Here is a 57,671-nt window from a genome sequence, read left to right on the forward strand (position 1 = left end):
ATTAAGAAACGCTCGAGGTGGTAACATGCCTAATGTTTGCAAAATGGCTACTGACTGTGAAAGGTTTGGTGCTGAAGGTATAACAGTACACCCTCGTCCTGATGAGCGACACATTCGTTACCAAGATGTATTGGATTTAAAAAAAATTGTAACAACTGAGTTCAATATTGAAGGATACCCCAATAAAGAATTTATTGATTTGGTATTGAGTATAAAACCAGAGCAAGTAACGCTTGTGCCAGATCCACCAGAGGCATTAACCTCTAATGCAGGATGGGATACGATTAAAAATAAAGCGTTTTTAATCGAGGTTATTTCGAAATTTAAGGCAGCTGGTATTCGCACATCAATTTTTGTAGACACTCAACTTAAAAATGTTGAAGGAGCAAAAGCAACAGGAACCGACCGAGTAGAGCTTTACACAGAACCTTTCGCAACAGATTTCCCATCTGATCCTAAAGAAGCTGTTCGTTTATTTACAATTGCAGCGGAGAAAGCCAAAGAACTTGGTTTAGGTGTTAATGCAGGTCATGATTTAAGTCTTGAAAACTTAAAGTTTTTCAATGAGAATGTTCCAGATCTTGCTGAAGTTTCAATTGGACATGCTTTAATTTCTGATGCTTTATACATGGGAATGGAAAAAACCATTCAAATGTATCTTCAACAATTAAAATAATACTGATTACAAGATGTGGAAATTTCATATTTCCACATCGTTTTTTTTTAGAATAAAATTGTCATGAAACGAGCATGGCAATAGACTTAACACACACTCATATCAATGGAATTATAATACAAGCACAAAGAAATGATTGAAAGAGCGACTTCCATGTGACAAATAAAAATCAAATAAGAAACACATGAAACTTAATTATAAAAAACTTGGCGAAGGACCAGCCTTAATAATTGTTCATGGCTTATATGGCAGTCTCGACAATTGGTTAACAATAGCCAAAAAACTATCCGAAAACTTTGAGGTTTTTATTATCGACCAGCGTAACCATGGTAATTCTCCACATGCTGACTCACATACTTATATAGACATGAAAAATGATCTATTGGAGTTTATGGACGATCATAAAATAGATAAGGCTACCTTAATAGGTCACTCCATGGGTGGTAAAACAGTTATGTTTTTTGCTATTGACTACCCTGAAAGAGTAAGCAATTTACTGGTGGTTGATATCGCTCCTAAAAACTACAGTAAAATATCAGATTATACGCCTCAAACAATTAATCACGAGCATTTAGTTTCTATCATTCTCAATTTTAATTTGAGTCTGTATAAATCGAGAACTGAAATAAACCAAGAACTTGCGAAACAAATTAAAAGTGAAAAGGTTAGACAGTTCTTGTTAAAGAATTTGAAACGAAACAAGGATAAAAGCTTTGGATGGAAATTAAATATTAAAACGATTAGCGAATACCTTCCTCAAATAATGGATGGTATTGACGAAAGTTCTTTTACGCAAGGAAAAGGAATTACAGGCTTCCCTGTTTTATTTATAAAAGGAGAAGAATCGAATTATATCTGTGACGATGACCACAAACTTATAAGAACCATATTTCCTTATGCCGAAATTACAACTATTCCTAAAGCAGGACATTGGGTTCATGCAGAACAAGCTGACTTACTCGTAAAAACAATTAATTATTTTATTTTAGAATAGTTAGCCAAAAATAAGATAAAAAAGACCCGATTAGAATCTAATTCTAGTCGGCTCTTTTATAAAAAATAATATTCTACCAAATAATTTTATACGTCAATATTGTTTTAGCTTGAATATTTACATCCTTATTACTAGAATTTATAGGATCAATCCCTGTTTCATATTTAAGACCTGTAATACGAACAAGATACTCTTCATCAATATTTAATTTATCTAGCTCATCAATTTCAGCAGAAATACCACTTGATATTTTCAAACTCTTTGCCTCGTTAGCAACTGCAGGTTGACGATTAGATTTAAATAATGGAATTCCTGTTGAAGATTTTTCATCTAAAATTTCAATAAAATAATAAACATTCTCTTCATCAATAGCCTTCCAATTTACAGTTATTGACAAACCATCTCGAGAATAATCTCGATCAGCAGATGAAAATGAAGCAATATTATCAGCATAAATATTCTCATCCAATTTAACTTTCTCTCCCCCGTCAAGTTCAAGATCAAAACGCACCAACTGTTCACCCCCAAAATCAGAAATATAATTGTCCATATCATCATCAGATAAAGTGAAAATTTTATCCCCATAAACATCTTGTCGTTCCTCTAGTGTATTGCGAGTGTCATTATCTAACATTGCATAAACCTTGGATATAGCATTACCTGAAACTAAATAGTCAAATCTATATGATGACACATATTCATTATCTACCAATTTTAATTCGTTCACCAAATAAGCATCGGCAGTTACGTCATCAAATCCTGAAATATTTGTATAAAAATCACGACTTCCACCTGTTCTCTTCAAGTTAAGATAATTTGCTGTTGATTTTGATTGAATAAACCATTCCTGTAGATCATCCTCTGAAATAGATTCATCATGAATTTCCAAAATATTATCGTTTAAATTCCATGAACCTACAGCCTCATCTCGACGTCCACTATATTGTTGACGTTTTAATACTCCACCACCCTCAAATTTATATACAATAACGGCATCATCATTGGAATAAGATGAAGATAAATATGGATTTGCAAACCAATATTTATTCATCAAATCTCTTGACTCAAATTCAAAATCGTCTTCTCCACCTCCACTACTTCCACCACATGAAGTAAGAGCTATTGTGAGGACAGATACTGCAAAAACGCCAATACTTTTAAATCCTATTTTTTTCATCTTTCATTTGTATTTTAACTTGTAAACCAAGACTTATTTCTAATATATTATTTCAAACACGAAATTAGGCAAAATATTGCACAGATTATGACACTAATTAGAAACCCGCTCCATATTTTCCTGAGGAATCAAATCTTCACCTTTATATCGTAAGAACAATTGCGCTGTTGCCAAAATATCCTTTTCGCAGTATATGGCTATACGTTCCACATCATTTTCCTGCCAATAAACATGACCAACCATTGAGCCATCAATATCGTCTTTGGGCGTTTGAATATTAAACACCTCGCATAAAAGAGCCAGTGATGTGTAATTTTTATAATCGCCAAACTTCCATAATTCCATCGTATCGACAAACTTTATTTCCCAAGGCTTTTTCCCTGCAATATCCAATGCTTTGGGTAGTTTCAGTCCATTTATCAACATTCTGCGAGCGATGTATGGGAAGTCGAATTCTTTTCCATTATGAGCGCAAAGATTTTTTGTTGGCTTAGAACAAAAACGATCAAGCATCTCACCAAACTCAGCAAGAAGCTTCTTTTCATCGTGTCCATAATAGGATTTAACCTTAAAATGTTTCTCTCCTCCAATCCTAACAATTACACCTGTCGAAATACAAACAACTTTACCAAACTCAGAATAAATACCTGCTCTTGCATAAACATCAGAAGCTGTTTCATCGTCATCTCTAAAATAGTTTGATTTCTTCTCCCACAATTCTTGCAATTTTGGACTGTTTTTTTCAAATTCGGGCTCTCCTGAAACCGTTTCAATATCAATAAAGAGTAAATCTTCTATTTTAATACCATCAAGCATAGCCAATAATTTATCATAAGTGAAGATTAAAAATATAAAAAAAGGAGATCATTTCAAAATCTCCTCTAAATTCTATTTATTAGTGAATGATTAAATACTCACTTTCAAATTCTTTTGAATAAACTGAGTCAAAATATTTATAGCAACATGATTGTTTCCACCTTGAGGAACAATAATATCGGCATAACGTTTTGTTGGCTCTATAAATTGCAAGTGCATTGGCTTTAGAGTATCCTCGTAACGAGCTAGTACTTTTTCTACCGAACGACCACGCTCAACAATATCTCGCTTAATAACACGATTTAATCTATCGTCAGCATCGCAATCAACAAACACTTTAATATCCATTAAGTCTCGCAACTCAGGCTGAGTAAGGGTTAAAATTCCTTCAACAATAACAACCTCGGTTGGCTGAACTAAAATAGTATCTTCAGATCGAGTACAAGTTAAATATGAATAAATAGGTTGCTTAATGGCAATACCCGCTTTTAATTGCTTGATATGCTCTTGCAATAATTCAAATTCGATTGAATTAGGATGGTCAAAATTAATTTCCTGACGCTTCTCTAGTGGTAAATGACTACTATCCCTATAATAAGAATCCTGAGGTAAGACAGCAACTTCCCCTTTGGGTAATCGCTCAATAATCTTTCTCACAACGGTTGTTTTACCTGAACCTGTACCTCCTGCTATCCCAATTATTAACATGTAGAATGGTATTTAAATCAAATATTATAAATTTGCACTAGTTTTACGTCACAAAGGTACGAATTTTATACTGAGATTTAAACCTCTAAACACGTAGTAAATACATATACAGTTGACAAACATTAATTTTATTTAAAGACACAAGCACACACACAACAGCATACACAGCACTTATAATTGATAATATTAGGTGATTGTATTTCATCTTAACCACATATTCAAAACTATTCTTTATGAACTTATATCCTTTAAAATTCACAGCAATTCCCAAAGAAAAAATATGGGGAGGAAACCGCTTAAATACTATTCTTAATAAAGGATTTGATCCTAATGCAAAAACAGGTGAAAGCTGGGAAATATCTGGTCTAGCAGACGACATATCAGTTGTGAAAAACGGTTTTCTTGAAGGTAACGATCTAGAAGAACTTATAGAAGTTTACATGGGCGATTTGGTTGGCGACAAGGTCTATGAACAATTTGGTATTGAATTTCCTTTACTAATTAAGTTTATTGATGCCAACGAAAATTTATCCATTCAAGTTCATCCAGATAATGAATTTGCACTTGAAAAACACAAGGCATACGGGAAAACCGAGATGTGGTATATTATCGACGCTGAAAAAGACTCTGAACTCATTATAGGTTTTAACCCAACTGTGGATAAAAATATCTTTCTTAATGCTATTCAAGAGGGTAATATTCCTGAAATTGTTAACAGAGAAAAAACTGAAGCTGATAATTGTTATTTAATTCCTGCAGGTAGAATTCATGCCACAGGTAAAGGCGTTTTATTTGCAGAAATACAACAAACATCTGATATTACTTATCGTATTCATGATTGGAATAGAAAAGATGATGAAGGAAACGAGAGAGAACTTCATCTTGGTTTAGCCAAAGAAGTATTAGATTACACCTACGAAAAAAAGCACAAAACTGATTATGAGTCTAAAATTAATGAATCGTCAGAAATTATAAGATGTCCATTCTTCACAACAAATATTCTAGAATTTAATAAAGACATAGAGAAGGATTACTTTAAACTTGATTCTTTTGTCATTTATATTTGTTTGGAAGGAAATTGTGATATAAAATTTGAAGATGAAAAACCAGTATCATTAACTAAAGGGGAAACCGTTTTAATCCCAGCATCTCTAAAAAATCTAACTTTGAGTCCTAAACAGAAAACAAAATTACTTGAAGTTTTTATTCAACCAGAGCAATAGTATTATACAAGAAATAGAGATACTCTTGATAAAAAATAAAACATCTATTAATATTTAAGAGTCAATATTTCGAATAGACTACTTTTGGATTAACTTTGCCGAGCAAAAAAATAGAAAACATGAAGGTCAACACAGCCGAATTTATAATTTCGAATAGCGATGTAAAAAAATGTCCGAAGGCAAACATGCCTGAATATGCATTTATCGGACGTTCGAATGTTGGAAAATCATCACTGATTAATATGCTAACTGATCACAAGAACTTAGCTAAAATCTCAGGAAAACCAGGAAAAACCCAATTAATCAACCATTTTTTGATTAATAAAGAATGGTATTTGGTCGATCTTCCTGGATATGGTTATGCTAAAGTTTCAAAAAACTTAAAAAGTGGTTTTAGTAAAATTATTTATAGCTATATCGAAAATAGAGAGAACTTAGTCAACATTTTTGTTTTAGTTGATGTACGTCATGATGCCCAGCAAATCGACCTTAATTTTATGGAATGGTTAAACGGAAATGGCATTGCATTCTCAATTATATTTACAAAAGCAGATAAACTTAGTAAAAGAGAATTAGCTAACAATGTTGAAGCATACAAACAACAAATGCTAATAAGATGGGAAGAAATGCCTCACTACCTTATCAGCTCCTCAACATCTGGAATGGGAAAAGAAGAACTTCTGAATTTTATTGAGGAAACCAATAAAACCGTCAGCAAATAAAAACACAGATAAACAAAGAAGATTTCACTCAGAAATCTTCTTTTTTAATTATAAAAAAAAGCGTTTTAACAAATCGTTAAATCATAATAAAACAAATACAATATTTGCTTTCGTATTTTTTATTAAAAACGAGTTTATATTCTTAAATTTGCGTCATTATTATTATAGTGCGATTTATCGAACAATATCCAATTCACTAATTAAGTGGTATAAAGCCACTTAGAACATTAGAAAAACAGCCAAATTATGAATGCCAAAATTAAAATTTTCGCAGGTTCAAAAAGTAAAAAACTAGCTTCTCAAATTGCTAAATCTGCCGGATTAGAAATCGGTAACTCAACTATTATTAATTTCAGCGATGGTGAATTTGAGGTTGCTTACGAAGAAACCGTTCGTGGAGCTCACGTTTTTATCGTTCAGTCTACTGTTCCTCCTGCTGACAATTTGATGGAACTTTTAATGATGATTGACGCTGCCAAAAGAGCATCAGCATATAAAGTTGTTGCGGTAATGCCTTATTTCGGATTCGCACGCCAAGATAGAAAAGATCGTCCAAGAGTTGCTATAGGAGCAAAACTAGTAGCAAACCTACTAATGGCTGCTGGAGTAGATCGTATTATGACTATGGATTTACACGCAGATCAAATCCAAGGTTTCTTTGATGTACCTGTTGATCACCTTTACGGTTCATCTGTACTTCTTCCTTATTTAAAAGGCTTAAACCTTGATAATTTAGTTATTGCTTCTCCTGATATGGGCGGAAGTAAAAGAGCAAATACATATTCTAAGTATCTTCATGCTGGTCTTGCTATTTGTCATAAAAGAAGAGAAAGACCTAATGTAGTAGGCGAAATGACTGCTATAGGTGATGTTGAAGGCAAAAATGTTGTTATTATTGATGATATGATTGACACAGCAGGTACAATTACTAAGGCTGCCGACATGCTAAAAGCAAAAGGTGCATTAAGCGTAAGAGCTATTGCAACTCACGCTGTTCTTTCGGGTCCAGCTTATGAAAGAATTGAAGGATCTGAACTTGAAGAAGTTCTTTTCACAGATTCTATCCAATTGGATAATGCTTCTCCAAAGATTAAAACGCTTACAATTGCTGATATTTTCGCAAAAACAATCCTTAATGTTTATAATAACGAATCAATTAGCTCAACCTTTATAATTTAATTAATATATTTGCGGCTGATTTTGGTAAAACTATTTATAATCGTGTGATGGGATATAAATTGAGCCTACTTACCAAGGCAATGAAATTTATATTGAGTAGCATAACAAAAAAAGTAAAATGAAAACTTTAGAATTAAAAGGTTCATTAAGAACTGAACTAGGAAAAAAAGCAACTAAAGCTTTACGTAAAGCAGAACTAGTTCCTTGTGAACTTTACGGTGCAGGTGAAAACATTCACTTTTCTGTAAACGAAAAAGATCTTAACAAATTACTTTTTACTCCTGAAACTTACATCGTTAAATTTGATGTTGATGGTAAAGTATTTACTGCAGTAAAAAGAGATATTCAATTTCACCCTGTAACAGATAAACCTCTTCACGTTGATTTCTTTCAAGTAACTGAAGATAAAGCATTCGAAGTTGAGGTACCTATCAAAGTTGAAGGTTTCGCAATTGGTGTACAATCAGGTGGAAAACTTGCTATCAACCTAAGAAAACTTAAGGTGAAAGCTTTGATGAAAGATCTTCCTGAATCTCTTCCTATTAATGTAACAAATTTAGGATTGAATAATAGTATTCAAGTTGGTGCTTTAGATTTCGAAAACCTTGAGTTATTGAACGCTAAGAGTGCTGTTGTTGTTCAAGTGAAACTTACAAGAGCTGCTCGTGCTGCTGCACTTGCTCCTGAAGCTGGAGCTGCTGCCCCTGCTGCTGCTCCTGCTGCTAAGCCAGAAGCTTAGTTCGATTGTTAAAACAATAGAACTTAATAAAATACAAGCTCCCAAGCCATTATGCTTGGGAGTTTTATTTTTAAATCCAACTTACAATTTCAATTCTTACAAAAGAACAGATCTTGTAAATCAAGCTGAAAAGATTAAAACTATTGATTAAATTGGCCTTTATTCTTCTGCACAAATTATAAGCATCATGTTTAAGTTTATTACAAATTTGTTTAAAAAAGAGAAAGCCAATAATTCAGAAAAAAACGCTGATATGAAATACTTAATTGTTGGACTTGGGAATATTGGACCAGAATATTTTCACACTCGCCACAATATTGGATTCCGAATTTTAGATGCACTTGCCGAAACAGCAAAATTAGAATTCAAAGATGGACGATATGGAGCCATTGCTGAATACAAATTCAAAGGCAGGCAATTTATTCTTGTGAAACCTAGTACCTACATGAACCTTAGTGGTAAAGCTGTGAACTACTGGTTACAAAAGGAGAATATTCCTATTGAAAATTTGCTAGTTCTTGTAGATGATTTAGCTCTTCCCTTTGGAACACTTCGCTTACGAGGAAAAGGAAGCGATGCAGGACACAACGGTTTAAAACATATCAACGAAACATTAGGTCATCAAAATTACACCCGACTTCGTTTTGGAATAGGAGCTGATTTTAGCCGTGGTAAACAAATTGATTACGTATTGGGCAAATGGTCAGAAGAAGAAATTGAAAAACTACCTGACTTATACAAAATTTGTATCAACATGATTAAAGGTATTAGTACAATTGGGCTACAGCGTACAATGACAGCTTATAATACCAAAAAGGAAACTAAAAAACCGAAAAGCGAAACAACTGAATAAGTACTTATAATATTTATAAGTTTAAAGTTAATGAACAGTGTAATTTACTTACAAGTACTCAAGGCACTTTAAATACTTTAGGCACTATCTTTAATGCCAAAATAAGTTTGTACTATGGATAAAGTTAGAATTGACAAATGGCTGTGGGCTGTGCGTATCTTCAAAACAAGAAGTATGGCTTCTGAAGCTTGTAAAAAAGGAAAAGTTACAATTAATGGTGTGAGCATAAAACCTTCGAGAGAAGTTAGATTAAATGAGCTTATAGACCTTAGAGTTCCTCCCATTACACGAACGTATAAGGTGCTTGACATCTCAGGCAAAAGGATGGGAGCCAAACTGGCTGTCGATTTTGTAAAAGATGTTACCGCTCAAGACCAACTCGACTTATTGGATGCAACCAAAACCTTTGGTTTCGAAAAAAGAGATAGAAGTATAGGTAGACCAACCAAACACGACAGACGAATGATTGATAAACTTAAAGATATCAATTAACCGTTTATCTAAAGAAATTACAAATATATTTTATATCCCAACGATGATTATAGCACAAGAAAAAAGAAAGACCAATTTAGCTGAATATATCCTTTACATGTGGCAAATTGAAGACCTCATAAGAGCTTATAAATTTGATATTAATTTAATTACCGAAGCCGTTCTTCAACACTTTCAGCAACCAGAAGAAAAGCAGATTGAGATTAAAGAGTGGTACGAGAATTTAATTGAAATGATGAAAATTGAGAAGGTCGAAGAAAAAGGACATCTACAAATCATCAAAAACAATATTAACGAGCTATTCGATTTCCATATACATTTGCTTAATAATGTAAAAGATACTGCTTATATCGCCTTATTTCAAAAATCGGCTGGTTATATTGCTGAATTCAAATCTAAATCGCAAGCCGATGAAGACAGCAATGACATTGAGCTTTGTCTAACTGCTCTTTATGGTATTTTAATGCTTCGACTTCAGAAAAAAGAGATATCAAAGGATACACTTGCAGCCGTTAGTTCATTTAGCGAAATGATTGCTTCACTTACTGCAAAATATAAAGCTTTCGAAGAAGACAAAGACTAATTTTAAAAAAAATAATTCAATAACTAGACCATGCAAGCAAAATACAAAAACTGGACATTATTACTCTTAGTTTCTTTCATCTGGGGAAGCCCATATATTTTAAGAGAAATTGCACTTAAGAGTTTCACGCACAGCCAAGTTGCAGCCTTTCAGGTCTTTTTATCTTTTGTTTTATTTTTGCCTCTCATCTTCAAGAACTTTAACAAGTTAAACAAAAAAAATATTGGACCATTATTACTTTCTGGTATTGCAGGAAATATTGGTCCATCATTCTTTTTTGCAAAGGCACAAACCCTCATCAACTCATCCATGGCAGGCATGCTAAATGCCATGCTACCGAGTATTACACTAGTTCTAGCTATTTTATTTTTCAAAGGAAAATCAAATAAAAATACGATTCTAGGTATTGCTCTCGGATTCATTGGAGCTCTTATAATTGCCTTTATGGGCGACTCAATGGGAAGCACACAATTTATGGGTGTCTTTTACGTCTTTATGGCTATTCTTTCAGTGGCAATTAGTATTAATATTGTCAGCTTTGCTCTACCTAAACTCAATGGAATTGAAATTGCATCTTTAGCTTTCCTTTTTGTTGGTCCTATGGCAGGAGCCTTTCTGCTGACTACTGATTTACAAAGTGTGATTACATCTGAAAATTTTGCCGAAAGCGCAGGCATGCTAGCCTTGTTGGCTGTTTTAACTTTCTTTGGCGTTATTTTCTACAACCAATTAATTAAGCGATCCTCTTATATATTTGCAGCATCAATCGCTTACCTTATACCTATTGTAGCCTTATTTTGGGGAATTACCATTGGTGGCGATCATATTACAATAAGCCAAATAGTAGCAATAGCACTTATACTTGTTGGGGTAAACTTAACACATAGATAAGCATCAAAAAGTAGTCTCTTTATTGAATAATTCTATAGAAAATGAAATACAGAACAGGTCTATTGGCAGTTTTATCAGGTATTTTACTTGCACTGCCTTGGACTTATTCTAATTTCTTTTTCACGATATTCTGTGCCTTTATACCACTTCTAATTATCGAAGAAGAAAGTCACAAACAAGATAATCCTCATTGGCTTTTTAATTATTCGTTTCTAGCTTTTCTAATTTGGAATATATTAGCCTACTGGTGGGTATCAGAAGCGCAAATTATAGGATCAATCCTCATTATACTTATTAACTCTGCCATTCAAGCAACCGTCTTTTGGCTAATTTCAATTACTCGAAAACAACTTAAAATACCAATTCTCGTTCCTTTCCTAATTATCGGATTAGGTTTTGAATATTTTCATACACAATGGGATTTAGCTTGGCCTTGGCTTAACTTGGGTAATGCCTTTGCCGCTCACCCCAAACTGATACAATGGTACGAATTTACAGGTGTTAGAGGCGGCAGTTTATGGATTATCCTAATTAACGTCACTTTATATGGTTTGTTCAAGGTAAGAAATTACAAGAACCTAATAGTGACAATATTTCTATTCCTTATTCCCATTGCAATTTCATTCTACTTATATAATCAAGACGAGATTATTACCTCTAAAAAAAGCTTTACACTTATTCAACCCAACCTAGATCCTTATACGGAAAAATTTAATCCCAAGAATGAGAAAATTCACCTCGATGCATTTATTAGGATAACAGATTCACTACTTCAAACAGATGTAACAGATTATGTTTTTGGACCAGAAACAATGATTCTTCAAGCAATTAATGAAGAAAACCCTACAGAGTCGGAATCATACAACAGCTTATTAAATCTAAAAAAGAAATATCCAAAAACAGAATTTTTCATTGGCGCTCATACTTATCTAAAACTAGAAGATAAAATCCCACCTGGAAGCCGATTTAACAGCGATAAAAACTTTTATTACGAGGCTTTTAACTCAGCCTTATTCCTTGACGACAAAGACAAACCAAACTTTTATCACAAAACAAAACTTGTTCCTCTATTCGAACGTATGCCATTTGTACAATATTTAAGTTTCTTGGGAAAATATTCACTGGAACTTGGCGGATATAATGGAACGTATAGCAACAGAAATACGGTGGATTCTTTTCTAAAAAGCGATTCAACTGAAATTATTCCTATCGTTTGTTTTGAATCCATTTTTGGTGATTATTGCTCAAAAAGAGTCAATAATAAAGCTGGCTTTATATGTATGATTACGAATGATGGTTGGTGGAAAAATTCCTTGGGTTATAAATATCATTTTAATTTTTCTCTATTACGTGCAATCGAAAGTAGAAGACAAATTATTCGAGTGGCAAACAATGGTTTGTCTGCAATAATCAACACCAAAGGTGAAGTCGAGTTACAAAGCCAATGGTGGAAAAAAACAATTTTGAAAGGAGAAGTCAAGCTTTATAGCAAAAAAACCTTCTATTCTACTTATGGAGATTATATTGGTCGAATTACAGCATTCTTTGCTGTCCTTTTATTAATCTTTGTTAAAATCAGAAGGATAAGTCAATCAAAATACTAATTCTTAAATAAAGCCTTCCTATTTTTGATAGGCTAATAATGGAATCTTTTAACTCCATTATATCTGAACAATCCATTATAACACAAAACATTCTGAATATGAAAACACTTTTTAAAATAACATTATTTGCGATACTAAGCATCGCATTAAACATACAAGCCAAAGCTGAAATTAAAACTAAAAAGGTTTCAAAAACCTACTCGGCAAGTACATATTTAAAAATTGACACACGTTATTCTCGTGTAGAATTTAAAACTTGGGATAAAAACGAGATTAAATTTGATATTGCAATCTCTGCAGAAGGGAAGAAAGCTGATAAAATTCAAACCATGCTAGACAATATCAATATCGATATGACTGAAGGTGATGATTTGATTATTGTTAAAACGGTTTTTGGAGATTTTTTCACCTTTAAAAAATTAAGCAATTCCATTTTTAATAAGGGTAAGGTGAAAATAAGCTATACAGTTTATCTTCCAGCAAAGACACAACTCGATTTAGTTCAAAAAAATTCGACCATATTCATTGCAAATCATACTGGGAATATCAAACTTGATTTATCTAGTTGTGAGTTCACTGCCGAAAACTTATCAGGAGAAAATGACTTTCAATTACGATCAAGCAGCTTTCTTAAAATTAGAGAAATTAATGAAATGAATATAGATGCAGGAGGTTCCGAAATTAATATTGAAGAGGCTAACTCAGTTACGGGTGAGAGTCGTGATTCAAAATACAAATTAGGTACTATCAACAAACTAAACATTAAATCTTCTCGAGACAATTTTGAAATCAAAGAGATTGAATCACTTTACGGTTCATCAAGTATGAGTAAGTTTGACATTAGTTATTTGGGTAATGAAATTGATTACGATATCAACTTGGGACACTTATTCGTTTTCAATGTAGACTATATGTTCAATTTTATAAAACTAGATTCTAAACTCGGTAACCTTGGACTGAGCTTTAGTAGTAAATCAAACTTCAATTACGAAATTAACCACCGTGCTGTTAAATTTGATAAGACTAGTGATTTCGATTTAGAATCGGACAAAACCATGGATGGAAAAACAGTAATATCAAAAGGTAAATTTGGTTCTAAAGAAGCTATTTCAGAAGTTAATATTAGAGCAAACAATTGTAAGCTCAAATTGGAATAAAATCAATTATTAATATTGCACGCAGAGTGCGCAAAGAAAAATAACGCAAAAAAAAACGCAAAGTGCTCTTCAATTATATGTCGACACTTTGCGTTCTTCGCAAAAATATTAGCGGTTTTTGCGTGAAACCTCTTCGAGAAGGACACACATACCTTTTTGTAATTTCTATTTATCCAACTTCTTTAATAGTTCTCGAGCAATTACAACACCATTAACCGAAGCTTGCATTAAACCACGCGTAATACCTGGTCCATCTCCCCCCATATAAAGGTTCTTTACAGAAAACGTTTGGAAATCCTTACCAACTTTGGCAACATTAGAATAGAACTTCACCTCAACACCATAAAGTAAAGTTTCATCTGAAGCTAAACCTGGCGTAACCTTATCTAGAGCCATTATCATCTCACGAATATCCTTGAGTATTCTATGAGGCAATACCAAGCTTAAATCTCCTGGAACGGCATCCTTAAGCGTAGGAATAATATTATTTCGATACAAACGATCTTTTGTAGTACGACGACCACGCATAAAATCACCAAATCGTTGAACCATAATCTGATTTTTCGTAAGCATATTAGCTAATCGTGCAATATGTTTCCCATATTGAATAGGTTCATTAAATGGCTCAGTAAACTTTTGTGAGACCAATAAAGCAAAGTTTGTATTATCACTCTTTAAATCTTTAAAACTATGGCCGTTCACAACAGCCAAGTCATTCTCGTAATATTCGGATGATACAAATCCCCCAGGGTTTGAACAGAAGGTCCTCACCTTATCGTCAAAAGTTTTAGTGTAGTGAATCAACTTAGCCTCGTAGAAATTATCATTTATCTCCTGCATAATTTCGTTACGACACTCAACTCGAACACCTATATCTACAACGCCTACTTCTGTTGAAATATTCTCTTGTTTACATTTCTGCATTAACCAATCGGCACCTTCTCGTCCAACAGAAACCATGACTTGATCAGCAAGATAATCCCCACTGCCATTTCTAACGCCTTTAATGACTTCATCTTCTATAATCAAATCGTTAACAGCAGAATTAAATTTCACCTCTACACCTTCACCAGTAAGATAATCATAAAGCTTATGATAAAGTTCTTGAGCCTTTTCAGTTCCCAAATGGCGAACTGGACAATGCACTAATTTTAAATTTGCTTCAATCGCCCTTCGTCTGATATCTTTCATTTCAGGACTGAATGTCTCCCCATGAATATCACCAGCAGCTCCAAACTCTAAATAAACCTCATCGGTATACTTAATAAGTTCCATGGTTTTTTCCACTCCCAAATAATCAGGTAAATGCCCTCCAACTTCGTGAGATAAAGAAAGTTTTCCATCAGAGAATGCTCCTGCTCCAGCCCACCCCGTAGTAATACTGCAAGGTTTACAATGTGTACAAACGCCTCCATTTGAATGCTTAGGACATTTCCGATTGGAAATTCCTCTGCCTTTTTCAAGCATTAAAATATTCAACTTTTTACCAGACTTAACCAGTTCGTAGGCACAAAATATACCAGCTGGTCCAGCTCCTACAATAATTACATCGTACTTTTTTGTCATCATTATTAATTAAAAAATTAAACATAGATGAGATTTGGGATGAATGCATCGCTTGACTCTTCTTTTAAGCGGTTCGCTAAAAGCAAACTCTCAAAGATAGAAAATATTAAGGCTTAAAAGACTTATATATGATACTATCACCTAATTGAATCCACTCTAAATAAAGGAAATAATAGACAGAAAAAAGGCTGCTCTTTTAAGAACAGCCTTGTATATCAATGAATAAAATTTAACTCTTTTGAATTAAACTACTCAACAGTTTTCAACAAATCTTCTACAGCACCATCAAGTTGCTGATCGATTCCTTTATCAATCTTACCTGGCATATTTTTAATGATAACGTCAGGAATAGTTTGATTATTTTCCATCCATTCGCCTTTTTTATTTTTAGAACTTACAGGAACTGATCCCCAAAGCACATTCCCATTTTGCAACATTTCCCATCCTGCAAAACTACATGTTCCAGGAACTGGCATTCCAATCATTCTTCCAATTCCTAAATCTTGGTAACCACATGCAAAACAAGAACCATCGCTATACTGAGCTTCTCCTACAAGTGCAACGCTAGGCTTAGTCCATCGGTAGTTAGGTTCAAAACCTAAGACTCTATCTTCAATGGCATAATCAAGAAAACGAACACCAGTTAAAAACATTGATAGATCTCCAACAAGATCACCACCACCATTAAAACGAGTATCTACAATCAATCCCTCTTTATCGAAAAATTTCCCCATAGCCTTTTCGTATAAATCACGGTATTTACCATCATTCATTCCTGGAAGATGCACATACCCCAATTTGCCGTTACTCAATCGTTCAACATCAGCTTCATTTTTCTTTACCCAACGCTCATACAATAAACCACCTTCGGCTCTTAAAGAAATAGGCTTCATCGTAATATCCTGCGACTTTTTAGTTGAAGGATCATAAACATGAAGTAAAGTAAATTCCCCTGCTTTTCTATTTAGATATTTCGCAAAATCAACATTAGCATCAATACTTACACCATTAATATCTTGAATAATCATACCGGGTTTAATTTTGATATGATCTTTATCTAGAGGTCCATTCTTAATAATCTCAGTTATCTTAATTCCTTGTCCCTTATAAGAGTAATCGAAGAAAACACCCAAAGAAGCAGTTTTATCAGCTCCAGACATGCTTCCATAATAACGAGCTCCACAGTGAGAAACATTTAATTCGCCTAACATTTCCGATAACATCTCTGCAAATTCAAAATCGTCACCAACAGATCCCAGCTTAGCTTGATAATTCACTTTTAAAGCATCCCAATCTACGCCATGATAATCCGAAATATAGAACATTGTTTTGACTCTCTTCCATACATGATTAAACATGTTTTGACGCTCAGCAGCAAGATCTAATTGCATCTCGCTTCTGGTTGTAACCGATTTTTTGGCTTTAGTTTTTACATCAATCGTAGAAATTCTTCCATCAGATAAAAGAAATAATGTCTTCATATCCTTATCCCACTGCAAACTTCCTGATTCAACACCAAGAGGCATTAACATCTTAGTCTCTTTAGTTCTTAACTTCGTTGTCCAAAGATTATATCCCTTTTCAAATTTAGCTAAGTAATAAAGATCCTCTCCATCTTTCGAAAGTACAGCATCACCCAATGTTGATGAGTGAATCGTTAATCTCACTTTTCTATCCTGAAGACCATCCCAATCGAACTTCAAGTCTTTCACTTTTGGTTCTTCTTTCTTATCTTCCTTTTTATCTTTTCCCTTTTTACTTTTTTTATCAGAATCCTTCTTCTCCTTCTCTTCTTTGTCTTTCTTTTCCTTATCGCTAATTTCTTTCCAAAGCTTATACTCAACCTTGCTCATATGGAACTTATCCCAGTCATCTTTTGTCAAGAAAAGAGAATAAACATCCATTTGTTTCGATCCTGAATTAGCTTGAGAACGAAGTCCATTTCTGTTTGAAAACCATAAAATCTGCTTACCGCCATTAACCCATTTGGGTCCATAATCACCATAACCACTCTCAGTCAAGTTAATCATATCTTTAGAACCGTCAGCAGCTAACAAAACAGCCTCATCATTTCCCATAGTTGGAGCATAAGAAACCAATAACCACTTACTATCAGGACTCCATTGGTAATATTGATCGCCATCACCCATATAATACAACTGCTTTGGAGTCATTATGGTGCGAAATTCTTTTTTATCAAGATTATAAACTCTTAATGTTGTCTTATTCTCTATAAAAGCAATTTCTTTTCCGTCAGGCGAATATTCAGCTTGGTAGTTATCCTTATCATTAACAATCACACTTTCCTCTTTCAATACAGTAGAAGCAAAGAAATACGGTTCTTTTTCGTTAACACGTTTTGTTTGGTAAACGCCCCACTTCGCATTTCGCTCCGAAGAATACATGATAGCTTTTCCATCAGGTGAAAAACAAACAAATCTCTCTTGAGCTGGTGTATTCGTAATTCGTTTCGTCATTTTCGACTCAACTGAAGACACAAATACTTCTCCTCTTACAATATAAGCGACTTCTTTTCCATTTGGAGAAACTGCCATCTCCTTAATATGACCAGAAACTGGCAATACGCTCAAATTGTTATGTCTAGCTACAGAATGAACATTAACATTAACCAATTTAGCTTCCTGATTCTCAGCTTTAGTATATAAATCACCATTGTGAGTATAACAAAGTGTTCCGTTATTCGCCATACTCAAATAACGCACTGGGTGCATCTTAAAGTCGGTAATTTGCTCCTTTTCTGATGGATTCTTAATATTCAATTTATGAACATTAAAACAGCCACTTTCTTCACTTAAATAGTAAAGACTTTTTTCATCTGTTGAATAGATTGGATTACGATCTTCACCCTCAAAAGTTGTAAGTTTTGAATGTGTATCTGTCACAACATCATATTTCCAGATATCACGTGTGATAGATGATGTGTGATGCTTACGAAAATAATCTTCACCACCTTTTTTATCTATATAAACAAGTTCTCGTCCATCTTTACGAACTTGAACTTCCTCAGCAGGAATCGTAAATACTTGTTCTACTCGTCCACCATTAGCATCTACCTGATAAAGCTCTGGTTGAGATTTCGTATTATATTGACGGTGATCTTTCGTATCTAAACGTTGTCCACCAAAAATAACATTCTTATCGTCAGCACTAAATGAAAAAGGTAATTCATCGTTTGAATGATAAGTTAATCTTATAGGTTCTCCACCATTAAGATCAACAACAAACACATCCATATTTCCAAATCGCTCCGATGCAAAGGCAATCTTCGTTCCTGCATGATTCCACACTGGCATATAGTCGTGAGCATTGTGGAATGTTAAAGGGCTTGCTTCACCTCCTTTAACAGGAGTTAAATATATATCCCCTTTATAGGTAAAGGCTATTTGCTCTCCATCAGGCGAAATTGTAGCGTAGCGTATCCATTGATTGCTTTCTTTCGCAAATAACATTGTGCCTGATAAGATGCACAACATTAGAACTAAGATCTTTTTCATTTTATTAGTATTTGTTAGTAAGTCTGTGTGTGTTTGAGTTATGAAATTTTCATATTATTAGATTCGCGAATTTAAAAAAACTTAAGCTGAAATAATATTATTAAAAGACAATTTAGTTTTCACCAACAATTTGAAAGATAAACCAAGCTTTATTACCGATATTATTAAAATTTTAAACAAAAAAAAGCCCTAAGTCATAAACTTAAGGGCCTCATAATTATATCACGATTTTAATCTATTATTTTTCTCTTTGCTTATTGCCATTGCCTTTAATACGTCTCAACAACATCTTTTGGAATCCTTTATCAGCCTCATATAAATTCAATATTTGCTTAGCAGAGAGTACTTTTTTAAATTTATAATGATAGTCTCTTTCCATTGTTGCTTTTTCCACTTTCAAATCGGCAATTCTATCACTAATTTGGGCTAACTCTTTTTCTGAAAGATTATCTGAATCCTGCCTTATCTGTCTAAATAATTGTCTAAATTCATTATGAAACGAATCTTTCTTATTTTTCATCTCATTATATAATGGCCAAAAAAGCTGAGCCTTTTCGGGACTTATATCTAATTGCTGAGTAATATAAGATATCTTCTGAGCTTCAAACTTAGCACGCATCTCAGGAGATAACTCACGCTTATTTCCTTGAGCAAACACAAGAGAAGTATACAACATTAAAATGGATAGAAAACTTATAATTTTGTACATGATATTCTTTATTTTTTAGGACTTATAAATTAGCTAACAAAACTTCCGTATCAATATCTGAATCAGAATCAGAAAGGTAGTTGATAATATCATCAGACGTTACCTCTGATAGTTCATCAAAAAATTCCAAATCAATTTCAGTCGAGCTAGTCTCTGAAGAATCAACCTGAGCTATAGCCTGAACTTCTTCATTTCCAAATGATATTATCTTATACTCGGGAGAAATGGAGCCCGATAAAATGATTCTTGCAGCAAATACAAGAACAAAAACACTTGCAGCCATCCACATATATGGCTTAAGTTGAATAATTAAAGGTGTTTTTTCTTCAAGCTGTTCAAACTTCCCCTCTTCTTGCTTAATCTTACTTTGTATCTGCGCACCTAAATTATCGAAATAATTTTCTGGAACTTTATATGGATTATCTTTCTTCATTTGATAATGATTTTTACTTTATTTATCAAGACCCAACCGCTTATTAGACTGGGTTTAAACCCAATGGTTTAATTAGACTTCCCTCGAAATTAAGAATTTTTCAATTTTCTTTACTGCATGATGATAAGATGCTTTTAAAGCTCCCACTGAAGTTTGAAGAATTCTCGAAATCTCTTCATATTTCATTTCATCAAAATATTTCATATTGAAAACTAAACGCTGTTTCTCTGGCAGTAGTACAATAGCTTTTTGTAATTCCATCTGAGCTGTATCTCCATCAAAATATGGATCGCTTTCCAAACTTGCCAACAACAACTCTTCCATTTCGCCGTTAGCAGAACCAAAATATTTTCGTTGTTTATCCTTAAGAAAACTTAATGCTTCATTTGTTGCAATTCGATACATCCACGTAAAAAGTTGAGACTTCGAATGAAAATTACCTAAGCCCTTCCATATCTTTACACAAGTATTTTGCAGCACATCATCCGTATCGTCATGCGAAATAACGATTTTTCGGATTTGCCAATACAAGCGCTCTTGATATTTCTTAAGCAAGAGACCAAAGGCCTCCTCCTTAGTTGCTTCATCCCGAAACATCTCTAAAATATCATCGTCTGATTTGTTTGTCATCAATTACAAATTTTTTATAAGCTCAAAAAACAAGTATTTTAAGGGTAGATGAATGTTAGACTGGGAAAAACCTCGATGGTTTAATCCCAGATTCACTATTTACAAATTTAAGTAATAAAGTAAGAATAAGACATAAAAAAATCCGAAGCCTTTCGACTTCGGATTTTAGATATTTAATAACTGAAACAACTAAGCTAATAGCGCTTCAATTTCTTTTGCAACATGTTCAGCAGTAAAACCAAATTTCTCATCAAGCACATTTGCTGGTGCTGAATATCCAAAATGATCTAAACCAACTGATTTACCATTGGCTCCAACTAATCCTTGAAGCGTTACAGGTAAACCTGCAGTTAATCCTAAAGTAGGAATTCCAGCAGGTAAAACTTCAGCTTGGTAAGCTGCTGACTGCTGACGGAATAAACCTTCAGAAATAACAGAAACAACCTGAATATTCAAATTGCCCTTAGCGCGTAATAATTCAGCTCCAGCTACAAGAGTTGAAACTTCAGAACCACTAGCCAAAAGAACCACATCAGGAGTTGAAGTTGGTTTCTCAACAATATAAGCACCTTTTTCTGCTTGTAAAGCTTCTTTATAACGATTTCCTTTAGAAGGAAGTTCTTTAATATTCTGACGAGACAAAATTAGTGCTGTTGGTGTTGTGGTATTTTCCATAGCCATTTTCCAAGCTACAGAAGCTTCCAAAGCATCAGCAGGACGAAGAGCCAAAAGACTCATCTCTCCAGAGTGATTTTTAATTTGTTCCATCAAACGAATTTGAGCTTCTTGCTCAATTGGCTGATGCGTTGGTCCATCCTCTCCTACACGGAAAGCATCGTGAGACCAGATATATTTTACAGGAACTCCCATCAAAGCTGATAGACGAACCGCTGGTTTCATGTAATCAGAAAATACAAAGAAAGTTGCACAAGCAGCCCATACACCACCGTGTAATGCAATACCATTACAAATAGATGCCATAGTTAATTCAGCAACACCAGCCTGAAGAAATGCTCCAGAGAAGTCACCTTTAGCCAATGCTTTTGTATTCTTTAAGAAACCGTCTGTTTTATCAGAGTTACTTAAATCTGCAGAAGAAACGATCATATTATCAACCTTCTTAGCTAATTCAGCTAATACAGTTGCAGAGGCAACACGAGTTGCTACACCTGATTTTTGAGCAATTGCTTCATAATCAATTTCTGGAGCTTCCATTTTGAAGAAACGCTCAAGTTTAGTAGCTAATTCTGGATTTGCCTTAGCCCACTCAGCTTGTTCAGCTTTCTTAGCAGCAGCAGCAATAGTTTTCTTAGCTAATACTTCTTTATAATACGCTTCAACTTCTGGGAAAATTTGGAAAGGATTCTCAGCATTTCCACCAAGGTTTTCAATAGTTTTAGCTAATGATGCACCAGCAGCTCCCAATGGTTGACCATGAGTCGAAACCATATTTTCAAAACTAGCTCCATCAATATCAACAGCACCTTTACCCATTAAAGTTTGACCAATAATAAGAGTAGGACGCTTAGTTTCTTCATTTGCAGCCTTAAGAGCAGCACGAATTGCACTTGCATCATTACCTTTGATAGTAATAACATGCCATCCCCAAGCTTCGTATTTCTTAGCCGTATCTTCAATAGTTACTTCTTCAACCTTAGTTGATAATTGAATATTATTTGAATCATAGAACATGATCAAATTACTCAATCCTAATGTACCTGCAATACGACCAGCACCTTGAGAAATCTCTTCTTGAATACCACCATCAGAGATAAAAGTATAGGTTTTATGAGCCATCCACTCGCCAAAACGAGAACAAAGGAAACGTTCAGTAATAGCAGCACCTACTGCCATTGTGTGCCCTTGTCCTAGTGGACCTGATGTATTCTCAATACCTCTAGCTTGATCAACTTCTGGATGACCTGGTGTTATGCTTCCCCATTGTCTGAATTGTTTCAAATCTTCCATGCTGTAATTGCCTGTAAGACTTAAAATAGAATACAACATTGGTGACATATGACCTGGATCAAGAAAGAAACGATCACGATTCGCCCATTTCATGTCAGTAGGATCGAAATTTAAGAATTCCGAGAAGAGTACATTTACAAAATCAGCTCCACCCATGGCACCACCAGGATGTCCAGATTTTGCTTGTTCAACCATAGCAGCTGCTAGTATACGAATATTATTCGATGCCATATCAGTTACCGATAATTCCACGTGTTTGTCCATTTCTTTTGGCTCCATTCTAGTCAAGAGTTTTATAAGATGATTAAAAAATCTGCTTAAGATTTCATTTAATGCCCGCAAAGATACGAAAATAATCAAGGAGATCATGAAAATTTACACCACTCATTAGAATTCAGAATGAACTTTATAATTTTCATAATAGACGAGATAGCTAGATTGTTAGCTAATAAAACAAGACGAATAAAAAAGGGTGACAAATAGATAAGTTATCTAGGGAATAATTACTTGTGAATTTGAGCTCTTGGAAACTATCAGACCTAAATCAAAAAAGTGTTTTATAGGCGTACTAGAATTGAACTACCAGGAATAACTTTAAAAGCACGTTTTTTAGTATAATGAGATAAATGCACTGCTTTACTTCTAAATACAACGTGATAATTTCCAGGCTGAAGCGTTAATGTTTGACGTAAAACATTACTATCAATAGCACAAACCCACTCCATTTGTCCATCTATTTTTATAAACAAATCACATGGTCCGTAGGTTGGTTTTGATATGGTAACCAATCCTGGTAGCGGCACTTTAATCAATGTTGTTTCAGATGCCTTAATCTTTACTTTATCAATCTTAATACGTGGCAAGGTCAACAATTCCAAACTATAAGTTCCAATTAAATACTTTTGGGAATTATTAATTGACTGTACATTAATTGTATTTTCATTTTTTTTAACGACACAACTCAAGTTATCTAATAAATTAGACCTCTGAGATATAATCTTCAACCGTCCCTGCACAGCTTTAAAGCTAACAACAGAATGTTTTCCTGGCTCTATTCTAATACTATCTGCATGCAAATTAGGAATCGTATGAATTGTAATATCGTATGAAATTAATGGGTCAATAAAAAGAGTATCTGGAATGCCTATATAATTTAATGTATGCATATACTGATAACGTAACTTCCCTGTTTTATGGTTATAGAAAGTCATCGTTACATCACTCTCGGTTGGCTTATCATTCTCATCCAATAAATTAACTTGCATTGACGTTTTATCCAGAACTTGAGATATGACATAATTTAACGTACCGCCAAAATCCTCCTCCTTATCAACCTCTAAAAATTCGCCTACGCATTCAAAACTTTCATGGAATCTTCGATCTAGACCAATCCCAATAATGAATGGTTGAAGTATAATTCCATTTTTTTGTAATTCATCAGAAACAGCACAAGGATCGCCATCACACGCTTCAACACCATCAGTAATTAGAATAACCAAATTACGAGTTTCTTCTTTTGACTTAGGAAAATCGGTAGCCGCTTGAGATAAAGCATAAGCAATAGGCGTAGTTCCCCTTGCTTTTAAATAACGAAGCGTTTGACGAATTTCTCCTGCATTATCTTCAGAGAAAGGAACTTCTAGTTTTGTATCCTCACAGTCTTGAGGAGGGAATGAACTTTGATGACCATAAACCCTAAGAGCCATTTCAACATTACTCTCAAATTCTAAGCTATCGATCATCTCAATCAGAAAATCACGAGCAATATTCATCTTAATAGAATTCTCCCATTTACCATTCATACTCTGCGACGCATCAAATATGAACAGTATTCTTGTTTTGTCTTTTACTGTTTTAATCTTTTGAGAAAAAGCCTGAACAGCAAATAAACATAAAAGTATAAAAAAACAATATGTAATTAATTTCTTCAAAGGATAGAGTATTCGTAAACTGAATAACAAGATACTACTAAAAACTGGCAGTATAATTTAAAGGTCTTTTCTTTTATACATTCAATAGATGCAACTATTGAAACATTCTGCTTAAAAAAAGAACATTACGTGTGCTCAAGATATAAAACTATTTGTAGATTTGATTAATCAATATAAATTCATTTTTATTCTTTCCGAATAATGATTAAAAAAGCTATTTACATTTCGACTATTTTAATCTTATTTTTATTAATAACGAAATATATTACAAAGGATAAATCTTGGGTAATTAAATTCTACACAAATAATGGTAAAAACCAAAATCGAACTTTAATATATATTAAGGGAGAGAATATGAAATTGGTTACTAAAGATGCAACTTATCTTTACAACTCTTTTTCAAAAAAAATCAACTTTCTAAATCAAAAAAACAAAACTTACTGGTCTGGGAATGTTACTGATTTTAGAAAAGCTGTAACTAAAATAAAAACGCAAACGAATAAGAACTTTCTTTTAAACGATTCTTCGTTTTTGAAAAACCAAAACATTACAAGCAAGGATCATCTTCAAAAAATAACAACACAAAAAGTAGAAGTAAATCTACTCATCCCAGATTATAATATATACGACAACTTCAACATCATTAGTACGCCTAATTTCACATCAGTTGGAGAGTATATTGTTCGTAAATACGAAATTAGAAACGCTGTTAAATTATTAGAAGAAATTTGGATTGCAGAAAATTTACTCCCTCATATGGGATGGGATATGTCCAAGTTTAAAGACTTTTTAGACGTATTCTTTTTTCATTCCGGAGTTGCTCCATACTTTAATTTAAATTCTTACATGAAAGTTAGAAAAAATGGACTTCCCCTAAAAGTTATTATTTTTCATGAAAAAGAAAAAACTATAATAACAATGGATCATGCCTCTAAAACAAAACTTAACGAAGATTCATTCTCAGTTCCTGAAAATTTTATTCTTACTACAATTGATAAAATACTAACACCAATTACGAACTAATTACCCCAAGCAAAACTCACTTTCTTAATTTCATTTTCTCATTATGCAATACTTGAATCCAGTGTTGAATAACTAATGAATTATCTCGAGCTTTTAAAAACATGATTTGCGATGAAACATCATTTGAAGTTTTAAATAATCTCATTGCCTCTAAAATATTCTCTCTTGCCATATCCAATTCTTCTAAACTCTTATCTTCAAGCGAACTTTGATAATGTAAAATTAAAAACGCGTATCTATAATATTCAATAGCTCTATTATACTTGTTTGAAGCATTTGCTTTATAAATTTCGTTAGCCGTTTTAAGACATTTATCTCGAGTACTTAAGCTCTTATATTGCTTAAGGCTATCCAAGTAATTGTAATTGGGCTTTTTCTTCTCTAAAAAACTATTAATAATTTCATCTCCCATATTAAAAACAAAAAGAGGAACTGGCGTTTCTATAAACTGCCACATAGGTATAAGCGGAATATGACTTAAAACAAATTCATATGGATCAACCATATAAAATTCATTAGTACTCCTTTTTATTCCATAGTGTTCAAGATTTGCATAAGCCCACGTTAAATCAAAAAAGCGCCATTCGTTATTTATTTTAACCGCATTCCAAGAATGTGTTGCTCTATCCTGAAAAACTCCGTTCTTTGAAATATAACCACCAATAGTATAAGCTTCGATTCCGGACTGCAAACAAAAGAATTGGAAAAGATTAGAAAAACCTTCGCAAACAGCTTTCTTTTTTTTAAAAACACAAACTGGTGATGCGCAGTTATTAGAACCCATATAAAAATATATATGCTTGTCGTAAAGAAGCTCGACCTGATCTGAATATTTGATGTTTGTGATAATCCACATATAAAATGCCCTAATTCTTTCTTCATCATCAATGCCAATAGAATCGAGATATTGATGAAGATGTAATATATTATTCGATAAACTATCTGGTGTTTTTTTTACTTGACGATCAATTGATCCATATTTCCCAAAGGCAGGCTCTTGCGCATTAGAAAAACTAAAGGGTATACATAAAAACACAATAAGGATAATAGACTTTATATTGAGATTATAGACCATATGTCTAAAATAATAAAATTATAAAGACTATGACTTATATTTCAATTACAAAAGCATCTATTTAACATTATTCATTCATAATAATCTCGGGAATTGGCACATCGAAATTTTAAATGTACTTTTGCACAGATTTTTGGAAACTCAGCAAATTAATAAATAAAATATAACATGGCATTACAGTGTGGAATCGTAGGATTACCAAATGTTGGAAAATCCACTTTGTTTAATTGTTTGTCGAATGCAAAAGCACAATCGGCTAATTTCCCTTTTTGTACTATCGAGCCAAATGTAGGTGTAATTACAATACCTGATGATCGCTTGATTAGACTTACAGAATTGGTACAACCACAAAAGATACAGCCTTCGGTTATGGAGATTGTTGATATTGCAGGTTTGGTTAAAGGTGCAAGTAAAGGTGAAGGTTTAGGTAATAAATTCTTATCTAATATTCGCGAAACAAATGCGATTATTCACGTTTTACGTTGTTTCGAAAATGACAACATAGTACACGTTGATGGTTCGGTTGATCCTATTAGAGATAAAGAAACCATTGATATAGAGCTTCAGCTTAAAGACCTTGAGACTGTAGAAGCTAGGCTTCAAAAAGCGGCCAAAATCGCAAAAGTTGGTAAAAATCCAGAAGCTAAACGTTTAGCTGAAGTATTAGTTCGTTACATAGATGTTTTAATGCAAGGAAAATCGGCTCGTACTGTAGAACTAAGCGAAGCAGATGAGTTGGTATGTAAAGACCTACATTTATTAACAACCAAGCCAATATTATATGTATGTAATGTTGACGAAGCTTCAGTTCAAACAGGTAACTCATATGTTGATGCAGTAAAAGAAGCTGTAAAAGATGAAAATGCTGAGGTTATAATTGTTGGAGCTGGTATAGAGGCTGACATTGCTGAACTTGAGTCATACGAAGAAAAACAAATGTTCCTTGAAGACCTTGGTCTTAAAGAACCAGGCGTTAACAAATTAATAAAAGCGGCATTTAGCCTACTTGAACTTGAAACTTATTTCACTGCTGGTGTAAAAGAGGTTCGATCTTGGACATATCCTAAAGGTTCTAAGGCGCCACAAGCAGCGGGCGTTATACATACCGATTTTGAAAAAGGATTTATTCGTGCTGAGGTTATTAAGTACGAAGATTTTTCAAATTTAGGATCTGAAGCTGCCTGTAAAGAGGCAGGAAAGATGAATGTTGAAGGTAAAGACTATGTTGTTCAAGATGGAGACATCATGCATTTCCGATTCAATGTGTAACGAATTTGATTAGAAAACATTTATAGGCTGCCTTAAAAGGCAGCCTTTTTTTTAAAAAATGTTACATTTTCAACTTAACATCCTAATATTTCTATCTTTGCTTTAGAAAATAATTATTTACTATGCTTCGAACTTTATTACTTATAGGATTGGGAGGCTTCCTTGGCAGCATATCTAGATTCTTAATTACACTTGGTGTAAACCGAATATTTCAAACAATTTTACCTATTGGTACACTAGCCGTAAATGTACTAGGTTGTTTATTAATTGGAATAATTTACTCACTTGCAGAACAAAAAAACATAATAAGTCCAGAACTTAGAATCTTCCTAAGCGTTGGCTTTTGTGGGGGCTTTACGACCTTCTCTTCATTTATGTTCGAGGAATTTAGCTTGATGAAAACTGGAGACTTTCTTGTTTTTGCCTTTTATTTAGGAGCAAGTGTCTTTCTAGGCCTAATCGCCGTTTTTTTAGGTAGTCAAGTACACAAGCTGTTTTAATAAAAAAGTCATTCTCCAAAATCTATTTTGAAAGCATGAACATCAAATACACCATCTTAGGTTTTTTTCTAATCATTTGCAGCTTTTTAAAAGCTAATGCCCAAACTGATTCTATAAATAAACCTATAAACCAACAACCCAAACTGATAGTTGGAATCGTAATAGATCATTTAAGAAGTGATTACTTCGACAAATATGCTCATTTATTTTCTAAAGATGGTTTCAACAAAATAATTCAAAATGGTGCTTTCAGCTCTAATACTCAATATAACTACCAATACTCACAAACAGGCGTAGACCACGCTACAATTTTCACTGGAACACCGCCGGCCTGTCACGGAATAATTTCTCATGCATGGTTCAATCGAATTTCTGAAACAGCAGAAGCAGCAACCTACGATAAAAGATATCGAAAACTAGGCATAACAGATACAATCGCCTCAAAATCACCCCATAAACTTCTTGCTCCTACTTTAGGTGATTTCATGAAATTGAACAATCCATACTCAAGAGTAATCGGAGTTGCACTAAACAGCGAAGCTGCAATTTTTTCGGCTGGACATTCTGCAGATGCAGCTTACTGGTTAGATGGTGTTCAAGGTAAATTCACGAGCTCTTCTTATTACCAAGACACACTATTCAATTGGGTAAATGATTTTAATGCTACCGACTTACCTAATAAATATCTCAACAAACCATGGGTTCCTAAAGCTTTGGATGATAAGGGAAATTCAACTGACATTATAAAAGCAAAACTTAAGTTGAACGATTATTTTTATTACGATCTTAAAAAGGAAAAGAAAAAATATGGCTATCATGCAATTAAAAATTACCCTGCTGGTAATCTATTAATAAAAGATTTTGCTACTTCAACAATCATCAATGAAAATTTAGGAAAAGATGATGATTGTGACTTAATCACAATAAACTTCTCTTGTTTAGGCAATAACCATCGTAATTTCTCGCCTTATTCAGATGAAATGATAGACTGCATTACGAGACTCGATAAAAATATTGCTGATTTAATCACCTTTTTGGATGAGCAAGTTGGAATGGAAAATGTATTACTATTCATCACAGCTGATCAAGCAGCTAATTTCTTACAATCAGATCTTGAAAAACAACGTATTCCTCACGGATATTTTAGTTCATATAATGCCGTTGCCCTTCTGAAATCGTACTTTAACGTAACTTACGGATCTGGACAATGGATATTAGGTTACGATGCACAACAAATCTTCTTAAATAGAAAACTTATAGAGAACAAAAAACTAACACTAGAAGAGGTCCAAACAAAAGCGGCCAAATTTCTAGTTCAATTTTCTGGCGTATCAAAAGCAATTCCTGCACACAATTTAATACAAACGAACTACAGTCATGACGTTATGAATAAAATTCAGCGTTCATTCAATCATAAAAGATCGGGTGATGTGATAATTACTTTGGAACCAGGCTGGGTCAATCAAATAAAAAATGAAAGAGATCTTGTGGCACAGTACAGCCAATCGAGAAGAGTTCCCTTGTTTCTGTATGGATGGAAAATTAAAAATCAACAACTCAATCAGCAACTAGACATTGAAGATATTGTTCCCACTTTATCAAACTTCTTAAAAATAACTCCACCTTCGGGATGCATGGGAACACCAATTAAAGGATTAACCTATTAGGTTCTTTTTTGACAGCACCAAACCATCAAATAAGAATCAAAAGTCTGATGCTGAAAATTAAACTTCTTTGAATAATTTTTGCGTATAAACTCTCCAGAAAAAACAGATTGAGATGGTTTAAAAGGAAATATTTTCAACTCATCTATTAAAAGGGCGTCTTTTTTCCCATACAATTTTATCAGGCACTCCTTAGCACACCAGTGTTGATAAATATGTAATTGCTTATCAGCTTCCGAGATAAAGGATAATTCATCTTTACTCAAAAATCGATTACAAATTCGATATACTCGATCAGATAAGTATTCAATATCAAGAGCCATATCATGATCTAAACCAACCATAACACCAACGTATTCCTTACTATGAGAAATACTTATCTCATAATTAGAATTCACTAGTAAAGGCTTTCCATGTTCGTTATTTACAATAGTAATCCCCTTACCCAAAAGCTCTTGAACTAATATTCTAGTCGCAATAAATTCTTTTTTACGAGATAAACTTCCAAAAGAATCAAGTTTTATCCTATCCTCTTTATTCAGACTTACACATACCAATAGCTCATCAAGCTCCTCGGATATCTTCCAAAGAGCCATTTGACAACTTTCATTTAATTGGATATTCTTCACTAAAGGCATAAAATCTTCTTAAAGCTGTGTTAAGGATTACTTCCATTTAAGACTCTCCATAAGGTGTACAATATCCCTGTCGATATATTGTATAACAGGAGCCAATGAGTCGGAATTAGGATGATTGTTAAAGTATAGAGATCCCCTCAAAAAATGCTCTATACTATCAGTAGCAATAAACTGAACTGAACAAGCTGCATTTCCTTGAATACGATAAACCGTACCATAAACATTTTCCTGTTCGTTCATATAACTTGTACCATCTATAGCATCAGCTTTTATAGCATGCTCATAAACTAAGCGATGCGAATCTTCTAAATATTTGTCGAGATTCTCATTAACTTCCTTATAACTCAAATAGAGAGTTGCATTATAATTTGGATATTCAATATTTAACCAATACTTTTCTGCCAAACTACTTTTATCCTTTAAAACCTGTGCATTTTTTAAATATTCAAAACTAAAAGGGTAATTTTGATTCCACACCTCATATTTCTTCTCAGGAAATTCAATACGAAAATAGCCTTTGGGCTTTGGCATTGCCTTTTCTTTGCACGATATGGGTAAAAATGAGAAAATAACTAAAATTGACAAAATTATAATACGGGAATGCCTCAGCATACGAAATCAAATTTAAATTTATACGAGTTACAATTGGCATGAATTTAAAAGAAACTCACTTATCAAGACTTCAATTTAAATCAAAAAGCCAAAATTATATCTTAATTCTTTTTGGGAAGCCTAAAACGAATTTTCTTAATTCGTCGATTATCCACAGCTTCAATTATAAACTCAAAGCCATTATATATAAAAGTCTCTTTTTTATGAGGAATTTCACCTTTCATTTCAAGAATCAAACCTGCTAAAGTATCAGCATCACCCTTAACTTCATTAAACACATCATCATCAATATCAATCAATTTAAAAAAATCATTCAATAAAGTTTTACCCTCAAAAAGGTATGAACCATCATCTTCGAGAGAATAAAAGTCTTGTTCGTCATCAAGTTCATCTGTAATATCACCAACAATCTCCTCAAGTATATCTTCCAAACTAATTAAACCAGAAGTTCCTCCATATTCATCAACCACAATTGCCATATGGTTTTTCTTAGTCTGGAATTCTTCCAATAGGTCACTAATCTTCTTAGTATCAGGAACAAAATATGGTGGGCGAATTAAAGATTGCCACCTAAACGTATTCGGTTTATGATGATGTGGTAACAAATCCTTCACATATAAAATACCTTTCATATTATCAAAATCCCCATCATAAACGGGAATACGTGAAAATCCAGATTCAATAATCACCGATTTCAACTTGCTAAAGCTAGTATGGATATCAAGCGCAATAACATCAACACGAGCTTTCATTATCTCATCAACATTAATATTACCAAACTTGACAATTCCTTCAAGTATATCTTTTTCATCAGTAATCTCATCAGCAGTTAATTCAAGAGCCTGAGAAAGATCATCCATGGAAATGTTCTGTTTTTTTGAGATTCTCCTATTAACTAATGAAGTAGACTTTATCAAAATTGTTCCTAGAGGTCTAGATATTTTTTCTAAGAAAATGAGAGGTAAAGCCATATATCTCGAAAAACGAAGTGCAAATTGAGCCGCATAAACTTTAGGTATGATTTCGCCAAATAACAAAAGTAAAAATGTTACAACGACAACCTGAACAAAAAAGCCTATCGTTGGAGCCTGACTAAAATCAACCAATGAGAATGTTATATACGTTGAGAGAATAACAATTGCAATATTTACAAAATTATTCACAATAAGAATAGTTGCCAACAGTCTCTCTGGCATTCTTAAAAGCATTAATAGCTTTTTATTCTTATTCGTTTGAGTATCTTCAATCTCTCTCAAATTCTGAGGAGACAGGGAAAATACTGCAACTTCTGAACCAGAAATCAAAGCAGAAAAAAACAACAAAAGTACCATTGCACATATTTCAGCAATGATACTTAGGTTTAGGGGTTTAAAAACAATTTCTAAATTGTTTAATATCAATAACAAATCGTTGGTTTCCAACATTTAATTCAACAATATTTTAAAATGGTAGATCATCCGTTGCGTCCTCAGCAGCATTCGCTTCCGAAGACTGTGTTTGAGATTTCTCAACAACATTAGATGTCTGAACTTCCTTATCTCCTCTACTTCCAATGAATTTAAAAGAATCTACAAATATTTCAGTAGTATAACGTTTAATGCCTTCTTTATCTTCCCAAGAATTGCTTCTTAAACGTCCTTCAACATAAAGTAAATCACCTTTTTTTACGTGTTTTTCAGCCGTTTCTGCCAATTTACGCCATAAAACTAATCTATGCCATTCTGTTTGAGTGACCTTTTCTTCTTTACGTGTGTAAGTTTCGTTTGTAGCCAAACTTAATCGACATACAGCCACACCATTTTCAAGGTATTTAACATCTGGATCTGCTCCTACATTTCCAACTAAAATTACTTTATTAACTGACATATTGCTAATTTTTTAAATTTATATTAATAAAGTTATAAACTTTTTTAGACAGATAAAAATATTTTTATTCACATAAGGATTAACGTCTTGCTAAATATAACTCGATTGGTTTTGGTAATGGATAATCTAAAGACGATTCTCTATCTACAGAAATTAGAGAAGAAAAGATACTTATGTCATCAACTTTTACTTCTATAAATTCAATATGCAAATTCTGATGACTCAACTTGTGCACCTTAGACACTAAATGATCCTTAACGTGAATCGTTACATCATCAAAAAAAGAACACCAAGCTTCAGAATCGATCAAATCTACTAAATCTATTTTATTATCAGCTTCAATTAATGGAAATTCAAACATTTTTCTCCAAATATCATCATCACTTCTCTGCTGCAATAAAAACCGTTCTTCATCATGTATATATAAGTAGTAAAAATATCTGTCTCTAATTTTAATCTTTTTCTTCTTCACGGGTAATGAACTTTGTTCCCCATTTATATAAGCAAAACATTGTGCTTGAATTGGACAATCTTCGCATTTAGGATTTTTAGAAGTACAGCATAAGGCTCCAAACTCAATTATAGCCTGATTATATATATAAGGTGCTGCATTATCCATTAGCTCATTTGCCAAGGTTTGAAATACTTTTTTCCCTTGAGAAGAATTTGTCAGCTCATAAATACCAAAAATACGAGCCAAAACACGATAAACATTTCCATCAACAGCCGCTTTGGGTAAATTAAATGCAAAAGCCGATATAGCAGATGCCGTATAAACACCTATTCCTTTCAATTTTAAAATCTCATCAAACGAACTTGGGAAAACACCATCATAATCGGACACTATAGTCCTAGCGGCTTGATGTAAGCTTCTTGCTCTAGAATAATATCCTAATCCTTGCCAATGATTTAAAACCTCTTGTTCGGTCGCAGAAGCTAAGTCATTAATCGTGGGAAAATTACTCATAAATCGGTGATAATAATCAATAACCGTAGCGACTTGAGTTTGCTGTAACATGATTTCTGAAATCCAAATATTGTATGGATTAGTGATGTTTCTCCAAGGCAAATCCCGCTTATTGGATTCATACCAGTTTATAATTTCGCTATTCAACATACACATAGATTGTTACACAATTATTTTTTTTTGTAGATTTCACACAAAAATAGTGCTTTCGATTTCTTTAATAAAGAGAAATCATATATATTTGCATTCTGATTTTGAGAAAAAACTGTTGTATATAATTGATAATTAAAGAATTTTTAAGAGATGACTAAAGCAGATATTGTTAACGAGATTTCTAAAAACACGGGAATTGAGAAAATTACAGTACAAAAAACTGTTGAGGCCTTCATGGATACTATCAAAGGTTCACTTGTTAAAGGTAAAAACGTGTATTTAAGAGGTTTTGGAAGTTTTATCGTTAAGAAAAGAGCAGAGAAAACTGCAAGAAACATTTCTAAAAACACAACTATTATTATTCCTGAGCACTTTATTCCGTCATTTAAACCGGCGAAGACTTTCGTAAGTAAAGTAAAGACAAATGTAAAGTAGTCTCAGATTTTAAAAACAAATTTTAATATATTTAAGTTATGCCAAGCGGAAAAAAGAGAAAAAGACATAAGATGGCTACGCACAAGCGTAAAAAAAGATTAAGAAAAAATCGTCATAAGAAAAAATAATTCTTATCACGCTTATTAGTAAGAGTATAATGTATAAACCTAAAGAACTTTTTAGTACTTTAGGTTTATCTATTTGTAATAATTAAGTATTTTTTGAATTTAATATAGGAGCTTTCAAGTGAGTAATGAACTTGTAATTGATGTACAACCTAATGAAATTGTGATTGCATTGCTTAATAATAAGCAATTAGTCGAAGTTTCTAAGGAAAAAAGCAATATACAATTTGCTGTTGGCGATATTTATCTAGGTAAAGTGAAAAAGATTATGCCTGGTTTAAATGCTGCTTTTGTGGACGTTGGGTATGAAAAGGATGCTTTCCTTCATTATCTTGACTTGGGGCATCAATTCCTTACATTAAATAAATTTTTACAACAAGCTATTGCACGTAAAGGTAAAGGGATGTCAATTTCTAGAATGAAATTGGAACCCGATATCGACAAAAACGGGAAAATTAATGATATCTTAAAATCTGGACAATATATTCTTGTACAGATTGCTAAAGAACCTATTTCCACTAAAGGACCACGTTTATGTTCAGAGATTTCACTTGCTGGACGTAATGTCGTTTTAATGCCTTTTTCTGATAAAGTATCTATTTCTCAGAAATTAAAATCCACCGAAGAAAAAACCAGACTTAAGCAATTATTACAAAGTATTAAACCCAAAAATTATGGTGTTATAGTACGTACAGTTGCTGAAGGGAAACGCGTAGCTGAACTAGACAAAGAACTTCGTGGGTTAATCGGACGATGGGAAGATTCCTTCCTAAACATTCGTGATATCACGCCTCCTGGTTTAGTGTTAGGTGAAATGAATCGCACAACGTCTATACTTCGTGATATTCTAAATTCATCATTCGAAAGTATTTCTGTAAACGATGCTAGTGCTGCTGCTGATATCAAACAATATATAGCGAGTATCGCACCTGAAAAAGAAAAAATTGTAAAACACATTAAAGGTGAACTTCCAATTTTTGACCAATTAGGTATCGATAAACAAATCAAATCATCATTCGGTAAAACAGTTTCGTTTAAAAGCGGCGCTTACCTTATCATTGAACACACCGAAGCATTTCATGTTATCGATGTCAATTCGGGGAATCGATCAAAAGCTGGAAACGATCAAGAAACCAATGCTCTTGAAGTAAATATAGCTGCAGCTCAAGAAGTAGCACGTCAATTACGTCTTCGTGATATGGGTGGTATTATTGTTATTGATTTTATTGACATGCATTCAGCTGAAAATCGTCATAAGCTTTTCGAAAAGATGAAAGAAATGATGAGTGAGGATCGTACCAAACACAACATTCTTCCTTTAAGTAAGTTTGGTTTAATGCAGATCACTCGTCAACGTGTTCGTCCAGAGATGCATATGGCTGTTCAAGAAAAATGTCCTACATGCCAAGGTTCTGGAGAAATTTCTCCAACAGTATTACTTACCGATCAAATTGAAGATCAACTAGCAAGTATCGTTGAAAAATCAAAAGAAAAAGAATTAACACTTAAGGTTCACCCTTTTGTAGCTGCTTATATCAATCAAGGTTTCTTTAAGACCTTACGTCGCAAATGGCAATCGACATTCGGCATTCGTTTAAAAGTTAAAGCAATTCCATCATATGATTTAATCATGTACCGATTTAGTGATAAAAATAATCACAACATTAAATAAAATTTCTTCCTAGAAATTAAAATAAAAACAATCTACAAAAAAGGCCTGTGAACTTATTCACTGGCCTTTTTTTGTACCCCATAGTCTCGTATTAATAAGCTCCATACTAAAAAAGAACAGTATAAAAACACAAAACAACAAAAGGCCATCTTACTTAGATGGCCTCTTAATACATTATAGAATAAAAGTTAGCTTAGTTAACTTCAAATTTTCCAACTGAAAGAAATTCAATTGCTGCTTCAATATCTTTGTACATAACTCTATCCTTATCGTTAAAAGTTACAGCAGTTCTAAATTCCTTAAGGAATGACTCTAAGAATGGAGATGATTTTCCTGGACGACGTAAATCAATAGCTTGAGCAGCATTCATTAACTCTATAGCTAAAATACGCTCTAGGTTATCAGCAACTAATAAAGTTTTAGTCGCAGCGTTACCACCCATACTCACGTGATCTTCCTGCTCGTTTGAAGAAGGAATTGAATCAACAGAACATGGTGTACACAATTGTTTATTTTGACTTACTATAGATGCTGCTGCATATTGAGGAATCATGAAACCTGAATTCAATCCGGAATCAGAAATCAAGAATTCTGGAAGATCTCTATCTCCAGAAATTAAACGGTAAGTTCTACGCTCAGAAATACTACCTAGTTCGGCTAAAGCAATACACATAAAATCAAGAACTAAAGCCAATGGCTGTCCGTGAAAGTTACCACCAGACAAAATCATATCTTCTTCGACAAAAATTGTTGGATTATCAGTAACTGAATTGATTTCAGTCTCAACAACACTAGCTACATAGTTAATCGCATCTTTTGATGCTCCATGAACCTGTGGCATACAACGAAACGAATATGGATCCTGTACATTCTTCTTCTCATTAGCAATAAACTCACTACCCTCAAGAAGTGTACGAATATTTCGAGCTGTTTCAATCTGTCCATTGTGTGGACGAGCTTCGTGTATTGGAGACAAAAAAGGATCAATTCGTCCATCGTAACCTTCTAGTGAAATAGCACCAATAATATCAGCATATTTCACCAATTTAAATGCCTTAAGTAATGCATAAACAGCATGAGCACTCATAAACTGAGTCCCATTCAATAAAGCTAAACCTTCTTTAGCACCTAATTTAATAGGCTCCCATCCAAACATTTTCAATATTTCAGCAGAAGGACGAATTTCATCTTCATAGATCACTTCACCTTCGCCAAATAAAGGTAAAAATAGATTAGCCAATGGAGCTAAGTCACCCGATGCACCTAGTGAACCTAAATGACGTACAACAGGAAGGACATCACTGTTGTACATATCGATAATACGCTGAACAGTTTCAATTTGAACACCCGATTTGCCCAATGATAAGGCATGTGCTTTAAGTAAAAGCATTAAACGAATGACGTCTTCAGGTATAACGTTACCCAAACTACAAGCGTGAGACATAACAAGGTTAGACTGAAGCTGACTTAGATCTTCTTCAGGAATCGAAATCTTACACAGAGATCCAAATCCTGTAGTGATACCATAAATAGGCTTATCAGCCTTAGCAATAGTAGCATCAAGGTATGCTTTACAATCAATAATCAATTTTTTTGACTCTTCTGATAATTCAAGCTTGTAGCCTTTTTCAAGGATTTCTTCAAGTTTAGAGAATGTTAATTTCTCCGGACTAATAAAGTGAATATTAGACATGTTGTATTTTGTATTTAGTGTTTTGTATATTAAATGTATTTCAAAAATGATGTATAAATAATGCCTATTCATACATCATAGCATCAACAATAAAAAATATCCTATTGTTGAAAACTTAGGTTCCACAAAAACTCAGGGGCAACGAATGTCACCACCTATAGTCTCTACGGCTCTATCTTGTAATAATTTAAATACCATTAAATTCCAAATATCATATCCATAGTGATACCACGATTTTAATCTAATTGAACTCGATGGTGCAAGCTAAGCTAATTTTTCGATTAAAGCTTCAGGCGTAAGTTTTATTTGATCACCCGTTTCCATATCTTTTAAACTCAATAAACCTTCTTCCATCTCCATTTCACCAACCATTATCACAAACGGAATATGTTTGTCATTGGCATAATTCATTTGTTTTTTCATTTTAGCAGAATCAGGGAAAATCTCAGCCTTCACTCCCTTAGCTCTTAAACGTGCTAAAATTGGTAAACAATATTTTTCTTCTTTCTCACCAAAATTAACAAACATAATCTTTGTAGTACTCACTGTCTCTGCAGGAAATTTATCCATTTGTTCAAGCACATCGTAAATACGATCGGCACCAAAAGAGATACCCACACCCGAAACATCCTTCAATCCAAATATCCCAGTTAAATCGTCGTAACGACCACCACCTGTTATACTTCCAAACTCCATATCTTTCGATTTTACTTCGAAGATAGCGCCTGTATAATAATTCAACCCACGGGCAAGAGTCAAATCCATCTCTACTTCAGTACTTACGTCAAGATCGGCTAAATATGAAAATACAGTTTCCAATTCTTTTACACCTTTCATTCCAACTTCCGAAGCAGCAAGTACCACTTTCAACTTAGCCAGTTTCTCAGTATTGGTCCCCGATAAAAGGATAATTGGCTGAAGCGTATCAATTGCTTCTTGAGGAATACCCTTCTCTAGCATCTCCAAATTCACATTATCCAAGCCAATTTTATCCAGTTTGTCTATAGCTACTGTAATATCAATAATTCTTTCAGCCTCGCCAATAATCTCTGCAATACCAGCAAGAACTTTACGATTATTAAGTTTTACAAGTATATTTAGCTTTAAACGCTTATACACTTCATCAACTATTTGGATCAACTCCACTTCGTTCAATAAAGAATTACTACCAACAACATCAACATCGCACTGATAGAACTCCCTATAACGACCTTTTTGTGGACGGTCAGCTCTCCAAACGGGCTGTATCTGATAACGCTTGAAAGGAAAAGATATATCGTTACGATGCTGCACAACGTAACGAGCAAAAGGAACAGTTAGATCGTAACGTAAACCTTTTTCACTTATTTTATTAGTTAACTTTAGCGAATTACGTGCTTCAAGAACTTCAGGTCTTACTTTAGAGATAAAATCTCCTGAATTAAGGACCTTAAATAACAATTTATCACCTTCTTCGCCATACTTGCCCATTAGGGTAGACAAATTTTCCATCGATGGTGTTTCGATGGGCATAAAACCATAGAGTTGAAACACCTCTTTTATGGTATCGAATATGTAATTTCGCTTCACCATTTCAACAGGTGAGAAATCTCTCGTTCCCTTAGGAATTGACGGTTTTTGAGCCATTTATTTTCTTTTTATTGGTTAATGTGTTTATATTTTTTGAATAGAAATCTTCTTTTCTTGTCTTCTACAGACTATAGAATAAATTTCGCCATCAAATTATAATACAAAAATATTAAATATTTTCAGAGTTCCCACCCTTTATATAAAAGCTCTATACTTCGTGTTAAAACAAAAAAAAAGTATCTGTTTCCTGATACTTATATAATTTTGAATTAAGAACGATTGACTCGCCTAAATATATTAGCAAGAAAGTCGAGTAACATGCCTAAAACTAAAGGGTAAAACCAAGCTTTCAATTCAAATCCTATCAATAAAACTACCGATACAATAAATAAAATATTTACAGTTGTTTTAGTATACTCAAACAGATGCCAATTGCTTAAACCTTGCTTTATTAATAAGAAAAGTTGTACAAAAGCATAAGTTAACAAACCTATCGAGATTATAATATTCCCAAAGATCAAGTGATTGTATAAGCGATAACCGCCAATAAAAATTAAAGCCAATCCTATAAAATAGATCAGCTTATAAATTGAAAATGATGACATTTTTTTGATAATAAGTTAATTTGATGAGATGATAATTATACAATGCTCAAGTGATCGAAGTACAGTTAATGAGCTAACAAAGAAGGATTATTGAGCTTGCCGAAGCATTATTGAATAAACTTAATACTCATAGGATACTCAAATTCTTCATTATTTAATGTTTTAACAACAGCGATTATCACAAGAATAAGATTCAATAAACCGAGTACAATTAGGGCTAATATCCCAATAATAACAAAAACAAGAATAAAAGCAACAAGCATATAAATCGTAAATGAAATTTGAAAATTTAGTGCTTTTTTTCCTTCTCGATTAACCAATTCCGATTCGTCCTTACGCATACTCCATAAAATGAGAGGCACAATAATATTCCCAAATGGAATAAAATTGACTAAGCCACCCAAGTGACAAAACATAGCCCAATTTCTTTCTTCGTGTGGTGTTCTAAAGTATGTCATGTTTTTTTTGTTTTAAATTAATACGAGCAATTTACAAAAACAAAGAGAAGAAAACCAATCCGTTCTCTTCCCTCAATTATAAGTTAATAAAATTAATCTGCTATCAGTTTCTTATATCTGATACGCTTAGGTCCAACATCTCCCAACCGCTTTTTCTTATTAATCTCGTAATCGCTATAACCACCTTCGAAGAATTGTACATGAGAATCGCCTTCGAAAGCGAGTATATGCGTTGCAATACGATCGAGAAACCAACGGTCGTGAGAAATAACCACGGCACAACCTGCAAAATTCTCCAAGCCCTCTTCAAGAGCACGAAGCGTGTTCACATCTATATCATTGGTAGGCTCATCGAGTAAAAGAACGTTAGCTTCTTCCTTAAGCGTTAGAGCCAAGTGTAAGCGGTTACGTTCACCTCCCGATAATACACCGCATTTCTTTTCTTGATCGGCACCAATAAAATTAAATCGTCCTACATAGGCACGAGCATTTAGCGTACGACCATCAATATTCATTAAATCAGCACCACCAGAAATAACTTCATATACCGTTTTCTCAGGATCGATGGCAGCATGCTGTTGATCGACATAACCAACCTTCACCGTTTCGCCCACTTCGAATGTTCCTTTATCTGGTGTTTCAAGCCCCATTATCATTCTAAAAAGGGTTGTTTTACCTGCACCATTAGGTCCGATTATACCTACAATACCTGCAGGAGGCAATTCGAATTCTAAATTTTCGTACAACAATTTAGTCCCATATCCCTTGGAAACACCTTTAACTTGAATAACCTTATTACCCAAACGAGGACCATTAGGAATAAAGATTTCTAACTTCTCTTCCTTCTGCTTTAAATCTTCGTTCATCATATTATCGTAAGCATTCAAACGGGCTTTATTCTTAGCCTGACGAGCTTTAGGAGCCATACGAACCCACTCCAACTCGCGCTCAAGAGTTTTACGATGCTTACTAGCCGTTTTTTCCTCATTAGCCATACGCTTAGTCTTCTGATCTAACCATTCGCTATAATTCCCTTTCCAAGGAATACCTTCACCACGATCCAATTCAAGAATCCAACCAGCTACATTATCTAAGAAATAACGGTCGTGAGTAATACTGATAACAGTTCCTTTATATTGAGCAAGATGTTGCTCTAACCATTCAACAGATTCAGCATCCAAATGGTTAGTTGGCTCATCAAGAAGAAGTATATCTGGTTCTTGTAATAATAAACGACAAAGTGCAACACGACGACGCTCTCCTCCTGATAAATGTTTCACTATAGCATCACCTTCAGGACAACGAAGCGCATCCATTGCACGTTCGAGTTTTGTATCCAGATTCCAAGCATCAAAATGATCTATTTTCTCTTGAAGCTCGGCCTGCTCATCCATTACAGCTTGCATCTTATCTGGATTATCCAATACTTCAGGATCACCAAACTTCAAATTAACTGCTTCGTAAGCTGCCAGACAATCTACAATCTCTTGTACACCTTCTTCAACAACTTGTCTAACAGTTTTAGTATCATCCAAGTCTGGCTCCTGAGCTAAATAACCAATATTGTGATCTTTAGACCAGACAACATGTCCATCATAGGAAGGTTCCAGTCCTGCAATAATTTTTATCAACGTAGATTTACCTGATCCATTAAGACCAATAATTCCAATCTTCGCTCCATAGAAAAAAGAAAGGTTGATATTATTCAATACTTTTTTTTGAGATGAAAAAGTTTTGCTAACTCTCTCCATCGAAAAAATAATCTTCTTATCGTCTGCCATTTATATATATTTTAATTCTATTTCAAAATTTAAAGATTGATAATAGATATTAAGTCTCTATAATCGGTACTTAACTATCAATCTCACACAAAAATAAAAAAACTAATGGAGTGTTCTATTTAAAATCTATTTTGCTTAAATAAAAAAGTATAAAACAATTTTGTTTAAAGATTTCAAACAATCATAGTAAGATAATCTATCAGGTAAGATACTCAATTCTAATATTTAATCAGTTATAAAAACGACATCAGACTCAAGTAAAAGCGTATATAAGAAACAATGAGTAGGGTTGCAATCAAATATAAATTACTGAATACTTGAAAAGGTCAAATCTAGAATCAAAATGTTGCTTATAAAGGAACTAATAGAAAAACTATTAAAATTAATTTAAAGTAAAAGGTGGGAAAACTAAATTTACAAAAAATGGAAGAAAGCTATTGAAATCTAATTATCAATCTGATATTAACTAAAAAACTCCTATAAATGATGATCTGGAACTAAAGATAGACAAATGTCTTTCAAAGTCATTTTTTGACTTTAACTATAATATTTTCAGATAGAAAATATATAAAAAATGAAATAAAAAAAAAGAGGAGTCTAACGACTCCTCTTTCTATAATATGTGGGTACTAATCATTAGCATCCAAAAACAGCGTTATCTCCCAATTCTTCTTCAATACGAAGAAGTTGGTTGTATTTAGCCATACGATCAGAACGGCTCAAAGAACCTGTTTTAATTTGACCAGAGTTAGTTGCAACAGCGATATCAGCGATAGTAGCATCTTCAGTTTCACCAGAACGGTGAGAAGTTACTGAAGTATAACCAGCACGGTGAGCCATTTCAATAGCATTTAAAGTTTCTGTTAAAGTACCAATTTGGTTAACTTTAATCAAAATAGAGTTAGCAGCTTTAAGCTCAATTCCTTTAGCTAAATAATCAACGTTAGTTACGAATAAATCGTCACCTACGATTTGACATTTGTCACCAATAAGAGCATTTAAAGCAACCCATCCGTCCCAATCACCTTCATCCATACCATCTTCAATAGAATCGATAGGATACTTAGCAATAAGTTCAGCTAGGTAAGCAGCTTGCTCATCAGAATTTCTTTTAGCGCCATTAGGTTCAAAAATACTGTAATCATATACACCATCTTTGAAAAATTCAGAAGCAGCACAATCCATAGCGATTGAAACATCACCACCATCTTCTTTACGACCAGCTTTGTAACCAGCGTTTTTGATAGCAGTAAGAATACATTCAATAGCATCCTCAGTACCAGCCAACATTGGAGCGAATCCTCCTTCGTCACCTACAGCAGTAGAAAGACCTTTTCCTTTAAGAACTTTAGCAAGAGCGTGAAATACTTCAGCACCCATTCTTAAAGCCTCACGGAAACATGTAGCTCCAATAGGACGAATCATGAACTCTTGGAATGCGATAGTTGCATCAGAGTGAGATCCACCATTAACGATATTCATCATTGGAACTGGAAGGACATTAGCATTAGCACCACCAATATAACGATACAATGGTAACTCAGAATATAGAGCAGCAGCTTTAGCGGCAGCTAAAGAAACACCTAACATTGCGTTAGCACCTAATTTAGATTTAGTTTTTGTACCGTCAAGAGCGATCATAGCTTTATCGATAGCAACTTGGTTAGTAGCATCCATACCTAAAATAACAGGAGCAATAACATTGTTTACATTGTCAACCGCTTTTAACACACCTTTTCCTAAGTAACGAGATTTATCTCCGTCACGAAGCTCTAATGCTTCATTTTCACCAGTTGAAGCTCCAGAAGGAACACCGGCACGACCCATATCACCACTTAAAAGTGTAACTTCAACTTCGATAGTAGGATTTCCACGTGAATCAAGAATTTCACGACCATGAATCTTTACAATTTCTGACATTTCTGACATAACTTACGGTATTTATATATTATAAAAGTAATGATAGTAACTATTTTGTTTTCAGTCCTAAAGGTCACCATTAAAAATCACATATGCGCAATATTTCCTCAACAAATTTAAGGCAATCTCCGCAAACGTTAGCAAACACTACAGGACACTAAAAAAGGGATAAAGTAAAACTTTATCCCTTTGAATATATGAAAGGAAAGATTACTCTTTACCTTTTTCTTCTTTAGCTTCTGAAACTTCAGTAGGAGCTTCAGCTTTCTTAGTGCTTTTTCTTCTACGTGTCGTTTTCTTAACTTCAGCTTTTTTCTCTGTTACGTAAGTCGCATTGAAATCAACTAGTTCGATAATACACATTTCTGCGTTATCTCCTAAACGATTTCCTGTCTTAAGAATACGAGTATAACCTCCGTTACGAGTCGCAACCTTAACAGCAACTTCTCTAAACAATTCAGTAACGGCTTCTTTTTGCTTTAAATAGCTAAAAACAACACGTCGTGAATGAGTAGTATCTTCCTTACCCTTAGTAATCAATGGCTCTACATACATTCTTAAAGCTTTCGCTTTAGCAGTAGTAGTACTGATTCTTTTATGTAAGATTAAAGAAGACGCCATATTTGAAAGCATAGCCTTTCTGTGGGCAGCTTTTCTTCCTAGGTGATTAAATTTCTTTCTATGTCTCATTTTACCTTATTCCTTATCTAATTTATACTTAGAAATATCCATACCGAAAGTAAGATTCAATGATTCTAATAAATCATCTAATTCAGTTAGGGATTTCTTACCAAAGTTTCTAAATTTCAATAGGTCGTTTCTGTTAAATTGAACTAATTCTCCTAATGTATCAACATCAGCAGCTTTTAAACAGTTCAATGCTCTTACAGAAAGATCCATATCTACCAATTTAGTTTTAAGAAGTTGACGCATATGCAATACCTCTTCATCAAACTCTTCATTTGCAAACTTCTCATCAGTGTCAAGAGTAATCTTTTCATCTGAGAATAGCATGAAGTGATAAATAAGAATTTTCGCAGCTTCTTTTAACGCTTCTTTAGGATGAATTGAACCATCAGTAGTAATTTCGAAAATCAACTTTTCATAGTCAGTCTTCTGTTCTACACGGTAATTCTCAACATCAAACTTAACGTTCTTAATTGGTGTGTGAATAGCATCAATTGGAATGACTCCAAATTCAGCATCAACTGGTTTATTCTCTATAGAAGGAATATACCCACGACCTTTATTGATAGTTAAATCCAATTGTAATTTGGCAGAGCTATCCAATCTACAAATCACAAGCTCAGGATTCAACACTTCGAAACCAGTTAGAAACTTGTTGATATCGCCTGCTGTAAAAGTATCTTGATCAGAAATGGTAACTGTTACCAACTCGCTATCTACTTCTTCAACCTTTTGTTTAAACCGAACTTGTTTAAAGTTCAGGATCATTTCGGTTACATCCTCAATAACACCTGGTACAGTAGAAAACTCATGATCAACACCTTGAACCTTAATAGTAGTAATAGCATACCCCTCTAGAGAAGAAAGTAATATTCTTCTTAAGGCGTTACCTATTGTAATACCATATCCTGGCTCTAATGGACGAAATTCGAATTTTCCAAATCTATCGTCAGCGTCGAGCATAATAACTTTGTCCGGTTTTTGGAAAGCTAATATTGCCATAAAATATTGATTAACTATTTTTATTTAGAATACAATTCAACGATTAACTGCTCCTTGATGTTCTCAGGAATCTCAGTTCTTTCTGGAATGTTTAAAAACTTGCCACTAAGGGAAGTATTATCCCACTCCAACCAAGATGCTTGGTTGTATCTTGCAGTAGATAAAGAATCGGTAATAGCAATTAGAGACTTCGATTTTTCACGAACTCCTACGATATCCCCACCTTTTACTGAAAATGAAGCGATATTACAAACCTGACCGTTTACAGTAATATGTTTGTGGCTAACCAACTGACGAGCAGCTGATCTTGTTGGAGCAACGCCTAATCTATAAACAACGTTATCTAAACGACATTCTAGGAGTTGTAACAATACTTCACCAGTAATACCTTTACTTGCTGCAGCCTTTTTAAATAAGTTAGAGAATTGTTTTTCTAATACACCGTAAGTGTATTTTACTTTTTGTTTCTCTTTTAACTGAACCCCATATTCAGACATTTTATTTCTTCTACGGCTGTTACCGTGTTGTCCTGGAGGGTAGTTTTTATTTTCAAATGCCTTATCAGGTCCAAAAATTGGCTCTCCAAATTTTCTAGCAATTTTACTCTTTGGTCCTATATATCTAGCCATCTCTTATTAAATTTAATTTTTTTACGTTAAGTGACTTAAAAAGTTATCGGTTTTTAAAAAGGCCGCTGTTCTTGAGAGGATATCAAAAGAAAAAAAAACCGAACGAAATTTAAGCTGAATTTTAATTATACTCTACGTCTCTTAGGTGGTCGACAACCGTTATGAGGTAGAGGTGTTACGTCGATGATTTCTGCGATATCAATTCCGCAAGAATTCACGGCGCGGATAGCAGATTCACGTCCATTACCAGGACCTTTAACGTATGCTTTGACTTTTCTCAAACCTAAATCATGAGCTTTTTTAGCACAATCGGATGCTGCTTGTTGAGCTGCATATGGAGTATTCTTTTTAGAACCTCTAAATCCCATTTTACCGGCCGAAGACCAAGAAATAACCTGACCAGTATTATTGGTCATTGAGATAATAATGTTGTTGAATGATGAGTGGATGTGCACTTGTCCTAATGCTTCAACCTTAACAACTTTCTTTTTAACTGATACTGACTTCTTTGCCATAACTTAAAAATTATTTAGTTGCTTTCTTTTTGTTAGCAACTGTTTTTCTCTTACCCTTTCTAGTACGGGAGTTATTTTTAGTTCTCTGTCCGCGCAATGGTAAACCAACACGGTGGCGAATCCCTCTATAACATCCAATATCCATCAAACGCTTAATATTCAGTTGGTTTAAAGAACGCAATTCACCTTCTACTGTGAATTTTTCGTTAATAGCCTGACGAATCTTTCCAGCTTCATCATCTGTCCAGTCCTTAACCTGAGTATCTGGATTAACTCCAGCTTCATCAAGGATTTGTTTTGCGGCGCTTCTACCAATTCCAAAGATGTAAGTTAAACTAATAACTCCTCTTTTGTTTTGAGGCAAATCGACTCCAACAATTCTAGCCATAAAATTATTTATTTATTTAATTACAAATTAACTTAATTATCCTTGACGTTGTTTAAACTTAGGATTCTTCTTATTAATCACATACAAACGTCCTTTTCTTCTAACGATCTTACAATCTTCAGAACGTTTCTTTACAGATGCTCTTACCTTCATTTTATCGAAATTTAATTTTTGTATCTAAAAGTAATTCGCCCTTTAGTAAGATCATAAGGTGACATTTCAACTTTAACCTTATCCCCAGGCAAGATCTTAATATAGTGCATTCTCATTTTTCCAGAGATATGTGCTGTTATCACATGTCCATTCTCGAGCTCTACACGAAACATAGCATTTGATAATGCTTCGGTAATGGTACCGTCTTGTTCTATTGAAGGCTGTTTAGCCATAAGTAATAATTGTATTATATGTTATTATATTCCTCAATAAATTCAAAACTAAAAAGGATTTGAGTTTCATCATCACTAACTACAAAAGTGCAGTAAAATATGCAGAAGGTAAACCATCTGCGGTGATAAACACCAAACCATCTTCATTCTAGTAAACATCTTTCGTTCTTAAATCAATCATAGATTAATAAAAATACTAAACCACTTTTCAATTTCAGATCTCTAAACTATTTACCAAAACTGGAACCTCAGGATCATCTTAAAACCCTTACCAATTCCGTGTTTTACCATTCCTAACACATCAGAAAAATATTTTTCTTATATATTTTTGAATGGTATAGCCGAAATCACACAAAAGTTATCATTCGACTGCTTTAGTTATGCCTTTACAAAGACCTTCCTTAGTTACTTTTAGTAACGATTTAATTTCAAGTTTTACTTCATCTACTTAGATGCATATGGTAAATCAACATGAAAGTTAATTAACAACACATCATAATAGCAAGATAAAATATCACCATCTTTCAATTTATAGGAAGACGGAATACCATCTACAAGTTGTTTGTCTAATGACATACACATTGTATTTTGGAACCCATCGTAACCAAGGAATCCTGATTTAAAATCATAATCCCTTATATATTCTTCAGCAATTTGACCAACGTTAGAGTGATATGCTAGGGCATTTATCTTTAAGATTTCTCTAAAAGTCGTAGCCACCAGCATGTTACTTTTTCAAGTAACGCTATCTCCTCCTCAGTTTTGTGAAAATCATTTTGCAAAGAAAGCAAAAATATTTTAATAAGCAGCAGCTCCTGCTGGAGATTTACCTTTAATTCTTCCAGACTTCATTAAACCATCATAATGACGCATCAATAAATGACTCTCGATTTGTTGTAAAGTATCTAAAACAACACCTACTAAAATCAATAATGAAGTACCTCCGAAAAATTGAGCAAAACCACTATTAATACCAGCTATCATTGCAAAGGCAGGCATAATTGCAACCCAACCTAAAAATATAGAACCTGGTAAAGTGATTCGAGACATTACAGTATCTAAGAAATCAACAGTGTTCTTACCAGGCTTAACACCTGGAATAAAACCACCATTCTTTTTCATATCCTCAGCCATTTGCGTTGGATTAACTGTAATAGCTGTATAAAAATAAGTAAACAACACAATCATTACAAAAAACAGAGCATTGTAATAAAATCCTGTATAATTACTTAAAGCAGCAGCCACTCCTGATAATGAATCTGAACTCGCATAATTTACAAATGCCATAGGCAAAAACATAATAGCCTGAGCAAAAATGATTGGCATAACACCTGCAGCATTCACTTTTAAAGGAATGTACTGACGAACGCCACCATATTGCTTGCTTCCCACAATACGTTTAGCATATTGTACTGGAATCTTTCTTGTACCCTGTACTAATAAAATAGTAAGAGCAAATACCACAAACAAGATTATAAATTCAAGGACGAATAGAATTAATCCACCACCTTGACCTTCTAATCTTGATCCAAGTTCTGCAACAAAGTTAAAAGGTAAACGAGCAATAATACCAATCATAATGATGATAGAAATACCGTTACCAATACCTTTGTCTGTAATCTTTTCACCTAACCACATGATAAACATGGATCCGGCTGCAAGCATAGCCATCGAAGATGCAGTAAAGAAAAAGCCTTTTAATATGAAAGCTGACTCTGGCAATGTTGAGTGAAGGTTTAATAAATATCCTGGTGCTTGAAGAACAAGTATAAAGACGGTTAGGTAACGTGTAATCTGATTGATTTTACGTGTACCACTCTCACCTTCACGTTGTAAACGTTGAAAGTAAGGTACAGCAATTCCCATTAACTGAATAACAATAGATGCAGAAATGTACGGCATGATTCCTAGGGCAAAAATTGACGCATTTGAAAATGCACCCCCTGAAAACATATCTAACAAACCTAACACGCCATCAGCAGTTTGAGATTTTAACGCGCCTAAGTGAGCTGGGTCTATCCCCGGCAACACAATCATGGTTCCTAAACGGTAAACCAATAGAAGTCCTAAAGTTGTTAAGATTCTTGATCTTAAATCTTCAATCTTCCAGATGTTCTTCAATGTATCTATTAAACCTTTCATTATCTAATCTTACAATTTAACAACAGTTCCTTCTACCGCTTCAATCGCAGATTGAGCAGATTTAGAGAACGCATGAGCTTTAACTTCTAGTTTAGCAGATAATACACCATTACCTAAAACTTTGATTTTGTCATTTTTACTACACATTCCTGCGTTAATTAAAACTTCTTCATCAATAGTTGTAATGTTATTTTTCTCAGCTAACACTTGCAATACTTCAATATTAATAGCTTTGTATTCAACTCTATTAATATTCTTAAATCCAAACTTAGGAACTCGACGTTGTAAAGGCATTTGACCACCTTCGAAACCAACTTTTTTAGAGTATCCAGATCTTGACTTTGCACCTTTATGTCCTCTAGTAGAAGTACCTCCTCTACCAGATCCTTGACCGCGACCGATTCTTTTATTTGTCTTAACAGAGCCAGCTGCGGGTTTTAAGTTACTTAAGTCCATAATATATTTATGCTAAAATATTAACAATTTTTATTCTTCAACGGTAACTAGATGACTCACCTTTGCAACCATTCCTTTAATTTGAGGTGTAGCCTCGTGCTCAACAGTACAATTGATCTTTATCAATCCTAATGCTTCTAAAGTTTTCTTCTGGCGAGCGTTACTCCCTATTTTACTCTTAACTTGGGTAATTTTAATCTTAGCCATTTCTTTAGTTTAACCGTTAAACACTTTATCTAATGAAACACCTCTATGATCAGCTACAGTATGAGCATCTCTTAATTCTCCAAGAGCAGCAATAGTAGCTTTCACAAGGTTATGAGGGTTAGATGAACCTTTTGACTTTGCAAGTACATCAGTTACACCAACACTCTCAAGTACCGCACGCATCGCACCACCAGCTTTTACACCAGTACCATGAGAAGCAGGCTTAATGAAAACCTCTGCTCCACCAAAACGTGCAAGTTGATCGTGAGGAATTGTTCCTTTAAATACTGGAACCTTAATCAGATTTTTCTTAGCAGCATCTACACCTTTAGAAATTGCACTAACAACATCGCTGGCTTTTCCAAGCCCCCAACCTACTAGTCCATTTTCATTTCCAACAACAACAATTGCTGAAAAACTAAAAGTACGTCCACCTTTTGTTACTTTAGTAACACGATTAATTGCAACCAGTTTATCTTTAAGTTCTGCGTCGCTAGTCTTAATATTCTTATCTGCCATAATACTTAAAATTTAAGGCCACCTTTACGAGCAGCGTCCGCTAAAGATTTAACTCTACCATGGTATAAGTAACCATTTCTATCAAATACTACTTCAGAGATACCAGCAGTTGCAGCTTTCTCAGCAATTGCTTGCCCTACGAATTCTGCTTGTTCTGATTTACTACCATTCTTCTCAGCAATATCTTTTACTAGAGATGAAATAGATAACATGGTTTTCCCAGTAATATCATCTATAATTTGTACTGAAATCTGCTTATTTGAACGAAAAACTGACATTCTTGGTCTTTCGGCAGTTCCAGAAATTGACTTACGAACTCTTCTTTTAATTCTAAGTCTTCTTTCGCGCTTAGTTAAAGCCATAATTTACTGTTTTAGAAATTATTTACCCGCAGATTTACCAGCTTTTCTTCTTAGCTGTTCTCCAACAAATTTAACACCTTTTCCTTTATATGGCTCTGGTTTTCTGAAAGAACGAATCTTTGCAGCAACCTGACCAACCAATTGCTTATCGCAACTCTCAAGAGTAATAATTGGATTAGCACGTTTGTCAGTAACAGCTGTTACTTTAACTTCCGATGCAATCTCCATATGAATCAAGTGAGAGTAACCTAAAGCCAACTCTAATATCTGACCATTAGAAGTCGCACGATAACCAACACCTACAAGCTCTTGCTCAGTTTTATATCCTTCAGTTACACCAACAACCATGTTGTGTATTAATGAACGATAAAGACCATGCATTGCTTTATGAGGTTTCTGATCCGTTGGACGCTCTAAAACGATAGAGTTTTCTTCAACTGTTACTTTGATTACAGGATTAACCTGTTGGGTTAGTTCACCTTTAGGCCCTTTAACCACCACTGAATTATTCTTGTTTACCTTTACTTCAACTCCGGCAGGCAAATCGATAGGCATTTTTCCAATTCTTGACATCTTTTTTCCTCCCTTATTAGTAAACGAAACACAATACTTCACCACCAACATGTTTTTGGCGAGCTTCCTTATCAGTCATTACTCCCTGAGAAGTAGATAAGATAGCAATACCTAAACCGTTTAGTACGCGAGGCAATTCAGTAGCTCCACAATATTTTCTTAAACCTGGCTTAGAGACACGTTTAAGATCCTTAATTGCTGGAATCTTAGACTCTGGATGATATCTCAAAGCAATTTTAATTTTGCCTTGCAAACCATCATCCTCAAATTTGTAATTAAGGATATATCCTTTATCCTTAAGAATTTTTGTCATTTCTTTTTTCACGTTTGATGCAGGCATTTCAACCACTTTGTGGTTAGCCATAATTGCATTTCTCAAACGAGTAAGAAAATCTGCTATTGGATCTGTCATTATATAAAAATTAAATTGATCCCGATTGCTCGGGACAATATTTAACAATAGTTCTTTTACAAACGTTGTTGTTTCTTACCAGCTCGCTTTACGAACACCTGGGATCAAACCAGCTGAAGCCATTTCACGAAATGTGATACGACTTAAACCAAATTGTCTCATATATCCTTTAGGACGACCAGTTAATTTACATCTGTTATGTAATCTAACAGGTGAAGAATTTTTAGGTAAACGACTAAGACCGATATAGTCACCTTCCTCTTTTAATTTAGCTCTTTTAGCTGCGTATTTTTCTACTAATTTCTGACGCTTTACTTCGCGAGCTTTCATTGATTCTTTAGCCATCGTATTACTTTTTAATGTTTTTAAATGGTAATCCAAATTCTTTCAAAAGAGCATAAGCTTCTTCATCGGTATTTGCAGAAGTAACAAAGGTAATATTCATACCCATAATCTTATTCACTTCATCCAAAATGATTTCAGGGAAAATGATTTGTTCTTCAATACCTAAAGTATAGTTTCCTCGTCCGTCAAATTTGCTATTAATACCTTTAAAGTCACGTATACGTGGTAAAGCAACACGAATTAATTTCTCAAGAAATTCGTACATACGCTCACGACGTAATGTTACAGTAGTACCAATTGGCATACCTTTACGTAACTTAAAGTTAGAAATATCTTTAGACGATAGAGTAGATACTGCTTTTTGTCCAGTAATAGAAGTTAATTCATTCAATGAGAATTCTAAAACTTTCTTGTCAGCAATTGCTTGTCCAACACCTTGATTAAGTACTATCTTCGTTAATCTAGGAACTTGCATTACAGATTTATAGTTGAATTCCTTAATTAAAGCTGGAACAACTTCTTCTGAATACTGTTTATTAAGAGATGGTGTATAACTCATTAATTAATCTCCTCCCCTGACTTTTTAGCGTATCTAACTAATTTATTATTGTCATTCATTTTTCTACCAATTCGGGATGCTTTCCCAGTAGAAGGATCCTTCACATTCAAATTTGAAATGTGAATAGGAGCCTCTTTCTTAATAATACCGCCTTGAGGGTTAGCTGCGTTAGGTTTGGTATGTTTAGACATCATGTTAACACCTTCAACGATCGCACGTTGTTTGTCAACAATCACTTCTAAAACTTTACCTTCCTGGCCTCTAGATTCCCCTGCGTTAATAATTACGGTATCACCCTTTTTAATATGTAACTTTTTTCGCATTGTTCTAAGTTTACAAGATTATAATACTTCTGGAGCTAGAGATACGATCTTCATGTTTGTTTCACGTAATTCTCTTGCAACAGGACCAAAAATACGGGTTCCTCTCATTTCATCTGCTGTATTCAATAACACACAAGCGTTATCGTCAAAACGGATATAAGACCCATCATTTCTTCTAATCTCTTTTTTTACACGAACAACAACGGCTTTGGTTACTGTTCCTTTTTTCATCTCCGAACCTGGAATTGAATTTTTAACGGTAACCACAATTTTATCGCCAATTGATGCATAGCGCTTTTTGGTTCCGCCTAACACACGAATACAAAGAACTTCTTTGGCTCCGCTGTTATCAGCTACTAATAGTCTACTTTCTGTTTGTATCATGATTACTTAGCTCTTTCAATAAGTTCAACTAATCTCCAAGTCTTATTTTTACTTAAAGGTCGGGTTTCCATGATCTTTACGGTATCACCTTCATTGCAGGTGTTTTCTTCGTCGTGAGCAGTATATTTTTTAGTCTTGTTCACAAACTTACCGTAAATAGGGTGTTTTTCTTTAGTGTGTACTGCGACAGTTATGGTTTTATCCATTTTGTCGCTTAACACTACCCCGATACGTTCTTTTCTAAGGTTTCTTTCCATCACTTTTTTTTACTTTTCAGTTAATTGCCTCTGACGTAATTCCGTCATCAATTTTGCAATATTACGTCTGGTTTCCTTGATTTGCAAAGGATTTTCCAAAGGTGAAATAGCGTGATTTAGGTTGAATCGAGTTAATGCTGATCTGTCAGCGTCCAACTTTTCTACTATTTCCTGTGTTGTTAACTCTTTAATTTCTGAATTCTTCATGATTAATCATTTGAATTTTCAACATAATCACGTCTTACGACAAACTTTGTAGTAACAGGTAATTTTTGAGCTGCAAGACGTAAAGCCTCTTTAGCAACTTCAAAAGGTACACCTTCACACTCGAATAACATTCTTCCTGGTGAAACAGGAGCAACGAATCCTTCTGGCGACCCTTTACCTTTACCCATACGTACCTCTGCAGGCTTCTTAGTGATAGGTTTATCTGGGAATACTCTGATCCACAGTTGACCTTGTCTTTGCATATATCGGGTAACTGCAACACGAGCAGCTTCAATTTGGCGACCAGTTAACCACTTTGTTTCAAGTGATTTAATTCCAAAAGATCCAAATGCTAATTCAGTTCCGCGACCTGCGTTACCTTTCATTCTTCCCTTTTGTTGTCTCCTAAATTTAGTCCTTTTTGGTTGTAACATCGTACTAATACATTAAATTTAAAGACTACTTCTTTTTTCTTCTATTAAAACCTGATTTCCCACCTTTAGGTGCACGAGCATCGCGCAATCCAGCATTTGGAGTTAAATCTGGTTTACCATAAATCTCACCTTTACAGATCCAAACTTTGATTCCTAGTAAGCCATAAGTTGTTAAAGCTTCAGCTAAACAGTAATCAATATTTGCTCTTAGAGTGTGAAGAGGAGTACGTCCTTCTTTATACATTTCAGAACGCGCCATCTCTGCTCCATTTAAACGACCGGAGATTTGAATTTTTATTCCTTCAGCACCCATTCTCATTGTAGAAGCAATGGCCATCTTAGTTGCTCTTCTGTAGGCGATACGACCTTCAATTTGACGAGCAATGTTATTAGCGACGATTACGGCATCCAACTCAGGACGCTTAATTTCAAAGATGTTAATTTGTACTTCTTTGTCAGTAATCTTCTTTAACTCTTCTTTCAACTTATCTACTTCTTGACCACCTTTACCGATAATAATACCAGGTCTAGCAGTGTTGATAGTAATTGTGATTAGTTTAAGAGTTCTTTCAATTATGATTTTAGAAATACTTGCTTTTGCTAAACGAACATTTAAATACTTACGTATTTTATGATCCTCAACAAGCTTCTCACCGTAGTTTTTTCCACCAAACCAGTTAGAATCCCATCCTTTGATGATTCCCAGTCGATTCCCTATTGGATTTACTTTTTGTCCCATTCTAACTATTCTTTTGTATCACTTTCGGCAGTTTTGCTACCAAGTAATATAGTTACATGATTTGATCTCTTTTTAATTCTATGTGCTCTCCCTTGAGGAGCAGGTCTTAGACGTTTAAGGATTCTTGCAGAATCTACGAAAATTTCTTTTACGTATAATGCACTTTCCTCTAGTCTTTGCCCTTCATTTTTAGCTTGCCAATTGGCAATAGCTGAAAGCACTAGTTTTTCTACGCGATTCGATGCTTCTTTTGGACTGAAACGAAGTACATCTAAAGCTCGGTTCACCTCCATACCTCTTACCATATCGGCAATAAGGCGCATTTTGCGGGGCGAAGTAGGAACATTTTTTAAGCTAGCAAATGCTTTACTTAAATTCTGTTCCTTTATTTGGTTTGCTTTTATTCTTTTTCTAGCTCCCATTTCTATGAATTCAAAATGTTAATTAAAACCAACGTCACGTTTAACGTTTTCTTTTATCAACGTGACCTCTAAAGGTACGAGTTGGTGCAAATTCCCCTAATTTATGTCCTACCATATTTTCGGTAACATATACAGGAATGAATTTATTTCCGTTGTGAACGGCAATCGTGTGGCCTACGAAATCTGGAGAGATCATAGAACGACGGGACCAGGTTTTAATCACTGATTTTTTACCTGACTCGTTTTGTTCTAATACTCGTTTATCCAATTTGAAATCGATAAAAGGGCCTTTTTTTAATGAACGACTCATAACAACTTAATTAATCAAATTATTTTTTCCTTCTTTCAACGATATACTTATTAGAAGCATTCTTCTTAGCTCTGGTTTTGAAACCTTTTGCCAAGACTCCTGTTCTAGAGCGTGGATGTCCACCGGAAGATTTACCTTCACCACCACCCATTGGGTGATCAACTGGATTCATCACTACACCACGAACGCGAGGTCTTCTACCTAACCAGCGAGTACGACCAGCTTTTCCACTTCTTTCTAAAGCGTGATCGCTATTAGAAACAGTACCGATTGTAGCTTTACAGGTAACAAGAATCATTCTAACTTCTGACGAAGGTAATTTGATCATTGCATATTTTCCATCTCGAGAAACGAGTTGAGCATATGCACCAGCACTACGAGCCATCACAGCACCTTGAGAGGGTCTTAATTCAATATTATGAATTATTGTACCTAATGGGATATCTGACAATGGCATTGCATTTCCGATCTCTGGAGCAATATTTCGTCCAGAAACAAGTACTTGATCTACCTCTAAGCCGTTAGGAGCAACAATATAACGTTTCTCACCATCTGCATACACAAGCAAAGCTATGCGCGCAGTACGGTTTGGATCGTACTCTATTGAAACAACTTTGGCAGGGATAGTATCCTTGTCTCTTTTGAAATCGATTACTCGATATCGTCTTTTGTGACCACCACCTATATATCTCATTGTCATTTTCCCGGTGTTATTTCTACCACCGGTTTTCTTCATTGGTCTTAACAATGATTTTTCAGGTTTGCCTGTAGTTACCTGTTCAAAGGTATTTAAGATCTTATTTCTTTGACCAGGAGTTACAG

At 34.1% G+C, this 57,671-nt stretch carries 65 protein-coding genes and 1 pseudogene (2 of these 66 running past the window's edge); 18 read left to right on the top strand and 48 right to left on the bottom strand.

Features of this window, described 5'->3' with window-relative positions; genetic code table 11:
• Together EMN46_RS00495 and EMN46_RS00500 are read left to right on the top strand one after the other, a co-directional pair.
• Positions 1-676, top strand: the 3' portion of a protein-coding gene (locus EMN46_RS00495; protein ID WP_154198718.1) for a pyridoxine 5'-phosphate synthase. Its footprint begins 38 nt before the window's first position; only the last 676 of its 714 coding nucleotides appear in the window; its start codon lies off the left edge, out of view; it ends in the stop codon at positions 674-676.
• A 184-nt stretch (positions 677-860) separates the two neighbouring features.
• Positions 861-1,670 (top strand): alpha/beta fold hydrolase, encoded by an 810-nt coding sequence (locus EMN46_RS00500; RefSeq protein WP_154198719.1) that lies wholly within the window; start codon positions 861-863, stop codon positions 1,668-1,670.
• Positions 1,671-1,743: 73 nt separating this feature from the next.
• Here EMN46_RS00500 and EMN46_RS00505 read toward each other — a convergent pair whose 3' ends face one another.
• The 3 genes from EMN46_RS00505 to udk all read right to left on the bottom strand — a co-directional run bounded on the left by EMN46_RS00505 (position 1,744) and on the right by udk (position 4,371).
• Positions 1,744-2,847 (bottom strand): hypothetical protein, encoded by a 1,104-nt coding sequence (locus EMN46_RS00505; protein WP_154198720.1) that lies wholly within the window; start codon positions 2,845-2,847, stop codon positions 1,744-1,746.
• Positions 2,848-2,940: 93 nt separating this feature from the next.
• On the bottom strand, positions 2,941-3,663 hold the full coding sequence (locus EMN46_RS00510) for a 3'-5' exonuclease (RefSeq protein ID WP_154198721.1): 723 nt from the start codon (positions 3,661-3,663) through the stop codon (positions 2,941-2,943).
• A 90-nt stretch (positions 3,664-3,753) separates the two neighbouring features.
• Positions 3,754-4,371, bottom strand: coding sequence for a uridine kinase (udk, locus tag EMN46_RS00515; RefSeq protein WP_154198722.1), 618 nt, complete (start codon positions 4,369-4,371; stop codon positions 3,754-3,756).
• Between the two features lie 233 nt (positions 4,372-4,604).
• Here udk and EMN46_RS00520 point away from each other — a divergent pair, with 233 nt between their 5' ends.
• The 10 genes from EMN46_RS00520 to EMN46_RS00565 all read left to right on the top strand — a co-directional run bounded on the left by EMN46_RS00520 (position 4,605) and on the right by EMN46_RS00565 (position 13,814).
• Positions 4,605-5,594 (top strand): type I phosphomannose isomerase catalytic subunit, encoded by a 990-nt coding sequence (locus EMN46_RS00520; RefSeq protein ID WP_154198723.1) that lies wholly within the window; start codon positions 4,605-4,607, stop codon positions 5,592-5,594.
• Positions 5,595-5,713: 119 nt separating this feature from the next.
• Positions 5,714-6,316: a ribosome biogenesis GTP-binding protein YihA/YsxC gene (gene yihA, locus EMN46_RS00525; protein ID WP_154198724.1), complete on the top strand. Its 603-nt coding sequence runs from the start codon at positions 5,714-5,716 to the stop codon at positions 6,314-6,316.
• 258 nt (positions 6,317-6,574) lie between these two features.
• Entirely contained in the window at positions 6,575-7,495 is a 921-nt protein-coding gene (locus tag EMN46_RS00530) for a ribose-phosphate pyrophosphokinase (protein WP_368667483.1), read from the top strand.
• Between the two features lie 118 nt (positions 7,496-7,613).
• Positions 7,614-8,234: a 50S ribosomal protein L25/general stress protein Ctc gene (locus tag EMN46_RS00535; protein WP_154198726.1), complete on the top strand. Its 621-nt coding sequence runs from the start codon at positions 7,614-7,616 to the stop codon at positions 8,232-8,234.
• A gap of 187 nt (positions 8,235-8,421) precedes the next feature.
• Positions 8,422-9,087: an aminoacyl-tRNA hydrolase gene (gene pth, locus EMN46_RS00540; protein ID WP_229130228.1), complete on the top strand. Its 666-nt coding sequence runs from the start codon at positions 8,422-8,424 to the stop codon at positions 9,085-9,087.
• 114 nt (positions 9,088-9,201) lie between these two features.
• A complete protein-coding gene (locus EMN46_RS00545; RefSeq protein WP_154198727.1) occupies positions 9,202-9,579 on the top strand; it encodes an RNA-binding S4 domain-containing protein in 378 nt (125 codons plus the stop codon).
• A 43-nt stretch (positions 9,580-9,622) separates the two neighbouring features.
• Complete coding sequence (locus EMN46_RS00550; protein WP_154198728.1) at positions 9,623-10,162, top strand: DUF4924 family protein; 540 nt, start codon at positions 9,623-9,625, stop codon at positions 10,160-10,162.
• A 30-nt stretch (positions 10,163-10,192) separates the two neighbouring features.
• The gene (locus EMN46_RS00555; RefSeq protein WP_154198729.1) at positions 10,193-11,053 is read left to right on the top strand and encodes a DMT family transporter; all 861 of its coding nucleotides are present in this window, start codon (positions 10,193-10,195) and stop codon (positions 11,051-11,053) included.
• Positions 11,054-11,094: 41 nt separating this feature from the next.
• The gene (gene lnt, locus EMN46_RS00560) at positions 11,095-12,657 is read left to right on the top strand and encodes an apolipoprotein N-acyltransferase (protein ID WP_154198730.1); all 1,563 of its coding nucleotides are present in this window, start codon (positions 11,095-11,097) and stop codon (positions 12,655-12,657) included.
• Between the two features lie 98 nt (positions 12,658-12,755).
• Complete coding sequence (locus EMN46_RS00565; RefSeq protein ID WP_154198731.1) at positions 12,756-13,814, top strand: hypothetical protein; 1,059 nt, start codon at positions 12,756-12,758, stop codon at positions 13,812-13,814.
• 165 nt (positions 13,815-13,979) lie between these two features.
• Here EMN46_RS00565 and EMN46_RS00570 read toward each other — a convergent pair whose 3' ends face one another.
• The 7 genes from EMN46_RS00570 to EMN46_RS00600 all read right to left on the bottom strand — a co-directional run bounded on the left by EMN46_RS00570 (position 13,980) and on the right by EMN46_RS00600 (position 24,566).
• Positions 13,980-15,380 (bottom strand): NAD(P)/FAD-dependent oxidoreductase, encoded by a 1,401-nt coding sequence (locus tag EMN46_RS00570; RefSeq protein ID WP_195715149.1) that lies wholly within the window; start codon positions 15,378-15,380, stop codon positions 13,980-13,982.
• A 248-nt stretch (positions 15,381-15,628) separates the two neighbouring features.
• Positions 15,629-18,895: a S41 family peptidase gene (locus EMN46_RS00575; protein WP_154198733.1), complete on the bottom strand. Its 3,267-nt coding sequence runs from the start codon at positions 18,893-18,895 to the stop codon at positions 15,629-15,631.
• A 238-nt stretch (positions 18,896-19,133) separates the two neighbouring features.
• Positions 19,134-19,604 (bottom strand): hypothetical protein, encoded by a 471-nt coding sequence (locus tag EMN46_RS00580; RefSeq protein WP_154198734.1) that lies wholly within the window; start codon positions 19,602-19,604, stop codon positions 19,134-19,136.
• Positions 19,605-19,626: 22 nt separating this feature from the next.
• Entirely contained in the window at positions 19,627-20,037 is a 411-nt protein-coding gene (locus tag EMN46_RS00585; RefSeq protein WP_154198735.1) for a hypothetical protein, read from the bottom strand.
• A 72-nt stretch (positions 20,038-20,109) separates the two neighbouring features.
• Positions 20,110-20,667: an RNA polymerase sigma factor gene (locus tag EMN46_RS00590; protein ID WP_154198736.1), complete on the bottom strand. Its 558-nt coding sequence runs from the start codon at positions 20,665-20,667 to the stop codon at positions 20,110-20,112.
• 189 nt (positions 20,668-20,856) lie between these two features.
• Positions 20,857-22,914, bottom strand: coding sequence for a transketolase (locus EMN46_RS00595; protein WP_229130229.1), 2,058 nt, complete (start codon positions 22,912-22,914; stop codon positions 20,857-20,859).
• A gap of 278 nt (positions 22,915-23,192) precedes the next feature.
• Complete coding sequence (locus tag EMN46_RS00600) at positions 23,193-24,566, bottom strand: VWA domain-containing protein (RefSeq protein ID WP_154198737.1); 1,374 nt, start codon at positions 24,564-24,566, stop codon at positions 23,193-23,195.
• 354 nt (positions 24,567-24,920) lie between these two features.
• Here EMN46_RS00600 and EMN46_RS00605 point away from each other — a divergent pair, with 354 nt between their 5' ends.
• Positions 24,921-25,589: a hypothetical protein gene (locus tag EMN46_RS00605; RefSeq protein WP_154198738.1), complete on the top strand. Its 669-nt coding sequence runs from the start codon at positions 24,921-24,923 to the stop codon at positions 25,587-25,589.
• A 16-nt stretch (positions 25,590-25,605) separates the two neighbouring features.
• On the opposite strand, the gene EMN46_RS00610 is transcribed toward EMN46_RS00605, so the two are convergent.
• On the bottom strand, positions 25,606-26,664 hold the full coding sequence (locus tag EMN46_RS00610; RefSeq protein WP_154198739.1) for a transglutaminase domain-containing protein: 1,059 nt from the start codon (positions 26,662-26,664) through the stop codon (positions 25,606-25,608).
• Between the two features lie 168 nt (positions 26,665-26,832).
• Here EMN46_RS00610 and ychF point away from each other — a divergent pair, with 168 nt between their 5' ends.
• The 3 genes from ychF to EMN46_RS00625 all read left to right on the top strand — a co-directional run bounded on the left by ychF (position 26,833) and on the right by EMN46_RS00625 (position 30,100).
• Positions 26,833-27,933 carry a redox-regulated ATPase YchF gene (ychF, locus tag EMN46_RS00615; RefSeq protein WP_154198740.1) on the top strand — a complete coding sequence of 367 codons (1,101 nt, stop codon included), beginning with the start codon at positions 26,833-26,835 and terminating at the stop codon, positions 27,931-27,933.
• A gap of 122 nt (positions 27,934-28,055) precedes the next feature.
• A complete protein-coding gene (crcB, locus tag EMN46_RS00620) occupies positions 28,056-28,433 on the top strand; it encodes a fluoride efflux transporter CrcB (protein WP_154198741.1) in 378 nt (125 codons plus the stop codon).
• A gap of 35 nt (positions 28,434-28,468) precedes the next feature.
• Complete coding sequence (locus EMN46_RS00625; RefSeq protein WP_154198742.1) at positions 28,469-30,100, top strand: alkaline phosphatase family protein; 1,632 nt, start codon at positions 28,469-28,471, stop codon at positions 30,098-30,100.
• Here the strand turns inward: EMN46_RS00625 and EMN46_RS00630 are convergent.
• From EMN46_RS00630 to mutY, 5 genes are all read right to left on the bottom strand, one after another.
• Positions 30,097-30,735, bottom strand: a complete 639-nt coding sequence (locus tag EMN46_RS00630) for a 4'-phosphopantetheinyl transferase superfamily protein (RefSeq protein WP_154198743.1) — start codon at positions 30,733-30,735, stop codon at positions 30,097-30,099. The two genes, EMN46_RS00625 and EMN46_RS00630, sit on opposite strands and share 4 nt — an antisense overlap.
• 27 nt (positions 30,736-30,762) lie before the next feature.
• The gene (gene gldD, locus EMN46_RS00635; protein WP_154198744.1) at positions 30,763-31,347 is read right to left on the bottom strand and encodes a gliding motility lipoprotein GldD; all 585 of its coding nucleotides are present in this window, start codon (positions 31,345-31,347) and stop codon (positions 30,763-30,765) included.
• 101 nt (positions 31,348-31,448) lie between these two features.
• Positions 31,449-32,771 (bottom strand): gliding motility-associated protein GldE, encoded by a 1,323-nt coding sequence (gene gldE, locus EMN46_RS00640; RefSeq protein WP_154198745.1) that lies wholly within the window; start codon positions 32,769-32,771, stop codon positions 31,449-31,451.
• Positions 32,772-32,787: 16 nt separating this feature from the next.
• The gene (locus tag EMN46_RS00645) at positions 32,788-33,213 is read right to left on the bottom strand and encodes a single-stranded DNA-binding protein (RefSeq protein WP_154198746.1); all 426 of its coding nucleotides are present in this window, start codon (positions 33,211-33,213) and stop codon (positions 32,788-32,790) included.
• Between the two features lie 79 nt (positions 33,214-33,292).
• A complete protein-coding gene (mutY, locus tag EMN46_RS00650) occupies positions 33,293-34,330 on the bottom strand; it encodes an A/G-specific adenine glycosylase (RefSeq protein ID WP_195715150.1) in 1,038 nt (345 codons plus the stop codon).
• 153 nt (positions 34,331-34,483) lie between these two features.
• Here mutY and EMN46_RS00655 point away from each other — a divergent pair, with 153 nt between their 5' ends.
• Both EMN46_RS00655 and EMN46_RS00660 read left to right on the top strand, forming a co-directional pair.
• Positions 34,484-34,768, top strand: a complete 285-nt coding sequence (locus EMN46_RS00655; protein ID WP_125030273.1) for an HU family DNA-binding protein — start codon at positions 34,484-34,486, stop codon at positions 34,766-34,768.
• A 246-nt stretch (positions 34,769-35,014) separates the two neighbouring features.
• Positions 35,015-36,565, top strand: a complete 1,551-nt coding sequence (locus EMN46_RS00660) for an Rne/Rng family ribonuclease (RefSeq protein ID WP_368667474.1) — start codon at positions 35,015-35,017, stop codon at positions 36,563-36,565.
• A gap of 193 nt (positions 36,566-36,758) precedes the next feature.
• Here EMN46_RS00660 and hutH read toward each other — a convergent pair whose 3' ends face one another.
• The 32 genes and pseudogenes from hutH to rplB form a co-directional block, all read right to left on the bottom strand.
• Entirely contained in the window at positions 36,759-38,258 is a 1,500-nt protein-coding gene (gene hutH / locus EMN46_RS00665; RefSeq protein ID WP_154198748.1) for a histidine ammonia-lyase, read from the bottom strand.
• A 264-nt stretch (positions 38,259-38,522) separates the two neighbouring features.
• On the bottom strand, positions 38,523-39,884 hold the full coding sequence (hisS, locus tag EMN46_RS00670; protein WP_154198749.1) for a histidine--tRNA ligase: 1,362 nt from the start codon (positions 39,882-39,884) through the stop codon (positions 38,523-38,525).
• A 212-nt stretch (positions 39,885-40,096) separates the two neighbouring features.
• A complete protein-coding gene (locus EMN46_RS00675) occupies positions 40,097-40,432 on the bottom strand; it encodes a hypothetical protein (RefSeq protein ID WP_154198750.1) in 336 nt (111 codons plus the stop codon).
• Between the two features lie 107 nt (positions 40,433-40,539).
• Complete coding sequence (locus EMN46_RS00680; RefSeq protein ID WP_154198751.1) at positions 40,540-40,890, bottom strand: DUF4870 domain-containing protein; 351 nt, start codon at positions 40,888-40,890, stop codon at positions 40,540-40,542.
• A gap of 92 nt (positions 40,891-40,982) precedes the next feature.
• Positions 40,983-42,671: an energy-dependent translational throttle protein EttA gene (gene ettA / locus EMN46_RS00685; protein WP_154198752.1), complete on the bottom strand. Its 1,689-nt coding sequence runs from the start codon at positions 42,669-42,671 to the stop codon at positions 40,983-40,985.
• Between the two features lie 636 nt (positions 42,672-43,307).
• Positions 43,308-44,591, bottom strand: a complete 1,284-nt coding sequence (gene eno, locus EMN46_RS00690) for a phosphopyruvate hydratase (protein WP_154199015.1) — start codon at positions 44,589-44,591, stop codon at positions 43,308-43,310.
• 339 nt (positions 44,592-44,930) lie between these two features.
• Positions 44,931-45,281 (bottom strand): annotated as a pseudogene (gene rplQ, locus EMN46_RS00695) (50S ribosomal protein L17); the annotation flags it as partial.
• Between the two features lie 6 nt (positions 45,282-45,287).
• On the bottom strand, positions 45,288-46,280 hold the full coding sequence (locus EMN46_RS00700) for a DNA-directed RNA polymerase subunit alpha (RefSeq protein ID WP_154198754.1): 993 nt from the start codon (positions 46,278-46,280) through the stop codon (positions 45,288-45,290).
• 20 nt (positions 46,281-46,300) lie between these two features.
• The gene (rpsD, locus tag EMN46_RS00705; RefSeq protein WP_154198755.1) at positions 46,301-46,909 is read right to left on the bottom strand and encodes a 30S ribosomal protein S4; all 609 of its coding nucleotides are present in this window, start codon (positions 46,907-46,909) and stop codon (positions 46,301-46,303) included.
• Between the two features lie 125 nt (positions 46,910-47,034).
• The gene (gene rpsK, locus EMN46_RS00710) at positions 47,035-47,424 is read right to left on the bottom strand and encodes a 30S ribosomal protein S11 (RefSeq protein ID WP_154198756.1); all 390 of its coding nucleotides are present in this window, start codon (positions 47,422-47,424) and stop codon (positions 47,035-47,037) included.
• Between the two features lie 10 nt (positions 47,425-47,434).
• Positions 47,435-47,812, bottom strand: a complete 378-nt coding sequence (gene rpsM, locus EMN46_RS00715; protein ID WP_154198757.1) for a 30S ribosomal protein S13 — start codon at positions 47,810-47,812, stop codon at positions 47,435-47,437.
• A 36-nt stretch (positions 47,813-47,848) separates the two neighbouring features.
• The gene (gene ykgO / locus EMN46_RS00720) at positions 47,849-47,965 is read right to left on the bottom strand and encodes a type B 50S ribosomal protein L36 (RefSeq protein ID WP_054714088.1); all 117 of its coding nucleotides are present in this window, start codon (positions 47,963-47,965) and stop codon (positions 47,849-47,851) included.
• An 11-nt stretch (positions 47,966-47,976) separates the two neighbouring features.
• Positions 47,977-48,198 carry a translation initiation factor IF-1 gene (gene infA / locus EMN46_RS00725; RefSeq protein WP_054714084.1) on the bottom strand — a complete coding sequence of 74 codons (222 nt, stop codon included), beginning with the start codon at positions 48,196-48,198 and terminating at the stop codon, positions 47,977-47,979.
• A 444-nt stretch (positions 48,199-48,642) separates the two neighbouring features.
• A complete protein-coding gene (locus EMN46_RS00730; RefSeq protein ID WP_154198758.1) occupies positions 48,643-48,924 on the bottom strand; it encodes a hypothetical protein in 282 nt (93 codons plus the stop codon).
• Between the two features lie 72 nt (positions 48,925-48,996).
• The gene (gene secY, locus EMN46_RS00735; RefSeq protein ID WP_154198759.1) at positions 48,997-50,340 is read right to left on the bottom strand and encodes a preprotein translocase subunit SecY; all 1,344 of its coding nucleotides are present in this window, start codon (positions 50,338-50,340) and stop codon (positions 48,997-48,999) included.
• A gap of 9 nt (positions 50,341-50,349) precedes the next feature.
• Entirely contained in the window at positions 50,350-50,796 is a 447-nt protein-coding gene (rplO, locus tag EMN46_RS00740; protein WP_154198760.1) for a 50S ribosomal protein L15, read from the bottom strand.
• 30 nt (positions 50,797-50,826) lie between these two features.
• Entirely contained in the window at positions 50,827-51,003 is a 177-nt protein-coding gene (rpmD, locus tag EMN46_RS00745) for a 50S ribosomal protein L30 (RefSeq protein WP_154198761.1), read from the bottom strand.
• Positions 51,004-51,012: 9 nt separating this feature from the next.
• Positions 51,013-51,522: a 30S ribosomal protein S5 gene (gene rpsE / locus EMN46_RS00750; RefSeq protein ID WP_154198762.1), complete on the bottom strand. Its 510-nt coding sequence runs from the start codon at positions 51,520-51,522 to the stop codon at positions 51,013-51,015.
• Between the two features lie 5 nt (positions 51,523-51,527).
• Positions 51,528-51,884: a 50S ribosomal protein L18 gene (gene rplR, locus EMN46_RS00755; RefSeq protein ID WP_154198763.1), complete on the bottom strand. Its 357-nt coding sequence runs from the start codon at positions 51,882-51,884 to the stop codon at positions 51,528-51,530.
• Positions 51,885-51,902: 18 nt separating this feature from the next.
• Positions 51,903-52,457: a 50S ribosomal protein L6 gene (gene rplF / locus EMN46_RS00760; protein ID WP_154198764.1), complete on the bottom strand. Its 555-nt coding sequence runs from the start codon at positions 52,455-52,457 to the stop codon at positions 51,903-51,905.
• A gap of 16 nt (positions 52,458-52,473) precedes the next feature.
• Positions 52,474-52,869, bottom strand: a complete 396-nt coding sequence (gene rpsH, locus EMN46_RS00765) for a 30S ribosomal protein S8 (RefSeq protein WP_154198765.1) — start codon at positions 52,867-52,869, stop codon at positions 52,474-52,476.
• A 75-nt stretch (positions 52,870-52,944) separates the two neighbouring features.
• The gene (rpsN, locus tag EMN46_RS00770) at positions 52,945-53,214 is read right to left on the bottom strand and encodes a 30S ribosomal protein S14 (protein WP_130307104.1); all 270 of its coding nucleotides are present in this window, start codon (positions 53,212-53,214) and stop codon (positions 52,945-52,947) included.
• A 4-nt stretch (positions 53,215-53,218) separates the two neighbouring features.
• Positions 53,219-53,773 carry a 50S ribosomal protein L5 gene (gene rplE, locus EMN46_RS00775; RefSeq protein ID WP_154198766.1) on the bottom strand — a complete coding sequence of 185 codons (555 nt, stop codon included), beginning with the start codon at positions 53,771-53,773 and terminating at the stop codon, positions 53,219-53,221.
• The gene (gene rplX, locus EMN46_RS00780) at positions 53,773-54,096 is read right to left on the bottom strand and encodes a 50S ribosomal protein L24 (protein WP_154198767.1); all 324 of its coding nucleotides are present in this window, start codon (positions 54,094-54,096) and stop codon (positions 53,773-53,775) included. Before rplX ends, rplE begins: the two co-directional genes overlap by 1 nt.
• 18 nt (positions 54,097-54,114) lie before the next feature.
• Entirely contained in the window at positions 54,115-54,480 is a 366-nt protein-coding gene (rplN, locus tag EMN46_RS00785) for a 50S ribosomal protein L14 (protein ID WP_154198768.1), read from the bottom strand.
• Positions 54,481-54,482: 2 nt separating this feature from the next.
• A complete protein-coding gene (gene rpsQ / locus EMN46_RS00790) occupies positions 54,483-54,740 on the bottom strand; it encodes a 30S ribosomal protein S17 (RefSeq protein WP_368667475.1) in 258 nt (85 codons plus the stop codon).
• A gap of 6 nt (positions 54,741-54,746) precedes the next feature.
• Positions 54,747-54,944 (bottom strand): 50S ribosomal protein L29, encoded by a 198-nt coding sequence (gene rpmC, locus EMN46_RS00795; protein WP_154198770.1) that lies wholly within the window; start codon positions 54,942-54,944, stop codon positions 54,747-54,749.
• Positions 54,945-54,946: 2 nt separating this feature from the next.
• Positions 54,947-55,378 (bottom strand): 50S ribosomal protein L16, encoded by a 432-nt coding sequence (gene rplP / locus EMN46_RS00800; protein WP_154198771.1) that lies wholly within the window; start codon positions 55,376-55,378, stop codon positions 54,947-54,949.
• Positions 55,379-55,403: 25 nt separating this feature from the next.
• A complete protein-coding gene (gene rpsC, locus EMN46_RS00805) occupies positions 55,404-56,117 on the bottom strand; it encodes a 30S ribosomal protein S3 (RefSeq protein WP_154198772.1) in 714 nt (237 codons plus the stop codon).
• 5 nt (positions 56,118-56,122) lie between these two features.
• Positions 56,123-56,539 (bottom strand): 50S ribosomal protein L22, encoded by a 417-nt coding sequence (rplV, locus tag EMN46_RS00810; protein WP_154198773.1) that lies wholly within the window; start codon positions 56,537-56,539, stop codon positions 56,123-56,125.
• A gap of 40 nt (positions 56,540-56,579) precedes the next feature.
• Positions 56,580-56,849: a 30S ribosomal protein S19 gene (rpsS, locus tag EMN46_RS00815; RefSeq protein ID WP_154198774.1), complete on the bottom strand. Its 270-nt coding sequence runs from the start codon at positions 56,847-56,849 to the stop codon at positions 56,580-56,582.
• A gap of 19 nt (positions 56,850-56,868) precedes the next feature.
• On the bottom strand, positions 56,869-57,671 hold the 3' portion of the coding sequence (gene rplB, locus EMN46_RS00820) for a 50S ribosomal protein L2 (RefSeq protein WP_154198775.1). It continues 22 nt past the right edge of the window; 803 of the gene's 825 nt are visible here — the last part of the coding sequence; its start codon lies beyond the right edge, outside the window; it ends in the stop codon at positions 56,869-56,871.

The sequence above is a fragment of the Ancylomarina sp. 16SWW S1-10-2 genome (assembly GCF_009669305.1).
GTDB lineage: Bacteria > Bacteroidota > Bacteroidia > Bacteroidales > Marinifilaceae > Ancylomarina.

Bases quoted from the DNA above. Each gene is read 5' to 3' on its own strand.
- EMN46_RS00500 (WP_154198719.1), top strand. From the start codon at position 861: ATGAAACTTAATTATAAAAAACTTGGCGAAGGACCAGCCTTAATAATT.
- EMN46_RS00505 (WP_154198720.1), bottom strand. From the start codon at position 2,847: ATGAAAAAAATAGGATTTAAAAGTATTGGCGTTTTTGCAGTATCTGTC.
- EMN46_RS00510 (WP_154198721.1), bottom strand. From the start codon at position 3,663: ATGCTTGATGGTATTAAAATAGAAGATTTACTCTTTATTGATATTGAA.
- udk (WP_154198722.1), bottom strand. From the start codon at position 4,371: ATGTTAATAATTGGGATAGCAGGAGGTACAGGTTCAGGTAAAACAACC.
- EMN46_RS00520 (WP_154198723.1), top strand. From the start codon at position 4,605: ATGAACTTATATCCTTTAAAATTCACAGCAATTCCCAAAGAAAAAATA.
- yihA (WP_154198724.1), top strand. From the start codon at position 5,714: ATGAAGGTCAACACAGCCGAATTTATAATTTCGAATAGCGATGTAAAA.
- EMN46_RS00535 (WP_154198726.1), top strand. From the start codon at position 7,614: ATGAAAACTTTAGAATTAAAAGGTTCATTAAGAACTGAACTAGGAAAA.
- pth (WP_229130228.1), top strand. From the start codon at position 8,422: ATGTTTAAGTTTATTACAAATTTGTTTAAAAAAGAGAAAGCCAATAAT.
- EMN46_RS00545 (WP_154198727.1), top strand. From the start codon at position 9,202: ATGGATAAAGTTAGAATTGACAAATGGCTGTGGGCTGTGCGTATCTTC.
- EMN46_RS00550 (WP_154198728.1), top strand. From the start codon at position 9,623: ATGATTATAGCACAAGAAAAAAGAAAGACCAATTTAGCTGAATATATC.
- EMN46_RS00555 (WP_154198729.1), top strand. From the start codon at position 10,193: ATGCAAGCAAAATACAAAAACTGGACATTATTACTCTTAGTTTCTTTC.
- lnt (WP_154198730.1), top strand. From the start codon at position 11,095: ATGAAATACAGAACAGGTCTATTGGCAGTTTTATCAGGTATTTTACTT.
- EMN46_RS00565 (WP_154198731.1), top strand. From the start codon at position 12,756: ATGAAAACACTTTTTAAAATAACATTATTTGCGATACTAAGCATCGCA.
- EMN46_RS00570 (WP_195715149.1), bottom strand. From the start codon at position 15,380: ATGACAAAAAAGTACGATGTAATTATTGTAGGAGCTGGACCAGCTGGT.
- EMN46_RS00575 (WP_154198733.1), bottom strand. From the start codon at position 18,895: ATGAAAAAGATCTTAGTTCTAATGTTGTGCATCTTATCAGGCACAATG.
- EMN46_RS00580 (WP_154198734.1), bottom strand. From the start codon at position 19,604: ATGTACAAAATTATAAGTTTTCTATCCATTTTAATGTTGTATACTTCT.
- EMN46_RS00585 (WP_154198735.1), bottom strand. From the start codon at position 20,037: ATGAAGAAAGATAATCCATATAAAGTTCCAGAAAATTATTTCGATAAT.
- EMN46_RS00590 (WP_154198736.1), bottom strand. From the start codon at position 20,667: ATGACAAACAAATCAGACGATGATATTTTAGAGATGTTTCGGGATGAA.
- EMN46_RS00595 (WP_229130229.1), bottom strand. From the start codon at position 22,914: ATGGAGCCAAAAGAAATGGACAAACACGTGGAATTATCGGTAACTGAT.
- EMN46_RS00605 (WP_154198738.1), top strand. From the start codon at position 24,921: ATGAAATTGGTTACTAAAGATGCAACTTATCTTTACAACTCTTTTTCA.
- EMN46_RS00610 (WP_154198739.1), bottom strand. From the start codon at position 26,664: ATGGTCTATAATCTCAATATAAAGTCTATTATCCTTATTGTGTTTTTA.
- ychF (WP_154198740.1), top strand. From the start codon at position 26,833: ATGGCATTACAGTGTGGAATCGTAGGATTACCAAATGTTGGAAAATCC.
- crcB (WP_154198741.1), top strand. From the start codon at position 28,056: ATGCTTCGAACTTTATTACTTATAGGATTGGGAGGCTTCCTTGGCAGC.
- EMN46_RS00625 (WP_154198742.1), top strand. From the start codon at position 28,469: ATGAACATCAAATACACCATCTTAGGTTTTTTTCTAATCATTTGCAGC.
- EMN46_RS00630 (WP_154198743.1), bottom strand. From the start codon at position 30,735: ATGCCTTTAGTGAAGAATATCCAATTAAATGAAAGTTGTCAAATGGCT.
- gldD (WP_154198744.1), bottom strand. From the start codon at position 31,347: ATGCTGAGGCATTCCCGTATTATAATTTTGTCAATTTTAGTTATTTTC.
- gldE (WP_154198745.1), bottom strand. From the start codon at position 32,771: ATGTTGGAAACCAACGATTTGTTATTGATATTAAACAATTTAGAAATT.
- EMN46_RS00645 (WP_154198746.1), bottom strand. From the start codon at position 33,213: ATGTCAGTTAATAAAGTAATTTTAGTTGGAAATGTAGGAGCAGATCCA.
- mutY (WP_195715150.1), bottom strand. From the start codon at position 34,330: ATGTTGAATAGCGAAATTATAAACTGGTATGAATCCAATAAGCGGGAT.
- EMN46_RS00655 (WP_125030273.1), top strand. From the start codon at position 34,484: ATGACTAAAGCAGATATTGTTAACGAGATTTCTAAAAACACGGGAATT.
- hutH (WP_154198748.1), bottom strand. From the start codon at position 38,258: ATGTCTAATATTCACTTTATTAGTCCGGAGAAATTAACATTCTCTAAA.
- hisS (WP_154198749.1), bottom strand. From the start codon at position 39,884: ATGGCTCAAAAACCGTCAATTCCTAAGGGAACGAGAGATTTCTCACCT.
- EMN46_RS00675 (WP_154198750.1), bottom strand. From the start codon at position 40,432: ATGTCATCATTTTCAATTTATAAGCTGATCTATTTTATAGGATTGGCT.
- EMN46_RS00680 (WP_154198751.1), bottom strand. From the start codon at position 40,890: ATGACATACTTTAGAACACCACACGAAGAAAGAAATTGGGCTATGTTT.
- ettA (WP_154198752.1), bottom strand. From the start codon at position 42,671: ATGGCAGACGATAAGAAGATTATTTTTTCGATGGAGAGAGTTAGCAAA.
- eno (WP_154199015.1), bottom strand. From the start codon at position 44,591: ATGTCAGAAATTGTAAAGATTCATGGTCGTGAAATTCTTGATTCACGT.
- EMN46_RS00700 (WP_154198754.1), bottom strand. From the start codon at position 46,280: ATGGCAATATTAGCTTTCCAAAAACCGGACAAAGTTATTATGCTCGAC.
- rpsD (WP_154198755.1), bottom strand. From the start codon at position 46,909: ATGGCTAGATATATAGGACCAAAGAGTAAAATTGCTAGAAAATTTGGA.
- rpsK (WP_154198756.1), bottom strand. From the start codon at position 47,424: ATGGCAAAGAAGTCAGTATCAGTTAAAAAGAAAGTTGTTAAGGTTGAA.
- rpsM (WP_154198757.1), bottom strand. From the start codon at position 47,812: ATGGCTAGAATTGTTGGAGTCGATTTGCCTCAAAACAAAAGAGGAGTT.
- ykgO (WP_054714088.1), bottom strand. From the start codon at position 47,965: ATGAAGGTAAGAGCATCTGTAAAGAAACGTTCTGAAGATTGTAAGATC.
- infA (WP_054714084.1), bottom strand. From the start codon at position 48,198: ATGGCTAAACAGCCTTCAATAGAACAAGACGGTACCATTACCGAAGCA.
- EMN46_RS00730 (WP_154198758.1), bottom strand. From the start codon at position 48,924: ATGCTGGTGGCTACGACTTTTAGAGAAATCTTAAAGATAAATGCCCTA.
- secY (WP_154198759.1), bottom strand. From the start codon at position 50,340: ATGAAAGGTTTAATAGATACATTGAAGAACATCTGGAAGATTGAAGAT.
- rplO (WP_154198760.1), bottom strand. From the start codon at position 50,796: ATGGACTTAAGTAACTTAAAACCCGCAGCTGGCTCTGTTAAGACAAAT.
- rpmD (WP_154198761.1), bottom strand. From the start codon at position 51,003: ATGGCTAAGATTAAAATTACCCAAGTTAAGAGTAAAATAGGGAGTAAC.
- rpsE (WP_154198762.1), bottom strand. From the start codon at position 51,522: ATGGCAGATAAGAATATTAAGACTAGCGACGCAGAACTTAAAGATAAA.
- rplR (WP_154198763.1), bottom strand. From the start codon at position 51,884: ATGGCTTTAACTAAGCGCGAAAGAAGACTTAGAATTAAAAGAAGAGTT.
- rplF (WP_154198764.1), bottom strand. From the start codon at position 52,457: ATGTCAAGAATTGGAAAAATGCCTATCGATTTGCCTGCCGGAGTTGAA.
- rpsH (WP_154198765.1), bottom strand. From the start codon at position 52,869: ATGACAGATCCAATAGCAGATTTTCTTACTCGTTTGAGAAATGCAATT.
- rpsN (WP_130307104.1), bottom strand. From the start codon at position 53,214: ATGGCTAAAGAATCAATGAAAGCTCGCGAAGTAAAGCGTCAGAAATTA.
- rplE (WP_154198766.1), bottom strand. From the start codon at position 53,773: ATGAGTTATACACCATCTCTTAATAAACAGTATTCAGAAGAAGTTGTT.
- rplX (WP_154198767.1), bottom strand. From the start codon at position 54,096: ATGCGAAAAAAGTTACATATTAAAAAGGGTGATACCGTAATTATTAAC.
- rplN (WP_154198768.1), bottom strand. From the start codon at position 54,480: ATGATACAAACAGAAAGTAGACTATTAGTAGCTGATAACAGCGGAGCC.
- rpmC (WP_154198770.1), bottom strand. From the start codon at position 54,944: ATGAAGAATTCAGAAATTAAAGAGTTAACAACACAGGAAATAGTAGAA.
- rplP (WP_154198771.1), bottom strand. From the start codon at position 55,378: ATGTTACAACCAAAAAGGACTAAATTTAGGAGACAACAAAAGGGAAGA.
- rpsC (WP_154198772.1), bottom strand. From the start codon at position 56,117: ATGGGACAAAAAGTAAATCCAATAGGGAATCGACTGGGAATCATCAAA.
- rplV (WP_154198773.1), bottom strand. From the start codon at position 56,539: ATGGGAGCTAGAAAAAGAATAAAAGCAAACCAAATAAAGGAACAGAAT.
- rpsS (WP_154198774.1), bottom strand. From the start codon at position 56,849: ATGAGTCGTTCATTAAAAAAAGGCCCTTTTATCGATTTCAAATTGGAT.